This window comes from Actinocorallia sp. A-T 12471 (assembly GCF_033875155.1).
In the GTDB taxonomy this organism is placed as follows: Bacteria; Actinomycetota; Actinomycetes; order Streptosporangiales; family Streptosporangiaceae; genus Actinocorallia.
Genome location: NZ_JAWZTE010000011.1, coordinates 57,452 through 112,795, shown reverse-complemented (window position 1 = coordinate 112,795; position 55,344 = coordinate 57,452). Strand labels below are relative to the sequence as shown.

54 protein-coding genes (2 of these 54 only partly in view) are annotated in these 55,344 nt (G+C 71.6%); 34 read left to right on the top strand and 20 right to left on the bottom strand.

Annotated features, from left to right (window positions below):
- Both R9X44_RS26560 and R9X44_RS26555 read right to left on the bottom strand, forming a co-directional pair.
- Positions 1 to 618 carry the 5' portion of a TetR/AcrR family transcriptional regulator gene (locus R9X44_RS26560; protein WP_413774990.1) on the bottom strand. Its footprint begins 57 nt before the window's first position, so the window shows 618 of its 675 coding nt (coding positions 1-618); its start codon is at positions 616 to 618; the stop codon falls past the left edge of the window.
- An 89-nt stretch (positions 619 to 707) separates the two neighbouring features.
- The gene (locus R9X44_RS26555) at positions 708 to 1,001 is read right to left on the bottom strand and encodes a Dabb family protein (protein WP_319817014.1); all 294 of its coding nucleotides are present in this window, start codon (positions 999 to 1,001) and stop codon (positions 708 to 710) included.
- 149 nt (positions 1,002 to 1,150) lie between these two features.
- Between R9X44_RS26555 and R9X44_RS26550 the strand changes: the two genes are divergently transcribed.
- Complete coding sequence (locus R9X44_RS26550; RefSeq protein ID WP_319817013.1) at positions 1,151 to 2,209, top strand: LLM class flavin-dependent oxidoreductase; 1,059 nt, start codon at positions 1,151 to 1,153, stop codon at positions 2,207 to 2,209.
- A gap of 34 nt (positions 2,210 to 2,243) precedes the next feature.
- Positions 2,244 to 3,773 (top strand): AMP-binding protein, encoded by a 1,530-nt coding sequence (locus R9X44_RS26545; protein ID WP_319817012.1) that lies wholly within the window; start codon positions 2,244 to 2,246, stop codon positions 3,771 to 3,773.
- Between the two features lie 181 nt (positions 3,774 to 3,954).
- Here R9X44_RS26545 and R9X44_RS26540 read toward each other — a convergent pair whose 3' ends face one another.
- Positions 3,955 to 4,890, bottom strand: coding sequence for a cyclase family protein (locus R9X44_RS26540; RefSeq protein WP_319817011.1), 936 nt, complete (start codon positions 4,888 to 4,890; stop codon positions 3,955 to 3,957).
- 27 nt (positions 4,891 to 4,917) lie between these two features.
- Here R9X44_RS26540 and R9X44_RS26535 point away from each other — a divergent pair, with 27 nt between their 5' ends.
- Complete coding sequence (locus R9X44_RS26535; RefSeq protein WP_319817010.1) at positions 4,918 to 6,081, top strand: serine hydrolase domain-containing protein; 1,164 nt, start codon at positions 4,918 to 4,920, stop codon at positions 6,079 to 6,081.
- 24 nt (positions 6,082 to 6,105) lie between these two features.
- On the opposite strand, the gene R9X44_RS26530 is transcribed toward R9X44_RS26535, so the two are convergent.
- Together R9X44_RS26530 and R9X44_RS26525 are read right to left on the bottom strand one after the other, a co-directional pair.
- Positions 6,106 to 6,882 (bottom strand): SDR family NAD(P)-dependent oxidoreductase, encoded by a 777-nt coding sequence (locus R9X44_RS26530; RefSeq protein WP_413774989.1) that lies wholly within the window; start codon positions 6,880 to 6,882, stop codon positions 6,106 to 6,108.
- On the bottom strand, positions 6,846 to 7,493 hold the full coding sequence (locus tag R9X44_RS26525) for an isochorismatase family protein (protein WP_319817008.1): 648 nt from the start codon (positions 7,491 to 7,493) through the stop codon (positions 6,846 to 6,848). Before R9X44_RS26525 ends, R9X44_RS26530 begins: the two co-directional genes overlap by 37 nt.
- Positions 7,494 to 7,570: 77 nt before the next feature.
- Between R9X44_RS26525 and R9X44_RS26520 the strand changes: the two genes are divergently transcribed.
- The 6 genes from R9X44_RS26520 (at position 7,571) to R9X44_RS26495 (ending at position 14,032) form a co-directional block, all read left to right on the top strand.
- A complete protein-coding gene (locus tag R9X44_RS26520) occupies positions 7,571 to 7,960 on the top strand; it encodes a Zn-ribbon domain-containing OB-fold protein (RefSeq protein WP_319817007.1) in 390 nt (129 codons plus the stop codon).
- Entirely contained in the window at positions 7,957 to 8,295 is a 339-nt protein-coding gene (locus R9X44_RS26515) for a VOC family protein (protein ID WP_319817006.1), read from the top strand. Before R9X44_RS26520 ends, R9X44_RS26515 begins: the two co-directional genes overlap by 4 nt.
- Before the next feature lie 39 nt (positions 8,296 to 8,334).
- Positions 8,335 to 9,900: a class I adenylate-forming enzyme family protein gene (locus tag R9X44_RS26510; RefSeq protein ID WP_319817005.1), complete on the top strand. Its 1,566-nt coding sequence runs from the start codon at positions 8,335 to 8,337 to the stop codon at positions 9,898 to 9,900.
- Positions 9,901 to 12,054: an acetate--CoA ligase family protein gene (locus tag R9X44_RS26505; protein WP_319817004.1), complete on the top strand. Its 2,154-nt coding sequence runs from the start codon at positions 9,901 to 9,903 to the stop codon at positions 12,052 to 12,054.
- On the top strand, positions 12,054 to 12,812 hold the full coding sequence (locus tag R9X44_RS26500; protein ID WP_319817003.1) for a glucose 1-dehydrogenase: 759 nt from the start codon (positions 12,054 to 12,056) through the stop codon (positions 12,810 to 12,812). The genes R9X44_RS26505 and R9X44_RS26500 overlap by 1 nt, the downstream gene beginning before the upstream one ends.
- A gap of 536 nt (positions 12,813 to 13,348) precedes the next feature.
- A complete protein-coding gene (locus R9X44_RS26495) occupies positions 13,349 to 14,032 on the top strand; it encodes an endonuclease V (RefSeq protein ID WP_319817002.1) in 684 nt (227 codons plus the stop codon).
- 233 nt (positions 14,033 to 14,265) lie between these two features.
- On the opposite strand, the gene R9X44_RS26490 is transcribed toward R9X44_RS26495, so the two are convergent.
- Entirely contained in the window at positions 14,266 to 15,657 is a 1,392-nt protein-coding gene (locus R9X44_RS26490) for an amidase (protein WP_319817001.1), read from the bottom strand.
- Positions 15,658 to 15,748: 91 nt separating this feature from the next.
- Here R9X44_RS26490 and R9X44_RS26485 point away from each other — a divergent pair, with 91 nt between their 5' ends.
- Positions 15,749 to 16,327, top strand: coding sequence for a TetR/AcrR family transcriptional regulator (locus R9X44_RS26485; RefSeq protein WP_319817000.1), 579 nt, complete (start codon positions 15,749 to 15,751; stop codon positions 16,325 to 16,327).
- A 419-nt stretch (positions 16,328 to 16,746) separates the two neighbouring features.
- On the opposite strand, the gene R9X44_RS26480 is transcribed toward R9X44_RS26485, so the two are convergent.
- The 5 genes from R9X44_RS26480 to R9X44_RS26460 all read right to left on the bottom strand — a co-directional run bounded on the left by R9X44_RS26480 (position 16,747) and on the right by R9X44_RS26460 (position 23,462).
- Positions 16,747 to 17,607, bottom strand: a complete 861-nt coding sequence (locus tag R9X44_RS26480; protein ID WP_319816999.1) for a TIGR03619 family F420-dependent LLM class oxidoreductase — start codon at positions 17,605 to 17,607, stop codon at positions 16,747 to 16,749.
- A 122-nt stretch (positions 17,608 to 17,729) separates the two neighbouring features.
- Positions 17,730 to 19,331 (bottom strand): hydantoinase B/oxoprolinase family protein, encoded by a 1,602-nt coding sequence (locus tag R9X44_RS26475; protein WP_319816998.1) that lies wholly within the window; start codon positions 19,329 to 19,331, stop codon positions 17,730 to 17,732.
- A complete protein-coding gene (locus R9X44_RS26470) occupies positions 19,328 to 21,406 on the bottom strand; it encodes a hydantoinase/oxoprolinase family protein (protein ID WP_319816997.1) in 2,079 nt (692 codons plus the stop codon). Before R9X44_RS26470 ends, R9X44_RS26475 begins: the two co-directional genes overlap by 4 nt.
- Positions 21,403 to 22,344, bottom strand: coding sequence for an acyl-CoA dehydrogenase family protein (locus R9X44_RS26465; protein ID WP_319816996.1), 942 nt, complete (start codon positions 22,342 to 22,344; stop codon positions 21,403 to 21,405). The genes R9X44_RS26470 and R9X44_RS26465 overlap by 4 nt, the downstream gene beginning before the upstream one ends.
- Positions 22,341 to 23,462 (bottom strand): acyl-CoA dehydrogenase family protein, encoded by a 1,122-nt coding sequence (locus tag R9X44_RS26460; RefSeq protein ID WP_319816995.1) that lies wholly within the window; start codon positions 23,460 to 23,462, stop codon positions 22,341 to 22,343. Before R9X44_RS26460 ends, R9X44_RS26465 begins: the two co-directional genes overlap by 4 nt.
- Before the next feature lie 44 nt (positions 23,463 to 23,506).
- On the opposite strand from R9X44_RS26460, the gene R9X44_RS26455 reads away from it, so the two are divergent.
- Positions 23,507 to 24,280 carry an SDR family oxidoreductase gene (locus R9X44_RS26455; RefSeq protein ID WP_319816994.1) on the top strand — a complete coding sequence of 258 codons (774 nt, stop codon included), beginning with the start codon at positions 23,507 to 23,509 and terminating at the stop codon, positions 24,278 to 24,280.
- Between the two features lie 64 nt (positions 24,281 to 24,344).
- On the opposite strand, the gene R9X44_RS26450 is transcribed toward R9X44_RS26455, so the two are convergent.
- Positions 24,345 to 24,770: a CBS domain-containing protein gene (locus R9X44_RS26450; protein WP_319816993.1), complete on the bottom strand. Its 426-nt coding sequence runs from the start codon at positions 24,768 to 24,770 to the stop codon at positions 24,345 to 24,347.
- A gap of 293 nt (positions 24,771 to 25,063) precedes the next feature.
- Between R9X44_RS26450 and R9X44_RS26445 the strand changes: the two genes are divergently transcribed.
- A complete protein-coding gene (locus R9X44_RS26445) occupies positions 25,064 to 25,387 on the top strand; it encodes a hypothetical protein (protein WP_319816992.1) in 324 nt (107 codons plus the stop codon).
- Positions 25,388 to 25,438: 51 nt separating this feature from the next.
- Here the strand turns inward: R9X44_RS26445 and R9X44_RS26440 are convergent, their stop codons facing one another.
- On the bottom strand, positions 25,439 to 26,539 hold the full coding sequence (locus tag R9X44_RS26440) for an alcohol dehydrogenase catalytic domain-containing protein (RefSeq protein WP_319816991.1): 1,101 nt from the start codon (positions 26,537 to 26,539) through the stop codon (positions 25,439 to 25,441).
- 117 nt (positions 26,540 to 26,656) lie between these two features.
- Between R9X44_RS26440 and R9X44_RS26435 the strand changes: the two genes are divergently transcribed.
- From R9X44_RS26435 to R9X44_RS26420, 4 genes are read left to right on the top strand one after another with little or no spacing between them, the layout of a single operon-like run.
- Positions 26,657 to 27,895 (top strand): ABC transporter substrate-binding protein, encoded by a 1,239-nt coding sequence (locus tag R9X44_RS26435; RefSeq protein WP_319816990.1) that lies wholly within the window; start codon positions 26,657 to 26,659, stop codon positions 27,893 to 27,895.
- Between the two features lie 55 nt (positions 27,896 to 27,950).
- Positions 27,951 to 30,626, top strand: coding sequence for an ABC transporter permease subunit (locus R9X44_RS26430; RefSeq protein ID WP_319816989.1), 2,676 nt, complete (start codon positions 27,951 to 27,953; stop codon positions 30,624 to 30,626).
- Positions 30,623 to 31,366, top strand: coding sequence for an ABC transporter ATP-binding protein (locus R9X44_RS26425; protein WP_319816988.1), 744 nt, complete (start codon positions 30,623 to 30,625; stop codon positions 31,364 to 31,366). Before R9X44_RS26430 ends, R9X44_RS26425 begins: the two co-directional genes overlap by 4 nt.
- A 52-nt stretch (positions 31,367 to 31,418) precedes the next feature.
- A complete protein-coding gene (locus R9X44_RS26420) occupies positions 31,419 to 32,087 on the top strand; it encodes a PaaI family thioesterase (RefSeq protein ID WP_319816987.1) in 669 nt (222 codons plus the stop codon).
- On the opposite strand, the gene R9X44_RS26415 is transcribed toward R9X44_RS26420, so the two are convergent.
- Positions 32,084 to 32,956, bottom strand: coding sequence for a TIGR03619 family F420-dependent LLM class oxidoreductase (locus tag R9X44_RS26415; RefSeq protein ID WP_319816986.1), 873 nt, complete (start codon positions 32,954 to 32,956; stop codon positions 32,084 to 32,086). The two genes, R9X44_RS26420 and R9X44_RS26415, sit on opposite strands and share 4 nt — an antisense overlap.
- Before the next feature lie 43 nt (positions 32,957 to 32,999).
- Between R9X44_RS26415 and R9X44_RS26410 the strand changes: the two genes are divergently transcribed.
- From R9X44_RS26410 to R9X44_RS26375, 8 genes are all read left to right on the top strand, one after another.
- Positions 33,000 to 33,815 (top strand): alpha/beta fold hydrolase, encoded by an 816-nt coding sequence (locus tag R9X44_RS26410; protein ID WP_319816985.1) that lies wholly within the window; start codon positions 33,000 to 33,002, stop codon positions 33,813 to 33,815.
- A 75-nt stretch (positions 33,816 to 33,890) separates the two neighbouring features.
- Positions 33,891 to 35,003: a hypothetical protein gene (locus R9X44_RS26405; RefSeq protein ID WP_319816984.1), complete on the top strand. Its 1,113-nt coding sequence runs from the start codon at positions 33,891 to 33,893 to the stop codon at positions 35,001 to 35,003.
- Positions 35,004 to 35,195: 192 nt separating this feature from the next.
- The gene (locus R9X44_RS26400) at positions 35,196 to 36,446 is read left to right on the top strand and encodes an LLM class flavin-dependent oxidoreductase (RefSeq protein WP_319816983.1); all 1,251 of its coding nucleotides are present in this window, start codon (positions 35,196 to 35,198) and stop codon (positions 36,444 to 36,446) included.
- Positions 36,447 to 36,471: 25 nt separating this feature from the next.
- Positions 36,472 to 37,353, top strand: coding sequence for a TIGR03619 family F420-dependent LLM class oxidoreductase (locus R9X44_RS26395; protein WP_319816982.1), 882 nt, complete (start codon positions 36,472 to 36,474; stop codon positions 37,351 to 37,353).
- Between the two features lie 70 nt (positions 37,354 to 37,423).
- On the top strand, positions 37,424 to 37,870 hold the full coding sequence (locus R9X44_RS26390; RefSeq protein ID WP_319816981.1) for a hypothetical protein: 447 nt from the start codon (positions 37,424 to 37,426) through the stop codon (positions 37,868 to 37,870).
- A gap of 29 nt (positions 37,871 to 37,899) precedes the next feature.
- The gene (locus R9X44_RS26385; RefSeq protein WP_319816980.1) at positions 37,900 to 38,646 is read left to right on the top strand and encodes a HipA family kinase; all 747 of its coding nucleotides are present in this window, start codon (positions 37,900 to 37,902) and stop codon (positions 38,644 to 38,646) included.
- Positions 38,643 to 39,011, top strand: coding sequence for a DUF3037 domain-containing protein (locus R9X44_RS26380; RefSeq protein ID WP_319816979.1), 369 nt, complete (start codon positions 38,643 to 38,645; stop codon positions 39,009 to 39,011). The genes R9X44_RS26385 and R9X44_RS26380 overlap by 4 nt, the downstream gene beginning before the upstream one ends.
- On the top strand, positions 39,008 to 39,823 hold the full coding sequence (locus tag R9X44_RS26375) for an SDR family oxidoreductase (protein WP_319816978.1): 816 nt from the start codon (positions 39,008 to 39,010) through the stop codon (positions 39,821 to 39,823). Before R9X44_RS26380 ends, R9X44_RS26375 begins: the two co-directional genes overlap by 4 nt.
- A 4-nt stretch (positions 39,824 to 39,827) precedes the next feature.
- Here R9X44_RS26375 and R9X44_RS26370 read toward each other — a convergent pair whose 3' ends face one another.
- Positions 39,828 to 40,433: a hypothetical protein gene (locus tag R9X44_RS26370; RefSeq protein WP_319816977.1), complete on the bottom strand. Its 606-nt coding sequence runs from the start codon at positions 40,431 to 40,433 to the stop codon at positions 39,828 to 39,830.
- A gap of 244 nt (positions 40,434 to 40,677) precedes the next feature.
- On the opposite strand from R9X44_RS26370, the gene R9X44_RS26365 reads away from it, so the two are divergent.
- From R9X44_RS26365 to R9X44_RS26355, 3 genes are read left to right on the top strand one after another with little or no spacing between them, the layout of a single operon-like run.
- A complete protein-coding gene (locus R9X44_RS26365) occupies positions 40,678 to 41,709 on the top strand; it encodes an iron-siderophore ABC transporter substrate-binding protein (protein ID WP_319816976.1) in 1,032 nt (343 codons plus the stop codon).
- An 8-nt stretch (positions 41,710 to 41,717) separates the two neighbouring features.
- Complete coding sequence (locus tag R9X44_RS26360) at positions 41,718 to 42,752, top strand: iron ABC transporter permease (protein WP_319816975.1); 1,035 nt, start codon at positions 41,718 to 41,720, stop codon at positions 42,750 to 42,752.
- Positions 42,749 to 43,810 (top strand): FecCD family ABC transporter permease, encoded by a 1,062-nt coding sequence (locus R9X44_RS26355; protein ID WP_319816974.1) that lies wholly within the window; start codon positions 42,749 to 42,751, stop codon positions 43,808 to 43,810. Before R9X44_RS26360 ends, R9X44_RS26355 begins: the two co-directional genes overlap by 4 nt.
- 3 nt (positions 43,811 to 43,813) lie before the next feature.
- Here the strand turns inward: R9X44_RS26355 and R9X44_RS26350 are convergent, their stop codons facing one another.
- Positions 43,814 to 44,431, bottom strand: coding sequence for a hypothetical protein (locus R9X44_RS26350; RefSeq protein WP_319816973.1), 618 nt, complete (start codon positions 44,429 to 44,431; stop codon positions 43,814 to 43,816).
- Positions 44,432 to 44,578: 147 nt separating this feature from the next.
- On the opposite strand from R9X44_RS26350, the gene R9X44_RS26345 reads away from it, so the two are divergent.
- Positions 44,579 to 44,737: a hypothetical protein gene (locus R9X44_RS26345; protein ID WP_319816972.1), complete on the top strand. Its 159-nt coding sequence runs from the start codon at positions 44,579 to 44,581 to the stop codon at positions 44,735 to 44,737.
- A gap of 1 nt (position 44,738) precedes the next feature.
- Here R9X44_RS26345 and R9X44_RS26340 read toward each other — a convergent pair whose 3' ends face one another.
- Complete coding sequence (locus R9X44_RS26340) at positions 44,739 to 45,275, bottom strand: hypothetical protein (protein WP_319816971.1); 537 nt, start codon at positions 45,273 to 45,275, stop codon at positions 44,739 to 44,741.
- Between the two features lie 131 nt (positions 45,276 to 45,406).
- Between R9X44_RS26340 and R9X44_RS26335 the strand changes: the two genes are divergently transcribed.
- The 3 genes from R9X44_RS26335 to R9X44_RS26325 are packed head-to-tail and all read left to right on the top strand — an operon-like array spanning position 45,407 to position 48,724.
- The gene (locus tag R9X44_RS26335) at positions 45,407 to 46,570 is read left to right on the top strand and encodes a sensor histidine kinase (protein ID WP_319816970.1); all 1,164 of its coding nucleotides are present in this window, start codon (positions 45,407 to 45,409) and stop codon (positions 46,568 to 46,570) included.
- Positions 46,567 to 47,262: a response regulator transcription factor gene (locus R9X44_RS26330; RefSeq protein ID WP_319816969.1), complete on the top strand. Its 696-nt coding sequence runs from the start codon at positions 46,567 to 46,569 to the stop codon at positions 47,260 to 47,262. Before R9X44_RS26335 ends, R9X44_RS26330 begins: the two co-directional genes overlap by 4 nt.
- 43 nt (positions 47,263 to 47,305) lie before the next feature.
- Complete coding sequence (locus tag R9X44_RS26325; RefSeq protein WP_319816968.1) at positions 47,306 to 48,724, top strand: aldehyde dehydrogenase family protein; 1,419 nt, start codon at positions 47,306 to 47,308, stop codon at positions 48,722 to 48,724.
- A 36-nt stretch (positions 48,725 to 48,760) separates the two neighbouring features.
- Here R9X44_RS26325 and R9X44_RS26320 read toward each other — a convergent pair whose 3' ends face one another.
- Positions 48,761 to 49,687, bottom strand: coding sequence for a hypothetical protein (locus R9X44_RS26320; RefSeq protein ID WP_319816967.1), 927 nt, complete (start codon positions 49,685 to 49,687; stop codon positions 48,761 to 48,763).
- A 119-nt stretch (positions 49,688 to 49,806) separates the two neighbouring features.
- Between R9X44_RS26320 and dxr the strand changes: the two genes are divergently transcribed.
- The 3 genes from dxr (at position 49,807) to R9X44_RS26305 (ending at position 53,147) form a co-directional block, all read left to right on the top strand.
- Positions 49,807 to 51,003, top strand: a complete 1,197-nt coding sequence (gene dxr, locus R9X44_RS26315) for a 1-deoxy-D-xylulose-5-phosphate reductoisomerase (protein ID WP_319816966.1) — start codon at positions 49,807 to 49,809, stop codon at positions 51,001 to 51,003.
- A gap of 4 nt (positions 51,004 to 51,007) precedes the next feature.
- Complete coding sequence (gene ispG, locus R9X44_RS26310) at positions 51,008 to 52,183, top strand: flavodoxin-dependent (E)-4-hydroxy-3-methylbut-2-enyl-diphosphate synthase (RefSeq protein ID WP_319816965.1); 1,176 nt, start codon at positions 51,008 to 51,010, stop codon at positions 52,181 to 52,183.
- A 121-nt stretch (positions 52,184 to 52,304) separates the two neighbouring features.
- On the top strand, positions 52,305 to 53,147 hold the full coding sequence (locus R9X44_RS26305; RefSeq protein WP_319817181.1) for a GNAT family N-acetyltransferase: 843 nt from the start codon (positions 52,305 to 52,307) through the stop codon (positions 53,145 to 53,147).
- Between the two features lie 45 nt (positions 53,148 to 53,192).
- Here R9X44_RS26305 and R9X44_RS26300 read toward each other — a convergent pair whose 3' ends face one another.
- Positions 53,193 to 54,809: an alpha/beta hydrolase gene (locus R9X44_RS26300; protein WP_319816964.1), complete on the bottom strand. Its 1,617-nt coding sequence runs from the start codon at positions 54,807 to 54,809 to the stop codon at positions 53,193 to 53,195.
- Between the two features lie 374 nt (positions 54,810 to 55,183).
- A protein-coding gene (locus R9X44_RS26295; RefSeq protein ID WP_319816963.1) for a PucR family transcriptional regulator crosses the window boundary here: on the bottom strand, positions 55,184 to 55,344 show its final stretch. 1,198 nt of this gene lie beyond the right edge of the window; the window shows 161 of its 1,359 coding nt (coding positions 1,199-1,359); the start codon falls outside the window, past its right edge; the stop codon is at positions 55,184 to 55,186.

Genomic DNA, 55,344 nt, shown 5'->3' with positions numbered 1-55,344 from the left:
GGTGTCGAGGCGGCCGCCCGGCTTGAACCAGCGGACCGCGACCCAGATGGTGTCGCGGATCATCCGGTAGGTCAGCTTGGGGTCGATGTCCTCGCGGAACAGGCCGCTGCCCTGACCCTCGGTCAGCGCGGTGACCCACATCTTCTCGACGTCGTCCTCGGCCTTGGTGAGGTAGGCGAACCGCTCCTGGTTCTTCAGGTAGTTCCAGTCGTTCTGCATCACGGTGATCGCGGCGCGGTGCGGCTCGAGGGTGCCGAACGCGATGCGGACCAGCGCGGAGATCACCTCGCGCGGTGTGCCGCCGCGCTCGATCGCCGCCCGGTTGGCCGCCATCAGCTCGTCGAAGAAGGTCGACAGGATCTCGTCCACGATCGACTCCTTGGAGTCGAAGTGGTGGTAGAGGCTGCCCGACAGGATGCCCGCCTCATCGGCGATGTTCCGGACCGTGGTGGCCTGGAAACCCTTCCTGGCGAACAGCTCGGCCGCCAGGCGCACCAGATGCTCGCGCCGCTCGGAGGCCAGCGCCTGGCCGCCCCGAGCACGGCGGCGACCGCCGGCCGCTTCGCCGGCGGGCACGCCAGCGCCCTTGGCACGTCCGCTGCTCGTCGTCGTAGTCACCCCCTCATTATGCCGCGATACCCAAGTGCTTGTTCGGGAACACAGATTGTCATCATGTTAAATCCAGAGCAAGCGCTTGTTAAGACGTGTCAGGGGCTCACCTCATATTGCGCCCTGGCCAGGTCCGCGACGATCGGGGTGACGAACGCGGCGATGAACGCCTGATGGGCCGGATGGTCGCGGTAGGTGACGAAGCTCTCATCATCGTCGAAGTCCGCGACCAGCGCGAAGTCCTTGTTCCCGGGGTTGAGCCCCGGCCCGAACTCGTAGCTCCGGATCTCCGGGATCAGCCCCGGCAGCTTGGCGAGTTCGACCGGAATGGCGGCCTTCTGCTCCTCGGTCGCCTCGGGCTTCCACGTGAACATCACAACATGCCTGATCATGCCCCAACTTTAGGCCGTCCCCCCTTCCACCCCGCCCGCAGCCCGACGATCACCACACCTCGCCGCGAGCCCCGCCGACTGCTACGCTACCAAGCGAGCGCTTGTTTAGATAATCGGCGTGCCGGCCACGGTAAGGAGCGTCACGGCCCATGAAGTTCTCGACCTTTCACCTCTTTCACCGCTTTCCCGGGCAGAGTGCGAAGGAGGTGTACGACTACCAGATCGAGGTGGTCGAGCTCCTCGAGGAGCTGGGGTTCGACGGCGTCTGGATCGCCGAGCACCACTTCCGCGACTACGGCCAGGTCAACAACATCTTCACGATGCTGGCCAACCTCGCCGCGCGCACCGAGAAGCTGCGGCTCGGCACCGGGATCGTCGTGCTGCCGCTGCACAACCCGATCCACGTGGCCGAGGAGGCCGCGATGGTCGACCTGCTGTCCAACGGACGGCTCCAGCTCGGCGTCGGGCGCGGCTACCAGAGCGTCGAGTTCGAGTCGTTCGGGCTGTCGCTGAGCGAGGCCCGCGACAGGTTCGACGAGGCACTCTCGATGATCCTCGAACTGTGGACCGGCGAGGACGTCCACTTCCAGGGCAAGTTCTACGGCTCGGGCAACCCCGTCACGCTCCAGCCGAAGCCGGTGCAGACCCCGCACCCGCCCGTGCACGTCGCCGCGGTCTCCCCCGACACCGTCGAGATCTACGCCGCGCGCGGCCTGCCGATCCTCGCCGACCCCGCCGCGCCCTTCCGCAAGATCGCCAAGGCCGCGGAGACCTGGCACGCCACCGCCGCCGCGCACGGCGTCGACACCTCGGGCGTCGAGCTCGTCGCGTCGCGGGCGGTGTACGTCGCGCCGACGATCGAGCAGGCGCGCGCCGACCAGGAGCGGTTCGAGTCGTCGTTCGACCGCAGCCGGATCTTCAACACGCAGAGCGCGCCGATCGACTCCAAGACCGGGCAGGTCGCCAAGGGCTTCGAGTACTGGCAGGACAAGTACCTCAAGGGCGGTTCGGTCGGCAACGACTTCCGCTGGGAGCAGCTGGAGGTCATCGGCGACCCCGAGCGGGTCATCGCGCAGATCGAGATGGTCAAGGAGATGGGCTTCTCCAACCTCATGTGCGACTTCGGCTCGACCCGGCAGGTCCCGATCGAGGACATGCGCAAGACCCTGCGCTTCTTCGCCGCCGAGGTCATGCCCGCGTTCCGGTAGCCCGTCAGTCCACGCCGCGAGGAGGCGCACCCCCATGTCCCCCAACCCTGAGACCGCCCTGGCGCACGACCTGACCCTCGGCGACGTGCTCGGCGAGCACCGGCGCGGCCGTCCCCTTGACGTCGCGGCCGTCGACGGTTCGGTTCGGCTCACCTATCCCGAGCTCGACTCCCGGGTGAACCGGCTGGCGGGCGCGCTCGCCGCCGCCGGGACGCAGCGCGGCGAGCGGGTGCTGTGGCTCGGCCAGAACTCGTTCCGCATCCTCGAGCTGCTGCTGGCGTGCGGGCGGCTCGGCGCGGTGCTGTGCCCGGCCAACTGGCGGCAGAGCGCCGACGAGCTCGGCTTCGTCCTCGCCGATCTCGAGCCGAAGGTCGTCGTCTGGGAGGAGTCCGAGGCCGTCGCGCAAGCGCGCGAGGAGAGCACGGTCAAGGCCACGTGGGTGCGTGCGGACGCCGAGTACGAGGCGTTCCTGGCCGCGCACCCCGACGCCGAGCCCACCGGACCCGTCGACGGGTCGGCGCCCGTCCTCGCCCTGTACACCGCGGCCTTCGACGGACGCCCCCACGCCGCCCTGCTCTCGCACCGCGCGCTGATCGCGCACGCCGAGTCGCTGCTGCACCAGCGCGAGATGCGCGACGGGTTCGCGTTCCTCGCCTGCGGCCCGATGTTCCACGTCGGCACCACGATGTTCGTGCTGGCGACGTTCCTGCTCGGCGGCAAGAACGTGTTCACGCCCGCGTACGAGCCGCGCGAGGTGTGCCGCCTGATCGACGCCGAGTCCTGCACGCAGGCGTTCCTGTTCGGCCCGATGATCGACGGGCTCGTCGCGGCGAACGCCGAGGGCGAGTTCGACCTGTCGTCGCTGCGGTTCGTCGCGCACTCCCCCGCGTGGGACGCGATGATCACCGTTGACGACTCGCCGTGGTGCACGTCCAAGATGGGCGGATATGGGCAGACCGAGGTCGGCGGGATGCTGACGTTCCTCGGCCTCGCGCCCGGCGGCGCGGGCCCGGCCGGGCGGTCCGGCACGCTGGTGTCGGTGCGGCTGCTGGACGACGCGGGCCGCGAGGTGCCGCCCGGCGAGGTCGGCGAGATCTGCGCGCGCGGCTGGTCGGTGTTCAGCGGCTACCACAACCGGCCCGAGCTGAACGCCGCCAAGTTCCGCGGCGGGTACCACCACACCGGCGACCTGGGCCGCCGCGAGCCCGACGGCACCCTGACCTTCATCGGCCCGAAGCTGCGGATGATCAAGTCGGCGAACGAGAACATCTACCCGGCCGAGGTCGAGCGCGCCTTGAAGAGCCACCCGTCGATCGCCGACGCCGCCGTCATCGGCGTCCCCGACGACCGCTTCGGCCAGACCGTCAAGGCCATCGTCGTCCTCACCGAAAACGCCTCGGAAACCGAGGACTCGATCATCGAACACGTAAGGGCCGAGATCGCCTCCTACAAGAAGCCCCGCCACGTCGCCTTCGTCACCGAAATCCCCAAAAAGGGCTACACCCCGGACTACGACGCCCTAGACGCCACGCATGGCGGCGGAAATTACCCCGGCACTGCTTAATTGCCGCGGCTCCGCCGCGGCGGTGATCGGGCGCCGGGAAGTCGCCGTCTTCCCTCCGGACTTGCTCGCCTGGCGGCTCACAAGTCCTCCGGTCCAGACGGCGACGCGCCCGATCACTCTGCGGACTAAGGCACGAGGCCGTGGCCCCGGTTGAGCTGGAAGCTCTCCGGGGCCGGGCGGTTCAGAGGATCGCGATGGGGGTGATGGGGCTTGCGGTGCCGCCCTGGATGTTGAGGGGGGTGGCGATGAAGAGGAAGTGGGTGCGGGCCGCTTCGGAGAGTTCCTCTAGCCAGAGCATTTCGGCGAGGTGGATGCCGTGCCGCCACAGGAACAGCAGGTGGAGGTCGTCGTCCAGGGACTCGTCCGCGCCCTGGTGGGGGTTGAGCGCGCTGATGGCGGAGTTGTCGGAGGCGACCATGGCGATGTCGTGGGCGGCGAGCCAGCGGCCCGCCTCGGCGGACAGGCCGGGCTGGCCCGACCAGTACTTCTCCGGCGAATCGGACCAGGCAAGCGGCCAGCCCGTGCGGATCACCGCGACGTCGCCGGGGCGGACGTCGGCCCCGCAGGACTCGAGGTCGGCGACCGTGATGCGCTCCTCGGCCGCAAGGTGACGGACGCCGCGCCGGGCCGGGACGTCGAAGAACGACGCCCGCGCGACGACCGGCCCCGCCTTGTCGATCCCGCAGCGGGTCGCCCCGTACGAGCGGACGCGGTCGGCCGGATGCCCGTTGTAGAGGGCGTCGCCCGCCCACATGTGGCACAGCGCGTCCATGTGGGTCGTGGTGCCGTGCGGGGTGACGATGAGGGCGTCGTCGGCCATGCGCAGGCCCGCGCCGACGGGACGGGTGCCCGCCGCGTAGTCCGCGCCGTCGACCGACATGAAGTGCTGCGGCAGCGGACGCCCCCGCAGGTGCGGCACGGTGGTGGGGGCGGGGCTCGACGTGGAGCCCTTGATCGGCAGGGCGAGCGGGAGCACGCGTCCCTCGGTGACCGCGCCGAGGGAGGCGAGCACGACCTCGGGCGTGAGCAGGTTGAGCGCGCCCTTTTCGTCGCCTTCGCCCCAACGACCCCAGTTATGCGATCCCTGGGGGGTCTGCCGAGCTTCTGGCGGTGTCATGATGTGTCGACCTTTCGAGGAGGAGAGATGGGCGTCGTCGAGGGACCCGTCGTCGAGGGACACTGCGATCCGGCCTTCCGTGCTGTCCGTGAGGTTTTCGCCGAGCAGTTCGCCGCGGGCCGCCAGGTCGGCGCGGCGGTGGCCGTCTACGCCGACGGCAGGCCGGTGGTCGACCTGTGGGGCGGCCTCGCCGACGGCCGCGCCGGAAAGCCCTGGCAGCGCGACACGCCGTGCGTGGCGTTCTCCTGCACCAAGGCCGTCACCGCGACCGCCGCGCTGCTGCTCGCCGAGCGCGGCGAGGTCGATCTCGCCGCACCCGTCACCGGGTGGTGGCCGGAGTTCGGCGCGCACGGCAAGGAGGGCGTGACGGGCGAGCACCTGCTGTCGCACCAGACCGGCCTTCCCGCGTTCGACCGGCCGATCACCCCCGAGGAGGCCGCCGACCCCGCCGCGATGGCCGCGCAGCTCGCCGGGCAGGCCCCCGAGTGGACGCCGGGCGACGGCCACGGCTACCACGCGCTCACCTACGGCTGGCTGGCCGGCGAGATCGTCCGGCGGCACGCCGGGACGACGGTCGGCGCGTTCGTGCGCCGCGAGTTCGGGCCCGACCTGTGGATCGGGTCGCCGCCCGAGGTGATCGCCAGGGCCGCGCGGCTCGGCGGCCGTCCCGTCCCGTCCGGCGGGGCAGATCCCGTCGCCAAGCACGACGGCCTGCTGCACCGGCTCGCCGAGGCATACATGGACCCCGAGTCCCGGCTGAACCGCGCGCTGCACAACCCGAAGGCGTCCTACAACAACCCGGTGGTCCTGTCCGGCGGGTGGCCGGCCGCGGGCATGGTGACGACCCCGCGCGACCTCGCCGCCTTCTACGACAGGCTCATCCGCGGCGAGATCCTCCGCCCGGACACCCTCGCCGAAGGCGTACGCACGCGCGTGAACGGGCCCGACAAGGTGCTTCTCGTGGACACCTCGTTCGCGCTCGGCTACATGCGCCCGAACGTCAACTTCCGCACGCCGGGACCCGGCCGGGCGAGCGCGTTCGGGCACTCGGGCGCGGGCGGCTCGATCGGGCTCGGCGACCCCGAGGCGGGCCTCGCGGTCGGGTTCATCCCGAACCTGATGGGCGACGGGCTCGGCGGCGACCTGCGCTCCTACGAGCTTCTGAAGGCCGCCTACGCCGCCCTCGGCTGACCCGCCTTCGATCGACCACACGCGTCAGTGCATGGTGATGCCGCCGCTGACCGACAGGGTCTGGCCGGTGACGTACCCGGCCCTGTCGGTGCAGAGGTAGGCGATGAGGCCCGCGACGTCCTCGGGGGTGCCGATGCGGCGCAGCGGGATGCCCTTGGCGAGCTTGTCGAGCAGCCCGGGGTGCGCCTTGGCGACCTCGCGGACCATGGGGGTGTCGGTCGGGCCGGGACAGACGACGTTGCTCGTCACCCCTCCTCTGGCGGCTTCACGGGCGAGCGTCTTGGCGAGGCCGAACAGACCAGCCTTGGTCGCGCCATACGCGCCCTCTCCTCCGGAGCCCGCGCGTGCGCCGTCACTGGAGACGAAGACGAGCCGTCCCCAGCCGCGCTCCACCATGCCGGGAAGCAGCGCCTTGGTGAGCTGCATGGGGGCGCGGAGGTTGACCTTCCACATGAGGTCCCAGTGCTTCGGGTCGCTCTCGGTGAACGGCTCGACGATCGAGATCCCGGCGTTGTGGACCAGGACGTCGACGGGTCCTGCGCGCCCGGCCAGGGCGTCGATCGAGTCGGGGTCGGCGAGGTCGACCGGGAGGGCGACGGCGTCGGGGAGCTCCTTGGCGAAGGCCGCAGCGGCGTCGGCGTCGAGGTCGGCGACGATGACGCGGGCGCCGAGGGAGGCGAGGTCGCGGCAGATCGCGCGGCCGATGCCGCCCGCGCCGCCCGTCACCAGGGCGGTGCGGCCGGTCAGGTCGAGTCCGGCGAGGGTCACGTGGCGGCTCCGTCGGTCGGGGCCTCGGACCATGCCTTGGCCAGGTCGTCGGCGGTCGTGCGGGTCGCGAGCAGCGACAGCGTGTTGGCCAGGACGGCGTCGCCGTACTCGGCGGGGATGCCGGCGACGGCGTCGACGGGGATGACGACCCGGTAGCCGAGCGCGACGGCCTCCGAGCACAGGCCCGGGATGGCCAGGTTGGAGGAGACGCCGACGCCGACGACGGTGCTCACGCCGAGGGAGCGCAGCACCTGGTCGAGCGTGGTCCCGGTGAAGGGCGTGAAGCCGTGGTAGCGGCGGTTCTCCAGGTCGCGCGGGTCGGCGAGCTCGGGCAGCACCTCGACGGCCGCCGTTCCCTCCAGCATGTGCGCGGGATCGCGCAGCAGATTGCGCAGGAACGGCGTGTTGTCGGTGTGGCTGCCGGCGCGGTCGGCGCGGAAGGCCGCGGTGCACTGCACGACGGGCACGCCCGCGGCGCGCGCGGCGGCGAGCACCCGCGCGGCGGCCGTGACGGTGCCGCGCGCGGCGCAGATCTCCCGGAGTTCGGGGAACTTCGCGATGTCTCCGAGGACCCCGCGCTGCATTTCCATGACCAGGACCGCGGTGCGGCCGGGAGCGGCGAGTTCGGCGAGTTCAAGGGGCACCCTGGCAATCTACGCGCCCTAGCGCTTGCTTGGGTAGCCCCTTGTCCGACTACCAAGCGTGCGCTAGTTTGGCCGCGATGGACCCCGCACGCCCCGTCCCCGCGCCGAGCCCGCTGACAGAGCCCTACTGGGCGGCCTGCAGGCGGGGCGAACTCGCGTTGCAGCGGTGCGCCGACTGCACCCGGTTCGTCCACTTCCCTGAGGCTTCCTGCCCCTACTGCGGCGGCCGGAACCTCGCGTTCGAGACCACCTCGGGACAGGGCGTCGTGCACACCTTCACCACGGTCCACCGGACGTTCCTTCCGGGCTTCGACCCGCCCTACACCGTCGCCTGGATCGACCTCGCCGAGGGCGCGCGCGTCTTCGGCGGCCTGCACGCCGCGGAACCCGCGATCGGCATGCGCGTCCGCGTCGCCTTCGACGACCTCCCCGGCTTCGGCCCCATCCCCTCATGGAGACCCGCGTGACCCGCATCGGCAACGTCATGTACCCCGCCAAGGACCTCGGCGCGGCCGTCGCCTTCTACCGCGACGGGCTCGGCCTCACCGTCAAGTTCGCCGACGGCGACCGCTTCGCCGCCCTCGACGGCGGCGGCACGACGTTCGCGCTGGTCGGCGCGGAGGAGGACCTCGCCGGAGCCGTCGCGGCCTCTTTCAAGGTCGAGGACGTGCCCGCTACCGTCGCGCGCCTTACCGAGGCGGGGGCCGAGCTCGTACGCGGGCCGGAAGAGGGGCCGCACGAGGTCCGCGCCCTTCTGCGCGACCCGGCCGGGAACCCCTTCGTCGTCTACGCAGCCCTGTAAGCCCCCCACCCCGCTTCGCGGACAGGAAAGGAGACCGCTGTGACGCACTCCCCGTTCTCCAACTACGCCTACGCCATCCTCACGGCGAACGCCCTGCGCACCCCGAACAAGACCGCGCTCACCTACTGCGGCACGCGCTCCTTCACCTACGAGGAGCTGAACCGCAACGTCAACCGGGTCGCGCACGCGCTGCTCGCGGCGGGCGTCGCGCCCGGCGTCCGGGTGGCGTCGCTGATGAACGAGACACTGCACGTCGCCGAGGTGTACCTCGCGCAGATGAAGATCGGGTCGGTCGTCGCCGCGCTGAACCCGTACTGGCCGGTGGACACGCTCCGCAAGGTCGTCGAGGCGTCCGAGGCGACGGTCTTCGTCTACGACGCGACGGTCGAGGAGCTCGTCGGGCAGGTGCGCGGGTCGCTGCCGAACGTGAAGCTGTGGATCAAGGTCGGCGGAGCCGGAGAGGAAGCCGTCGACCTTGACGCGCTCGCCGTGGGCGCGTCCGAGGACGAGCCGCCTTACGGCGGGTACGGGTCCGACCCCTTGGCGCTCTTCTACACCAGCGGTACCACCGGCCTGCCCAAGCCGGTCGTGCACACCCACTTCTCCGCGATCTCCATCGCACAGATCTGGACCGACGTGGCCACCGCCGAGGACTCCGTCACCGGGACCGGCGCGATCATCTGGGGCATCGGCTTCCCCGCCCTTGTGGGGCCCGCCTTCTACGCCGGACAGAAGCTCGTCCTTGAGCAGGACTGGAGCCCCGCTACCTTCACGCAGGTAGTGCCGCGTGAACGCGTTACGCACGTGTCGGTGATCCCGTCGTTCTTCTCGGCGCTGCTGGGCAGCGACGACCACGAGAGCGCCGACCTGTCGTCCCTACGCGCGATCATCCTCGGCGGGGAACCCCTGCTGCCCGCCTTGCGCGACCGCATCAAGGCCCGCTTCCCCGACGCAGCCATCTACTCGTACTACGGGCAGACAGAAGCGCCGTACACGGTCTTCGGCAGGCAGGACGACGGCTCGCAGCCCATCACCGCCTCCGGACGCGCCCGCAAGGGCTGCGCGGTCAAGGTGACCGGCCCGGACGGGGAGCGCCTCGTCGGCGAGGTCGGCGAGATCAACCTGACCGGCCCGAACGTCATGACGGGCTACGACGGCCTCCCGGAGAAGACCGCCGAGTCCCTGCACGACGGGTGGTTCATCGGCGGCGACCTCGGGATCATCACCGAGGACGGCACCCTGTCCGTCCTGGGCCGGCGCGACGACTCGATCCTCAAGGGCGGGCAGTGGTCGCAGCCCGCGCAGATCGAGGAGAAGGCCGTCGAGGTGCCCGGCGTGGCCGAGGCCGGGGCCGTCGGCGTCCCGGCGCACGCCGAGGGCGGCGCGGCCGAGCAGAAGATCCTGCTCGCGGTCGTCCCGCGCGCCGGGGTCGACCTCGATGGCGACTCGGTTCTCAGCGCGCTTGCCGAGGTGCTTCCCGCGCACCAGGTGCCCGACGCCGTCGTCGTCGCCGCCGAACTCCCGCACACCACCGACGGATCGGGCGGACCCGGCAAACTGCTGCGCCGCGGCATCCGCGACGAGTTCGCCGGGGTGCTCGGCTAGATGGGGCGCGCTTCCACCGGGCACCTGCCCGAACACGAGGTCAAGGCGCTCGTCTCCGGGTTCGGCGTGCGCGTCCCGCGCGGCGCGCACGTGGCCGTCGGCGGCGACGTGCGGGCCGCGGCCTCGGAGCTGACGCCGCCGCTCGTCGTCAAGGCATACGGGCCCGCGCTGCTGCACAAGAGCGACGCGGGGGCCGTGGCGCTCGGCAACGCCTCAGCCGAGGCCGCCGCCGACGCCGCCGCCGCGATGCTCGCGCGCGGGGTGCCCGCCGAGGGGTTCCTCGTCGAGGAACAGGCCGCGCCGGGCGTCGAGGTGATCATCGGGGCGGTCCGCGACCCCGCGTTCGGTCCCGTGCTGCTCGTCGGGCTCGGCGGGGTCCTCACCGAGGTGATGAACGACGCGGCGCTGCGGCTGCTGCCCGTCACCGAGGCGGACGTCCGCGACATGCTGGGCGAACTGCGCGGCAAGGCGCTCCTTGCGGGGTATCGGGGACGGCCGGGCGTCGATGTCGACGCGCTGGTCAAGACGGTCCTCGCCGTCGCCGACGCGCTTGACTCGCCGGAGTTCGCCGGATTCGCGGAGTTCGAACTGAACCCGGTGATCTGCTCGCCCGACGGCGTCATCGCGGTGGACGCCAGGCTTGTCCCGGGAAGCGAAGAGGGGACGAGCCACCGCGCCGCGGCCGTCCCCTCCCAAGAAGGGACGCACCAGACGTTCACTTCGGCGGCTCACCAAAAGGTGACATTCGACGCACTCTTCGCGCCGCGTGCCGTCGCCGTCGTCGGGGCGTCCACCCGGAAGCCGAACTTCGGGAACATGTTCCTCGGGTTCTACCAGAAGGTCTTCTCCGGGCCGATCTACGCGGTCCACCCCACAGCGGAGTCTATAGACGGCGTTCCGTGTGTTAAGTCGCTCGCGGAAGCCGACGTGGACTACGCGCTCGTCGCCGTGCCCGCGTCGCAGTGCGCGGAGGTCGTCGCGCAGGCGTCGGGGATTCCGTTCGTGCAGGTGATGAGCGGAGGCTTCGGCGAGACCGGCGACTCCTCCGCCGAAGACGCGCTGCTCGCGGCGATCCCGTCGGGGACGCGGCTGCTCGGGCCGAACTGCATGGGCGTGTACTCGCCCGCCGGAGGACAGACGTTCCTCGGCGGCGTGCAGGGGCCGCCTGGCAGCGTCTCGGTGGTGTCCCAATCCGGGGGGCTCGCAGGAGAGGTCATCAAGGTCGGCGAACGCAGGGGCCTCGCGTACGCGAAGGTCGCCACCGTCGGCAACAGCCTCGACGTCACGCCCGCCGACCTTCTGTCCTACCTGGGCGAGGACCCCTCGACGTCGGCCATCGGGCTCTACCTTGAGGACCCGAGAGACGGCGTCGCCCTGCGGGCCGCGTTGGCGGGATGTCCCAAACCGGTCGTGGCGCTCGTCGGAGGACGCAGCGCGCAAGGGCGACAGGCCGCCGCCTCGCACACCGGCGGGATGATCGGCGACGGACGGGTGTGGACCGCGCTGTCCCGGCAGACCGGGCTCGCGCTCGTCACCAGCCAGGACGACCTCGTCGGCGTCCTCGACTTCTTCGACCAGCACGCCGGAAGGGACGCCCCCGGCGAAGGCGTCCTGGTGATCGGGCCGTCGGGCGGGGCCAGCGTCCTGGCCGCCGACACCTTCGACGCGGCGGGCCTCACGCTCGACGGATTCCCCGCCGAGGCGCGCGCCGCGCTGCGCGCGCTGGGCCTCGGCGCGGGGACCTCGCTGGCGAACCCGTTGGAGGCGCCGGTCGGGCCGCGCGCCGACCCCGCGCTCGTCGCCAGGGCCGTCACCGCGATCCTCGAGCACCGCGCCTACCCCGACGTCGTCGCGCACGTCAACGCACAGAGCTTCTTCACCTTCGGCGACAGCGTCGAACCACTGCTCGCCTACACGCGCGCCATAGCCGACCTCCAGCGCGCGCTACCGCGCACCCGGATAACGCTCGTGCTGCGCAACGGCGAGTGCGCGCCCGCAGGGGTCGAGGACGCCGTCCGCGCCGCCGCGCGCGAAGGCGGCGTGCCCCTGTACCGGGGCATGGAGGCCGCCGCGTCCGCGATCTCCGCCGCGACCGCCGCACTGCGCCGGACCGCCGGACCGAACACAGCTCAGCAACCGAACGGAGACCACTGATGGGCCAGCTCGACGGGAAGGTCGTCCTCATCTCGGGAGGGGCGCGCGGCATGGGCAAGGCCCACGTACGCCGTCTCGCCTCCGAGGGCGCGAAGGTCGTCTTCGGCGACGTCCTCGAGGACGAGGGCGCGGCGCTCGCCGCCGAGGTCGGCGACAGCGCGGTCTTCACCCGCATGGACGTCACCAAGGCCGAGGACTGGGACGCCGCGGTGGCCGTCGCGGTGAAGACGTTCGGTGGGCTGCACGCGCTGGTCAACAACGCGGGCGTCATCAAGGTGAAGTCCATCGAGGACATGGAGCTCGCCGAGTTCCAGCGCGTCCTTGAGATCAACCTCGTCGGCCAGTGGCTCGGCATCAAGGCGGTCATCCCGGCGATGCGCGAGAACGGCGGCGCGATCATCAACATCAGCTCGACCGAGGGGTTCGTCTCGGCAGCCGGGTACTCCGCTTACAGCGCCAGCAAGTTCGGCGTCCGGGGCCTCACCAAGACCGCGGCCCGCGAACTCGGCAAATACAACATCCGGGTCAACTCGGTCCACCCGGGCGGCATCTTCACCGCGATGTCCCTCGACCCCGACGTCGTCGCCCACGCCGCCCCCAAGGCCGACGCCTTCCTCGCCAACCTCCCCCTCGGCCGCCTCGGCAAGACCCGCGAAGTCTCCGGCCTCATCTCCTACCTCGTCTCCGACGACGCCTCCTACGTAACCGGCGCCGAAATAGTCGTAGACGGCGGCATGATCACCGGCGCCGGCCACTAACCCCACAAAGCCCAGGCCACCCCCCACAGGACCCAAGGCACCGCCCCGTCCCCCAAGGCCCGAGGCACCGCCGCTCCCCACAAGGCCCGAGGCACCACCCCGTCCCCCCAAGGGCCGGGGCACCGCCGCTCCCCGCAGGGGCCGAGGCAACGCCGCCTCCCGCAGTCCCGCGAGAGGCCCGGCGCACCGCGCGCCCCCCACAAGGGCTGTGGCATCGCCCGCTCCCCGCAGAGCCGGGGTACCGCCGCTTCCCGCAGTTCCGCGAGAGGCCAGGGGCGGCGCCCGCTCCCCACAGGGCCGGGGGACCGCCGGTTTCCGCAGGCTTGCGAGGGGGGCGTCGCTCGTTCCCCGCAGGGCCGGGGTAGCGGCGGTTTCTGCGGGCTTGCAAGGGGACGGGGCGGCGCTCGCTCCCCGCATTGCCGGGGGTAGCGGCGGCTTCTGCGAGCTTGCGAGGGGGGTGGGCGGCGCTTGTTCCCTGCAGTCCCGAAGGGACTGCAGGGAAGGGGTTGGCGGGGGTGGGTGGCTAGGGTCGGGGCGTGGAGATCGGTGAGGCGTACGCGGGGCCGGGGTCTGTGGAGGAAGCCGTCGCGTTGCAGGAGGAGCTGCGCGGCCGGTTGAGGGTCGTGCCGCTGGAGTCAGAACCCAGGACCGTCGCGGGGCTTGATGTGGCGTACTCCGAGGAGCACGACCTTGTTGCGGCGGCCGTCGTCGTCTTGGACGCGGCGACCTTCGCGGTCGTCGACCAGGCGGTATCCGTGGAGCGTCCTTCCTTTCCGTACGTGCCCGGGCTCTTCGCGTTCCGCGAGGTGCCCTCCCTCCTCTCCGCCCTACGCGCGCTCAGAACCGAGCCGGACGTGCTCGTCTGCGACGGCCACGGGCTGGCCCACCCCCGGCGGTTCGGCCTCGCCTGCCACCTGGGACTCCTCACCGGAAGGCCGTCCTTCGGCGTCGCGAAGACCCCGCTCCTCGCGTCGACCCTCCCGGGCGACGAACGCGGCGCGTCCACACCGCTGCTCCTCGACGGCGACGAGGTGGGCCGGACCCTCCGCACCCAGACGGGCATCAGACCCGTCCACGTCTCCCCCGGCCACCTCATCGACCTGGGCTCCTCCGTCACCCTCACCCTCGCCCTGAGCCCCCACTACCGCCTCCCCGAAACCACCCGCAAGGCGGACTCACTGTCCCGCCTCACCCTCCGGGAAGCACTCGCAGCCTCCTAGCGCGCTCAAGGCCGACGCCCTATCCCACGTCACCCTCCGGGAAGCACTCGCAGCCTCCTAGCGCGCTCAAGGCCGACGCCCTATCCCACGTCACCCTCCGGGAAGCACTCGCAGCCTCCTAGCGCGCTCAAGGCGGACTCACTGTCCCGCCGTCACCCTGCGGGAAAACCTCGCCGCCTCCTAGCGCGCTCAAGGCAGACGCCCTTACGCGTCCCCCACGGGAAGAGCGCGCGCTAGAGGGTCGGGGCCTTGTCGTGCCAGCGTTCGGCTTCCTGGAGTTGGGCGGCGAGGGTGAGGAGGGTGCGCTCGTCGCTGTCGTGGGCGAGGAACTGCGCGCCGATGGGCAGGCCGGCGGCGGAGAAGCCCGCGGGGACGCTGATCGCGGGCCAGCCGAGCACGTTCCAGGGCCAGGCGAGCGGGCACAGGGCCGCGACGCCGGACTGGGTGCGCTGGTAGCCCGCGCCGTCGAACGCGCCGACGCGCGACGGGAGCTGCGCGGTCGTCGGGGTGAGGACGAGGTCGGCGGCGGCGAAGACCCGTCCTACGCGGTGCCGCAGGTACGGGTCAAGACGACGGGCGAGCGGCAGAAGGCGGCGTCCGACGAGCCGCCCGATCCGCGCCTCGACCTCGGTGCGCTTCTCGGGTTCCGGGTCGGGCATCGCGTCGAGCCAGTCGGCGACGCCCGACGTGCCGCGCGGGACCAGGCCGAGCGCGACGGGCCCGTAGTCGGGGTCGAAGGGGAAGACCTTGTGGCCGAGGTCGGTGAGTACCCGCGCGAGCCGTCCGATCGCGGCACGCACCTCGGGGTCGATTCCTCCCGGAACGCCCCACGCCGTCTTGAACGAAACTGCGATGCGCAGTTTGCCGGGGTCCTTGCGGGTCGCGTCGATGAAGGGGGTGCGGGGAGGGTCGAGCTGGTATGCGTCGTCCGGGTGGCTGCCGGACAGGACGTCGAGGAGAAGTGCCGCGTCCTCGACGGTTCTGGCGAGGGGGCCCCAGACCGTCAGGCCGTGGAAGGGGTCGGTGTGCGGGTAGCCGGAGACGCGGCCGCGCTGCGGCTTGACGCCGACGAGGTTGGTCCACGCGGCGGGGATGCGGATCGAGCCCGCCCCGTCGGAGCCGACGGCGGCGGCGACCATGCCCGCCGCGACGGCCGCCGAGGACCCGCCCGAGGACCCGCCCGGGGTGTAGCCGAGCTTCCACGGGTTGCGTGCCGCGCCGAACCCGGGCGACTCGCTGAACGGCCACAGCCCGATCTCGCACGTCCGGGTCTTGCCGACGACGATCGCGCCCGCCGCGCGCAGCCGTCGCACCTGCTCGGCGTCGCGGACGGCGGGTCGGTGCGCGCCGCGCACGGCGAACGGGGTCGTCTCGCCCGCTATGTCGGTGTCGTCCTTGATCGCGACGGGCACCCCGAGCAGCGGCAGCCGCTCCCCCGCGGCGATCCTGCGGTCGGCCTCGGCGGCCTCGGCGAGCGCCTGTTCGGCCCGTACGACCCGGAACGCGCCGACGCGGCCGTCCACCTCGTCGATGCGCCGCAACGCCGCCTCGACCAGCTCAGCCGCGCTCGCGCCGCCCCTGGCCACAAGCTCGGCCTGTTCGGCGAGCCCGGGGAATCCGCCCATTCCAGCCTCCTCGTTCGTTCGAACGAACGATAGACTGGGCGGTACCTTCCGGGGAAGACCCGGAGCCGGACGAGTGCGCGAGGATGGCCGCATGAACGACGCGCGTGAACGCATCCTCGGGGCGACCCTGCGCCTCGTCGTCGAGCACGGCGTCGCCGCCGTCACCAACCGGCTCGTCGCGGCCGAGGCAGGGGTCTCGCTCGGCACGCTCACCTACCACTTCGCCGCGCAGGGCGACCTGCTGCACGCCGCGCTCACCCGTTTCGTCGACGTCGAGATCGAGCGGATCTCGGCGCTCGCGCTGTCGTTCGCGGGCGCGGCCCTCACCCCGCGCGAGGCCGCCGAGGAGGTCGAACGCGCGATCGTCGCGCTCGCCGGGACCCGCGAGCAGATCGCCGCCCTCGAACTGCACCTCCAGGCCGCCCGCGACCCCGCACTCCAGGACGCCGCCGCCCGCTCCGTCGCCGCCTACGACGCCCTGGCCGCCGCCATCCTCGACGCCCTGGGCGTCCCCGACCCCACCACCCACGCCCCCGTAGTAGTCAGCCTCCTCTACGGCCTCGCCATCCGCCGCCTCTCCACCGGCGACCCCTCCGCCAAAGGCACCGCCACCGCCCTGACCACCCTCCTAACCGGCATAACCTCCCCCCTCAACCCCCTAACCCCTTAACCTCCGGCCTTCGGCCTCCGGATGCAGAGTTCGGCCTCCGGCCGTCAAGCCCAGGGTTCAGCCTTCGGCCGCAGGGCTCGGCCGTCGGGCGCAAGGTTCCGCGTTCGGGCGCAAGCTTCCGCCGTCAGGCGCAGGGCTCGGCCCCGAGTGCTGGGTTCGGCCTTCGGCAGCAGGGCTCGGCCGTCGGGCGCAAGCTTCCGCCGTCGGGCGCAGGGCTCGGCCCCCGTGTGCTGGGTTCGGCCTTCGGGCGCAGGGCTCGGGGTTCGGGCGTCGGCCTTCGAGCGCGGAGTTCGGCCGTCGGCCGTCGGTCCGGGAGTTCGGGCTCCGGGTGCAGGGTTCGGCCTGCGGCCGTCGGGCCGGGAGCTTCGGGTGCAGGGTTCGGTCTTGCGGACTTGGGTTCGGTCTTGGGGGGCGGGGGGTTAGGGGGTGGGTGGGGTTATGCCGTAGGCGGTTGCGAAAGGCTCGAGGGAGGCTATGGCGTCGCGGGAGCGGGTCCAGGGGCGGACGATGAGGCGGTCTACGCCCAGGGACTGCCAGGAGGGGATTTCGGAGGGGGAGGCCAGGGAGTAGGCGTGGACTGTGGTTTCGAAGGGGGGGCGGGTGGTGCGGTCGACGTCGGCTTCGGCGCGGAGCTTCGCTAGGAGGGCGAGGCGGGGGGCGATGGCGTCGAGGGTCTGCGGCATGCTGATCCAGCCGTCGTTGCGGGCGGCGCGGCGCAGCGCGGCGTCGGACTCCCCGCCGACGGTGACGGGGATGACGGGCTGGACGGGCTTCGGCTCGAAGGCGACCTCGGGCAGCGTGAAGTGGCGGCCCTCGTGCGCGACGACGGGTTCGGTCCACAGCCGCCGCGACAGCTCAAGCGCCTCGTCAAGCCGTGACCCCCGAGTGCGGAAGTCGACGCCCGCCGCGTCCCACTCGCCCCGGTACCACCCGCTCCCTACGCCGACGATCGCGCGCCCGCCCGAAAGCTGGTCCAGCGTCGCGAAAGCGCGCGCGCTGATAAGCGGATGCCTCAACCCGTACAGGTAGACGGCAGTACCGAGCCGCACATGCCGGGTCACCGCCGCGAGATGGGACAGGTACCCGAGCGCGTCGAACAGAGGGGTCTTCGGGTTGATCCCCGGATCGGACGTCCCCGGATAATTCGCCGTGGAAAGGTCAGTCGTGAACACAAGGTGCTCGGGAATCCACACCGAGTCGAACCCGAGCCGATCCGCCTCGACCGCGAGGTCCTTCCACAACGCGGGATGAACAAGCCCAAGCGGAACACCGAATCTCATCTGTGCCTCCTGACCCCGAAATCCCCACTTCGGGGGCACGGGCCTGACGGGTGCGGACTGCGCGGCCCGGATGCGGACTCCGGACCACACGTGCGGGGGTGGGACGCGGGGTGCGGGGTCGGTCAGGGGGTGGGCGGGGTGGTGCGGCCGTCGGCGAGGTCGCGGGCGCGGTCGGCCTCGGCGCGGGCGGACGGGGGCCCGTAGCCGCCGCCGCCTGACGTCTCCAGAACGAACGCCTCACCGGCGCGTAGAGGCTGCCGGGTCGCTTTGGTGTCGAGGGGTTCCCGGGTGCCGTCGGCCAGTTCCCGGAAGTAGCCTCCGGGACGCCCGGGCATCCCGCCTTCCGCGCCCGGAGGCGGCCGGTGCAGGCGGTCCCCCCTGGTGTCGACGCGGGCGTCCTCCAGAAGGCGGATCACCGTACGCGTGCCGAGGCCGCCGCGCCGGGAGCCGTCGCCTCCGGAGTCCGGTATCAGCTCGACGGCTTCGATCCGGACGGGCAGCCGCGCCTCCACGGGTTCGGTCTGCGGGATGATGTTGCGCCCGCCGCCGAACAGCGCGCCGGTGGCGTCGGGCCCGTCGCGGTGCGCGCCCGCGCCCATGCCGCCGAGGTCGAACGACATGTGCAGCCAGGGCCGCCCGACGCCGCTCAGGCTGAACCCCTGAAGGATTCCCGACGCCGCGACGCCCCGGCCCGGTAGCGCGCTGGTGAGCGCCGAGAAGATCGCCTCCTCCGCCGCCGCGACGGTCCCGAACCGTCCGCCGCCCGGGTAGGGCCGCGTGCAGTGCACAAGGCTGCCCTCGGGCATCACGACGTCAAGGGGTGCGAAGCAGCCCTCGTTGAGCGGCAGCGTGGGGTCGACGTAGCAGCGGATCGCGTACATGACCCCGCCCAACGTCTGGGAGAAGCCCGAGTTCACCGGCAGCGGCACCTGGGGGTCGGTCCCGGTGAAGTCGATCGTCGCCGCGCCATCGTCAAGCGTGACGGCGACGCGTACGGTGAGCCCGTCATCGAGCGTGTACGAGCCGCTGTACGTCCCGTCAGGTATCTCCCGCAAGGACGCGCGCATACGCCGCTCGGTATCGGCGAGGTAAGCCGCGACCCCGTCGGCGAAGCGTACGTCGATCAGTTCTTCGATCCGCCTTGCGGCGACGTTGGCTCCGGCGATAAGCGCGCGCAGGTCCCCGACGAGCTTCCCGGGCGTCCGAGAGTTCGCCGCAAGGATCGCGACGACGTCGTCAACAAGCCCCGACGAGGTCGCGATCCGCACGGGCGGAAGCTGAACCCCCTCAAGGAACACATCGGTAGCGTCGGAAGCCATCCCCCCGGCCGACAGGCCCGACAGGTCCGCCACGTGGATAAGGGTCCCCGTGAAGTACGCGGCCCTGCCCTCGCGGAACACCGGCCGGAACACCAGCAGGTCGTTGGCGTGGATACCGCCCTGGTAGACGTCGTTCATGAGGAACACGTCGCCCGGCGTCATCTCGGCGGCCGGGAAGCGCCGCAGCAGGTAGGGCAGCGCGCTGCGCAGCGACGCGCACTGGATGATCGCGGTCGACGTCGAGTGCGCGATCAGCCTCCCCTCGGCGTCCAGGACGGCCGCCGCCGCGTCCGCGCCCTCGACGATGAACGTCGAGTAGGCCGACCGGACGACGACGATGCTCGCCTCCTCGGCCGCCGTGCACAGCGCGTTCCGCAGGATCTCGGCGGTCAGGTCGTCGCTCACCGTGCCTCCAGGGGTTCGGCGGGAAGGCGTTCCAGGAGGGTGGCGCCCTCGGGGGTCGCGGTGGCCCGCCAGCCGGGCGGGACGAGGACCGAGCACTGGGCGTCGGTGAGGATGCGCGGCCCTTCCAGGGGCGTACCTGGCGGGCATGACGCCCGGGGATGCGCGGGGATCTCCCGGCGCTCCCCGTCGAGGTGCACTACACGAGCTGTCTCCTCGGCTCGTACGAGCTCCATAGGCGCGGGCGTAGGGTGCGGCGCTTCTACGGTGACGCGTACGCGCGCAGTGGTGAGTTCGGCCGGGTCCCGCAAAGGAATCCCGTAGGACTCCTCGTACTTCTTGTAGAAGTCCTCGGTGACGTGCTCGATCAGCGCGGTCGTCAGCGGCCCGGGCGGCAGATCAACGGTGAACGCATGCGCCTGACCAATGAATCGGACGCCGACGGACCGGTTGACCTCCCCTCCCGTCGAAGCCGACAGGTCGGCGCGTGCCACGTGCTCCAGATGGTCGAGCAGCGCCGCGAGCCCGGCCAGGGCCTCCTCGGTGAGCGACGCAGTAGGCCGCAGGAACGTCCTTGCCCGCTCGACCGACAGGTCGGCCCGCAGCAGCCCCGCCGCCGAGCCGACGCCCGAGTTCGGCGGCACCAGCACCCGCGTGATCCCGAACCGCTCCGCGAGCCGCGCGGCGTGCGTCGGGGCCGCGCCGCCGAGCGCGACGAGGGTGTACCCGCGCGGGTCTATGCCGCGCCGTACGGTGACGACGTGTACGGCGGTTCCCATCTGCGCGTTGGCGATGTCGTGTACGGCCGCCGCAGCCGTCGCCACATCGACGCCCAACGGGTCGGCCACCTTGCGCATCGCCTCCTCGGCGAGTTCACGCGAGAGCGGGAACGCGAACTCGTCCGGCGACAGATAGCCGAGGATGAGGTTGGCGTCAGTGACTGTCGGCTCAACGCCGCCGCGTCCGTAGCACGCGGGCCCGGGGTCTGCCCCCGCCGAGCGCGGCCCGACCCTGAGCGTCCCGCCGGAGACCGACGCGATCGACCCGCCGCCCGCGCCGACCTCAGCGAGGTCGATGGCCGGGATCTTGATCGGCACGCCGGAGCCCGGCCGTCGCCCGCCGAAGCTGCCCTTGCCGCCGACCTGGAACTCGTGGGTGATGCCGGGACGGCCGCCGCGCACCAGCCCCGCCTTGGCGGTGGTGCCGCCCATGTCGAAGGAGATGAGGTCGGCGAGGCCGCGCGCCGCGCCCGCGTCGGCGGCCGCGATGACGCCCGCCGCAGGGCCCGACTCGATGGTGTGGACGGCCCGCGCCGCGGCGAGTTCGACCGGCAGCACCCCGCCCGCCGACTCCATCACCTGGACCGGCGCGCCGATCCCGAGGTCGCGCAGCCGTCCGGTGAGCCGCCGCAGATACGAGTCCATGACGGGTCCGACATAGGCCGACATGAGCGTTGTCGTCGCCCGCTCGTACTCCCCCATCTCCGGCCATACATCGCTCGACAGAACAACCGGGACATCCCCGAGGCGCGCCCGCAGGATCTCCGCGAGCCGCCTTTCGTGCGCGGGCTCGGCGTAGGAGTGCAGCAGGCACACCGCGACCGCCGCGACGCCGAGCCCCGCGATCTGCTCCGCGACGCGCGCCGCGCCCGCCTCGTCGAGCGGCGCGACCTCGCCGCCCGAGGCGTCGATCCGCCCGCCGACGGTGAACGTGTGGGTGAGCGGCACGGGCGGCTCCGGCTGGGCGAAGCCGAGGTCGAACCGCTCCTCCTCGACCCGCGCCTGCCGGCCGAGCGCGAGCAGCGCCCGGAACCCCTCGGTCGTCACGAACGCGACGGGCACGCCGCGCCGCTCGAGGATGACGTTCGTCGCCAGCGTCGTCGCATGGACAAACCGGGTCACCTCGGACGGCGCGACCCCCGCGAGGGCGAGCACGTCGGCGACCCCGCGCAGCAGGCCGTCGCCCGGATCGTCCGGGGTCGTGAGGGTCTTGACGACGTGGACGCGCCCGTCGCCCCCGGCGAGCACCACGTCGGTGAACGTGCCGCCGACGTCGGTGGCGACGGTGACGCCCGTCACCGCGCCCCCAGCAGCGCGGCGCGCAGCCGCGCCCGGTGGAAGGCCGGATCGCCCCAGGCGGGGACGAGCGCCCACACCCGCGACAGCCACAGGTGCAGGTCGAGTTCGTCGGTGTAGCCGATCGCGCCGTGCACCTGGAGCGCGACCCGCGCGGCCCGGTGCGCGGCCTCGGCGGCGGCGACCTTCGCGGCGGACACGTCGCGCGCGGTGTCCGGACCCGGGTTGACCAGCGAGTACGCCGCCCGGTGGACGAGCGGCTCGGCGAAGCGCAGCCCGACCGAGACGTCCGCGAGCAGGTGCTTGACCGCCTGGAACGAGCCGATCGCCTTGCCGAACTGCCTGCGCTGCCCGGCGTAGGCGACGGCGGCGTCGAGCAGGTGGTCGCCGAGCCCGAGCAGCTGCGCGGACACCGCGACCGACGCGTGGTCGGCGGCGGCCCCGCCCGGGGACGTCTCGCCCTGGACGGTGAACAGCCGCCGTGTCCCGTCGGCCGAAGACGCCTCTACCGGCGACGCCGTCGCCTCCTCGGGCAGGAGCAGCAGGTCCGCGACGTCGGCGTCGAGCAGGTACGGGTTCTCGGCGCAGCGCACCGAGGCGGCGGCCTCGCCCGAGGCGATGCGCGCGAGCCACGGGGAGCCCTCGGGCAGCAGGAGCGGCGCGGCGACGGCCGTCTCGACGAGCGGGCCCGGCGCGCACGCGCGGCCGACCTCCACCCAGGCGAGCACGGTGTCGAGCGCGGTGAGGCCGAGGCCGCCCCGGTCCTCGGGGACCGTCGCGCCGAGCAGGCCGAGCCCGGCGAGCGCGGCCCACGCCTCGCCGCGCCGCACTGCCGGATCGGTGCGCGCGGCCCGCACCAGCGCGGGCGGACACGACTTGGCAAGGGTCTCGGCGACGGTCGCGGCGAGCATCCGCTGGTCGTCGGTGAAGGCGAATCTCATCGGGGCAGCCCCAGGACTCGTTCGGCGATGATGTTGCGCTGGATCTCGTTGGTCCCCGCGTAGATCGGCCCGGCGAGGGCGAACAGGAACCCGTCCATCCAGCGGTCGGCGAGCGCGGCGTCGGGGCCGCGCAGCGCGAGCGCGAGTTCGTGCAGCTTCAGGTCGAGCTCGGACCAGAACACCTTCATCAGCGACGACGCCGGACCGAGTTCGATGCCCTCTTCCAAGCGCGCTACTGCCGCCCAGGTGTAGAGGCGGTACGCCTCGGCGTCGGACCAGGCGCTGACGGCGGCGTCCTGGAGGGTCTGGTCGCCGGACTCGCGGGCGAGGGCGAGCAACCTTTCGGCAACGGCCAGGAACCGTCCGGGGCTGCGCAGGGTGAGGCCGCGTTCCGACGACGTCGTCGCCATGGCCACCGACCAGCCCTTGCCGACCTGTCCTAGGACCTGCGAGGACGGCACGTACACGTCGTCGAAGAAGATCTCGGCGAAGCCGGTCTCCCCGTCGAGCTGTGCGATCGGCCGTACGGTGAGGCCGGGGGCGTCGAGGGGGAAAAGGAAGTAGGTGAGGCCGTGGTGGCGCTCGGAGGCGGGGTCGGAGCGGAACAGGCCGAAGCCCCAGTCGGCGAAGACCGCGCGTGAGCTCCACGTCTTCTGGCCGCTGAGCCGCCAGCCGTCGCCGTCGGGGGTGGCGGTGGCGCGCAGGGAGGCCAGGTCGCTGCCTGACTCGGGCTCGGACCACGCCTGCGCCCAGACCTCCTCGGCCGTGGCCATCTTCGGCAGGAAGCGCGCCTTCTGCTCGGGGGTGCCCCAGTGCAGGAGGGTCGGTGCGAGCAGGAAGATCCCGTTCTGGCTGACCCGGCCGGGCGCCCCGGACGCCCAGTACTCCTCCTCGCAGATGAGCCATTCGACGAGTCCGGCGGCACGGCCCCCGTACTCGGCGGGCCAAGACGGGACGCTCAGGCGGGCCTCGGCAAGCGCGCGCTCCCAGGCGCGGTGCTTGGCGAACCCCTCGGCGGTGTCCATGGACGGGAGCGGCTCGGCCGGCACGTGGGCCGCGAGCCACTGCCTGACCTCGGCGCGCAGCGCGTCATGTGCGGGGGTGAAGGTGAGATCCACGTCCGCACGGTACCAAACAAGCAATCGCTTGGTACAGTGCGCGCATGGTGCTCGAAGGCAAGATCGCGATCGTCACAGGGGCCGGACCTGGGCTCGGCCGTACCCTCGCGCGGCTTATGACGGCCGAAGGCGCGAAGGTGGCTGTCGCGGCGCGTACCCCCGCGACCCTTGCGGCGATCGCGGCCGAGACCGGCGCGCTGGCCGTCCCGACCGACGTGACCGACCCCGACGCCGTCCAAGCGCTCGCCGCCGCCGTGCACGAGCGGTACGGGCGGATCGACGTGCTGGTCAACGCGGCGTTCCCCGGCACGCACCGCAAGAACGTCCTCGACATGGACGCCGACTACCTGCACAAGTGGCGCGAGGTCGTGGACATCGCCGCCTACGGGACCCTCCTGGCCTGCCGTTACGTGGCGCCGTACATGGTCGCGCAGGGCTCCGGCTCGATCGTCAACATCACGTCGATGTCGAGCCGGGCCGGGTACGCGGGACGCAGCGACTACGCCGCCGGCAAGGCCGCGGTCCACCTCCTGTCCCACTGCCTCGCCGACGAACTCGGCCCCGACGGCGTCCGCGTGAACTGCGTCGCCCCCGGCTGGATCGCCAGCCCCGTCCTCGACGACTGGATGGCCGCCCGCGCCTCCGCCGAAGGCGTCCCCGTCGAGCAGATCCGAGCCCGCGACGTCTCCGCCATGGCCCTACGCAAAATCGCCTCCGAAGAAGACGTAGCCCGCGCAGTCCTCCACTTCGCCAGCGACGCCTCCTCCTCCACCACCGGCGCCGTCCTAGACGTAAACGCCGGCCACCACTTCACCTAACCCCGCAGTCCCCGAGGGACGCTTTCGCCGCAGTCCCGAAGGGACTGCGGCGAAAGAAGAGGGGTTAGGTGCCTGTGTAGATTCGGTGGACAAACTCGGCCAGTTCGGTGTCGGGCAGGTGTTTGGCGAGGTCGGCCTCGCTGATCATGCCGATGATCTTGTTGTCGTCGATGACGGGGAGCCGCCGGATGCGGTGCTCCTCCATGATCTCCAGCGCCTGCTGGACCGTGGCGGTCGGCGGGCAGGACCACAGGCCGCCCGCGAGGTCGGACGCGGTCACCTTGGCGGGGTCGTGCCCCTCGGCGACGCACTTGAGCACGATGTCCCGGTCGGTGAGTATGCCCTCATACCTCCCGGAAGGCCCCACGATGGGCAGCGCCCCGACGCCCTCCTCGCGCATGAGCTGCGCCGCGCGGTCGAGCGTTTCATGCCCCTCGATGGTCCGCGCCCCGGGACTCATCAGGTCCCGAGCATTCTTCTCATATCCCATGACTTCCCCCTGAAGCCTACGATTTCCCCCATCCCTGAACGCCCTACCCGATCGACGCCGCCCTACCCCCCACCAACCCCCCAAAACTCAACAACACCCGCATTTTACCATCCAACCGGAATAGCAGACAAATCCCAGCAATTCCCAACACCGAAGCCCGCTCACTTTTCCTGTCTTTTTCCGCAAACCCGATTACCAGCGTAGAAGCCGCGAAAGCGAATATTCCCCTTGCTGTCCTGTCTGCCATCACCCACGGCGATGACCCCGCCCACCGACCCCTTCTCAGAACTGTTGTGGAGGCCCTGAGCACTCTTCCCGACCTCGACAAAGCCGCGCGATACCATAACTTCATCGCCGGATCGCTCGCCGACCCCGCCCGCACCTACCTGGAGAGCCTCATGCAGCAAATGCCCTTCAGCTACAGCAGCCCCTGGACCGACTCCATCCGCGCCGAGAACACCGCCAAGGCCATCATCACGGTCCTCGCAGCGCGGAGCATCCTGGTCACCCAGCCCGCGCGGGAGCGCATCCTCGCCAGCACCGACCTTGAAGAGCTCGACCGGTGGCTGGTGCGGGCCGCGACCATCGCGCACGTTGAGCAGCTTTTCGTGGACTGAGCGCGGGCGGGACCCCGTTTGGGCGGCGGTGGGGCCGCCGCCCAAAGGGGGTTAGAAGGTGATTATGGAGCGGGCTACTTGGCCGGAGCGGACTCGGGTGATGGCGGCGTTGACGTCGGTGAGGGAGACGCGTTCGGTGGCCAGGGAGTCGAGGTTGAGGCGGTTTTGGCGGTAGAGGTCGACCAGGAGGGGGAGGTCGCGGGCGGGGTTGGCGTCGCCGCCCTGGGTGCCCATGAGGCGGCGTGAGGAGAACAGCGCCGAGGTGGGGACGTCGAGGGTGGGGGCGGAAGGGCTGCCGACCATGACGGTGGTGCCGCCCGGCTGGGTGGCGGTGAACGCCGAGGTGAGGGCGTTGGGGTTGCCGGTGACGTCGAAGGCGTAGTCGACCCCGCCCCTGACGATCTCGCCGACCTGCTTGGGCAGGTCCTCCGACAGCAGCGTGTGGGTCGCGCCGAACTCCTTGGCGAGGTCGAGCTTGGCGGGCACCACGTCGGCCGCGATGACGGTCGTCGCGCCCGCGAGGACCGCGCCCTGGATGACGTTGAGGCCGACCCCGCCCGCCCCGACGACCAGCACCGACGACCCGGGCTCGACCCGCGCGGTGTTGAGCACCGCCCCGACCCCGGTGACGACGCCGCAGGCGGTCAGCGACAGCAGGTCGAGCGGCACGTCCTTGGCGACCCTGACGCACATCGGCTCGGCGACGACGGCGTACTCGGCGAACGACCCGATCCCGATGTAGGGCGTGACGGCCTCGCCGTCAAGCGAAAGCCGGGTCGACCCGTCCGGCATCATCCCCATGATCGCCGCCATCCGCGCCTTGCCCGAGCACAGGTGGACCCGCCCCCGCGTGCAGTTGCGGCACCGCCCGCACGGCCCGTTCATCGCCACGATGACGTGGTCGCCCTCCTTCACCCCCGTAACGCCGGGCCCTACTGCCGCGACGACCCCCGCGCTCTCATGTCCGGGAATGACGGGAAGTTTCCTGACGACGGGGCTCTTGCCGTCCAGCGTCTTCAGGTCAGACCCACAGATTCCGGATGCGGCGATCTTCACCAGGACCTCGCCGGACCTGGGCTCCTGCACGTCAACCGAAAGGATCTCCAAGGGGGCGCCGAACTCTCGGAGCACGGCCGCGCGCATAGTCGTCATACCGAGCACCGTAACACCAAGCACTTGCTTGGTACGAGACCCGCGCGTACCCTCCGGATCAAGCGAGCGCTAGGTCAGTTAGCGCGAACTCCGTACGGGAGTCCACCCCATATGCGCATGAAAACCCGGGCCGCGGTCACCGTGGCCCTCACCGCGAGCCTCCTCACCGCCTGCACGACAACGGACAAGACGGGCTCGGGCGACGGGGCCGCCGGCGTCACCGACTCCACCATCAAGATCGGCGGCATCCTGGCCAAGACCAGCGCCACCGGATACTCCACCGGCGCAGCCGAGATCGGCGCGAAGGCGAGGTTCGACCGCGCCAACGCCGAAGGCGGCGTGCACGGCCGCAAGATCGAGTTCGTCGGGGCCGAGGACGACGGCATGGACCCGGCCAAGGGCGCGACCGCCGCCCAGAAGCTCGTCCAGAAGGACGGCGTCTTCGCGCTCGTCCCGGTCAGCTCGCCGTCGTTCGGCGGCGGCAGCTTCCTGGAACAGCAGGGCGTCCCGTGGTTCGGCTGGGCGACGGGTCCGCAGTGGTGCGGCCTGACGACCGCGTTCGGCTACAACGGCTGCCTCGCGCCCTCCCCCGGCGCGGGCACGCAGACGTGGTGGGGCGAGCAGGTCGCGGCCGAGCTCGGCGGCTCCGACGGCAAGACCGCATGGATCCAGGGCACCGACTCCACCGCCTCCAAGACTGGCGTCGGCACGATCAGCCAGTCGTTCACCGCCGCCGGGTTCAAGATCGCGGGCACCTCCGCCGCGATCCCGGCGACCGCGCCGCCGCAGGACTGGCTGCCCTACGTCAACAAGATCATGAACGCCGAGGGCGGCGCGCCCGACGTCGTCGTGTCCATCATGGCCGGGGCCAAGCTCAACGCCGGGCTGTTCGGCGCGCTGCGCAAGGCCGGGTACAAGGGCGCGATCAGCGACGCGACGAGCTACGACCCCGTCGTGCTCAAGGACCCGGCGCTCAAGGCCGGTCTGAACGGCGTGCTGTCGTCGCCGCAGTTCGAGCCGTTCGAGTCGGATCTGCCCGAGGTCGTCAAGATGCGCGACGACATCACCAAGGCGTCCGGCGGCGCGACGCCCGAGTTCACCCAGCACATGGCGGTCGGCTACTGGGCCGCCGAGGTGTTCCTGGCCATCGCCGAGAAGGCCGGCAAGGACCTGACGCGTGAGTCGTTCCTCGCGGCGGCCGCGACCTTCGTCCACGAGAACCCCGGTTTCGGGCGGATCGAGTACCCCAAGGACAAGAAGGAGCCCAACGGCTGTGGCGCGCTCGTCCGGCTGAACGGCGACGCCTTCGAGGTCGCGCAGCACCTCAAGTGCACCGAGAACACCCCGCTGAAGTGATGCCCTGGGCGTCGTCCGGCCACGGCCGGGCGGCGCCCGTTCCCCGGGAGCCGTCTTGACCGAATTCACCGGACTTGTACTCAGCGGACTCGTGACCGGCGCGATCTTCGCCCTGCTCGGTTCCGGACTGACGCTGTCGTACGCCGCCACCGGCGTGTTCAACTTCGCCCACGGCGCGGTGGGGTTCGTCGCCGCGCTGCTGTACTTCGAACTCACCTCCGGCGCGGGCTGGCCCGCCTGGCCGGCCGTCGTGCTGACCGTCGGGGTGTTCGCGCCGCTGCTCGGCTACACGCTGCACCGGCTGATGTTCCGCGGCCTCGCCAAGGCCGGGGAGACGCAGGCGATCGTCGCGACGATCGGCCTGCTGATCGCGCTGCCCGCGCTCGGGCTGTGGCTCGTCGAGGTGTTCGGCCTGCCCTCGGTGACGGAGGGCGCGTCGGCGCGCGGTCTCGGACCGCAGCCGCCCGCCTCGTTCGAACCGCTCGACGGGGTGCGCCTGGACTCCGACCAGCTCGTCGTCTTCGGCCTCGCCGCGGCGGCCGCCGCCGTGCTGTGGCTCGTCATGCGGCACACCACGCTCGGCCTGCGGATGCGCGCGACGGTCGACCAGCGGTCCCTCGCGACATGGCGCGGGGTCGACGCCGACGCCGCGTCCGCCCAGGCGTGGATGCTGTCGTCGGCGCTCGCCGCGCTCGCGGGCGTGCTCGCGGTGCCCGCGCTCGGCCTCGACCAGAGCGCGTTCACCGTGCTGATGTTCACCGCGGCGACCGCGTCGGTGTTCGGCCGCCTGCGCTCGATCCCCTGGACGTTCGCGGCGGGCCTCGCGCTCGGCGTCGTGCAGAACCTCGTCGCCGGTTACGGCGGCTCGCTCACCGAGCAGGTGACGGGCCTTGCCACCGGCGTCCCCGCGCTGCTCCTGCTCGTCGGGCTCGTGGTCCTGAACCGCTCCCGCGCGCGGGTCGCGGGCACCGTCGCGGAGGACACGCCGCCGCCCGACTACCTCGCTGACCTGCCGCGCTGGCGGCGGGTGCTGCCGTGGGCGGTCGGCGGGACGGTCGGGCTGGGGTGGGCGCTGTTCTTCGCGGGCGACTACTGGGCCGGGCTTGTCGCGACCGGCCTGGTGTTCTCGCTGATCTTCTGCTCGTTCGTCGTGGTGACGGGCGTCGGCGGCATGGTCAACCTCGCGCAGGCGTCCTTCGCCGCGCTCGCCGCGCTGACGGCCGGGCTCGTCGTCGGGCACGGGATGCCGTTCGGGCTCGCGGTCGTGCTCGGCGTGCTCGCGGCGGTCGCGGCGGGCCTGATCGTCGCGCTGCCCGCGCTGCGCCTCGGCGGAAAGGTCCTCGCCCTCGCGACGCTCGCGCTCGGCCTGCTCGCCGACCAGGTCCTGTTCCAGATCGACGCGTTCAGCAACGGCACCCTCGGCTGGAAGTTCCCCGCGATCGTGCTCGGCCCGACCGACACCACCGACCCGCGCACGCGGATCGTGCTGCTGCTCGCGGTGATCGCGGTGGTCGCGCTGCTGATCCGCAACCTGGAACGCTCCCCCTCCGGACGCGCGATCCTCGCCGTCAGGTCAGCGCCGACCGCCGCCCAGACGGCGGGGGTCTCGGCGATCCGGACCAAGCTGACGCTGTTCGCCGTCGCGTCGGGCATCGCGGGCCTGGGCGGTGTGCTGTTCGCGACGTTCGCGGGCCAGATCTACGCCAGCGACCTGCGCGTGAACCTCGGGTTCTTCTGGCTCGCGGTCGTGGTGCTGCAGGGCGTCCGGCGGATCGGCGGCGCGGTCGTCGGCGGCCTGATCGTCGGGGTCTCGCACGAGATCCTGTCGTACGTCACCGACTCCGCGCACGTCGAGGCGATCCTGTTCGGCCTCGGCGGCGTGATCCTCGCCAAGCACCCCGACGGCGTCCTCGCCCAGTTCGCCGAGCAGCGCTACCGGCGCAGACGGAAGGGGGCCAAGGCCGACGAGGCGCGCGAGGCCCAGGCGACGGAACCCGTGCCCGCCCCCGACGACGCCGCCCTCGTCCTGGAAGGGATCGTCGCCGGATACGGCGACACGACGGTGCTGCGCGGCGTCGACCTCGCCGTGCGCCCCGGCGAGGTGCTGGCGCTGCTCGGCGCGAACGGCGCAGGCAAGTCGACGGCTTGCGCGGTCGCCGTCGGCGAAGTGACGCCGACGGCAGGACGTGTCCTCCTCGGCGGCGTAGACGTCACCGCCCTATCGGCCGACAAGCGCGCACGTGAAGGCATGTACCTGGCTCCCGAGGGCCGAGGGGTCTTCCCCGGCCTGACCGTAGAAGAGAACCTGACGCTCTGGCTGCCTACGGCGTCCGACAGGGCGAAGGCTTACGAGCGGTTCCCCCGACTCGCCGAGCGCAAGGACCTCCCGGCGGGCTCCCTATCCGGCGGCGAACAGCAGATTCTCGCGCTCGCCCCCGCGCTGGTCAGGCCGCCGAAGGTGCTCATCGCCGACGAGCCGTCGCTCGGCCTCGCCCCGCTGGTCGTCAGGCAGGTGTTCGACCTGTTCGGCGAGCTGCGCGAACGCGGCGTCGCGCTGCTGGTGGTCGAGGAGAAGGCGCACGAGGCGCTTGAGCTCGCCGACGTCGTCGCCTACATGCGGCGCGGCACTCTGACCTGTCTCGGCCCGCGTGACGAGGTCGACGTCGAGGATCTGCTGACCGCCGCCTATCTGGGCGGAAGGCCCGCCGCGAGCGAGGAGGGAAGCGCGTGAGCCTGGAACTTGAGGGGATCGGCGTCGGCTTCGGCGGCGTGCGCGCGCTTGAGGGCGTGTCCTTCGCCGTCGCGCGAGGGCAGGTCTGCGGGGTGATCGGCCCCAACGGCGCGGGCAAGACGACGCTCTTCGACGTCGTCACCGGGCTGCGCAGGCCGGATTCCGGGCACGTCAGGGTGGACGGCGTGGACGTGACCGCGCGCGGCGCGGTGCGGCGGGCGCGCGAGGGCATGGCCCGCACGTTCCAGCGCCCGCAGGTGTTCGGCCGCCTCACCGTGCTGGAGAACGTGCTCACCGCGCTCGAATGGCACGGCGGTGGCGGCGGCCTGGCCGCCGACCTGCTGGCGCTGCCGTCGCGCCGCGCCCGCGAGCTGGCCCGCCGCGAGCGCGCCGAGCACGCGCTCGAGCGCTGCGGCATCGCCGACCTCGCCGGGCTCTACGCGGCCGAACTGCCGATCGGCCGCCGACGCCTTGTGGAACTCGCCCGCGCGCTGGTCGACTCCCCCAAGATCCTGCTCCTCGACGAGCCCACGTCGGGCCTCGACCCCGCGCAGGTCGCGGTGTTCGCCGAGGTGCTGGCGTCGGTGGAGGCGACGGTCCTGCTGGTCGAGCACGACGTCGGTTTCGTCATGGACACCTGTGAGCGGATCGTGGTGCTCGACCTGGGCAAGGTCATCGCCGAGGGTGACCCCGCCGACGTGCGGGAGGACCCCACGGTGCGGGCCGCGTACCTGGGCTGACCGAGGGACTGTCTAGAATGCGATTCTAGGATTCCCAGTGCAGGAGTGACCCATGACGACCGCCCTTCCCCCGACCGTCAACCCCAAGGACCGGTCGTTCCTCGGCGAGGCGCGGGTCGCCGAGCGCGCGCGCCTCGCCGAGGACGTGCGCGCCCTCATCGACGCCGTCGTGCTCACCGACGTCCCCGACGACGAGGTCGCGGCGGTCGCCGAGCAGGTGCGGGCGCTCACCGCGCGGCTGAACGCCACACGGCTGCCCGCGCCGCCGATGGCCGACACCCCGCTCGACGGCCTGCCCGCGAGCGGGATGTCGATGCAGCTCGGCAACCCCGTCAGCGGGGTGCTGAACCCCGTCGCGCCGCCCGTCCCGTTCGAGGCGCTGCCGGACGGGACGGTCCGCTCGGTCTTCACCCTTGACGACGTCTACGAGGGCCCTCCCGGGCTGGTGCACGGCGGCGTCAGCGCGGCGATCTTCGACCAGGTGCTCGGCATGACGGCCGGTCTGTCCGGTGTGCCCGGCTTCACCGCGACCCTTGAGCTGCGCTACCGCAGGCCGACGCCGCTGCGCGTCCCGCTGACCCTGCGCGCCGAGATCACCCGGCGCGAGGGCCGCAAGAGCTGGGCGGAGGGCACGATCACCGGCCCCGACGGCAAGGTCACCATCGAGGCGACGGCGATGTTCGTCACGCCACGGCACCTCATGCCGGAGCAGACGGCCTAGAGGAACCTGGCGTGCGCGTCGAGCTCGCGCAGCACGGCGTCGCGCGTCCCCGACGTCACCCGAAGGACGGTCTCGGTGACGCCCAGGGCGGCGAAGTGCTCGAGCTTGCCCGGCGTCGGCAGCGTCCCGAACGGGATGACCGACGCCGTCGCCGGGTCGCGTCCGGCGGCCTCGAAGGCCGCGCTGAGCTTGGGCAGCGCCTCGGCGACGCCCGCGCCGCCGATCGGCATCCACCCGTCGCCGAGCTCGGCGATCGCGGCGAACAGCTTCGGCCCGCCGCCCCCGCCGAACAGCACGGGCACGTCGGCCTTCGGCCAGGCCCAGCTCGGGCTGAGCACCTCGAACTCGCCCTTGTAAGCGGCCACCTCGTCGCGCCACAGCGCGCGCATCACCCGCAGCCGCTCCGCGACGAGCGCGCGCCGCTCGCCCCACACGACGCCGTGGTCCTCGGCCTCCTCGACGTTCCAGCCGTACCCGACGCCGAGCACGACCCTGCCTCCGGACAGGTGCTGGAGGCTCGCCACCGCCTTGGCCGTCACGATCGGCTCGCGCTGGGCGAGCAGCGCGACGCCGGTGCCGAGCGTCAGCGTCGAGGTGACGGACGCGGCCATCGCCAGCGACACGAACGGGTCGAGCGTGCGGGCGTAGGACTCCGAGAGCGTCTCGTCGCCTGAGTCGCCGCGCAGGAACCCTGAGGCCCCCACCCCCGACGTCTCCAGGGTCGCGGCCGAAGGGGTCCGCCGCGAAGTGGGGATATGGGTGTGTTCCGGGAGGTACAGCGAAGAGAAGCCGCGTTCTTCGGCGGCGATGGCCAAGGTGTGGGGCGGCATGGTCTGATCTGTGGCGAACATCGTGATGCCGAGGCGCATATCCGCTACTCTACCAAGCAATTGCTTGCTCAAGGAGCCGCACATGCCGTTCGCCGAAGTCCGCGACGTCCGCCTCTTCTACACCGACGACGGCCCGCGCGACGCCGCGGTCCTGCTGCTCGTGCACGGCATGGGCGCGGACTCCCACGACTGGGTGTGGCACCTGCCCGACCTCGCCCGCGACTTCCGCGTCATCGCCCCCGACCTGCGCGGCCACGGCTACAGCTCGGTCCCGGAAGCGGGCAACGTGCCGCGCGAGATGGCCGCCGACCTCGCGGCCCTGCTCAGCCACCTGGGCGTCGAGCGGTGTGTGGCCGTCGGGCACTCCCTGGGCGGGCAGGTGGTGAGCGTGCTCGCGGTCGAGCACCCGGCGCTGGTGCGCGGGGTCGTCGCGATCGACCCCGGCTACGGGCTCGGCGAGGACGTCGCGGCCTTCATGCCCGGATACGCCGACGCCCTGCGCGCCAAGACCCACGAGACCGCGCTGGCGATGGACGCCACCCTCTACACCCCCGCGACGCCGCCCGCGATCAGGGCGTGGCACGAGCGCAAGCTGCTCGGCACCGCCCCGCACGTGCTCGCCGAGGTGTTCCACGCGCTGTTCGTCGCCGAGGGCCAGCTCGGGGTCAGGCCGCAGTCCGAGGCGTACCTCGCGCGCAGGACCCAGCCGGTGCTCACCTTGTGGGCCGACCCCGAGCGGGCCGAGTGGGAGCGCGCGAAGCTCGGCGCGGAGACGCATGTCTTCCCCGGCAACGGCCACCGGCTGCACGAGGAGAGCCCCGGGGAGTTCCTGCACGTGCTGCGCACCTGGCTCACCCGGCTTGCGCGCCGCGAGCGCAAGGCGGCCGCGCGCGGCTAGCCGCACCAAAAGTACGGAATGTCGTTATCGTCCGGTTATCCGATGGGCTGACAGGAACCTCGGGAAAGCGCGACCATGCTGCGTTCGCTCCCGAAGATCATGGAGGCCCGGTCGATGTCCCGTCAGCTCAAGAGGGCGCTCGTCGGCGCCGCGGCGGCGCTAGCGCTCGTCGTTTCCGGCGGGACATCCGTCGCAGCCGCGATAGGCACTGCCGCGACCGGCGCAGGCGCGGAGACCATCGAGTCGGTCGCCGTCGCCGCGCACCTGCGCGCCGCCAAGCCCAAGCCCGCCGCCGTGACGTTCGCGGTGAACCCGCTGGTCGGCGGCAAGAAGACGACGGGCACGGTACGCCTCTCCGCGCCCGCGCCCGCCGGCGGCGCGAAGGTGATGCTCGCCTCGAAGAACCCCGCGTTCGTGAAGGTCCCGGCGTCGGTGAAGGTCAAGGCGGGCAAGCGGACCGCCACGTTCACCGCGAAGACCAAGGCGACCGCCAAGAAGCGCGCGGTGGCCGTCACCGCGACGCTCAACGGCAAGAAGGCCGTCAAGAAGCTCAAGCTGACGCCGAAGCGCTTCCTCAAGGGCATGACGCTCAGCCAGGCCACGGTCCCCGGCGGCACCGCGCTCACCGGCACCGTCACGCTGAACTCCCCCGCGCCCGCCAAGGGCGTCGGCGTCAGGCTGGAGAGCTCGAGCTTCCGCGCCGAGGTCGACGTGGCGGTGACGGTGCCCGCGGGCCAGCGCACCGCGGTCTTCAACATCGGCACCCAGAAGGTCGCCGCGCAGCAGAAGGTGAAGATCAGCGCGGCGTACGGCGGGGTGACCCTCAGCCGCACCCTCACCCTGACGGCCGGGGCCGCCGCCGCGCCGGAACTGTACGACATCGTCGTCCACAAGGACGCGGCCTTCGTCGAGGACACCGTCGAGGCCGACGTGGTCCTCACCGGTCCGGCCCCGGCCGGTGGCGCGGCCGTCGAGGTGACGTCGAACAAGCCGGGCAACGTGGTCTTCGACGCCCAGGGCGCGACAAAGGGCATCGCACTGATCCCGGCGGGGCAGCCGAACGTGAAGTTCTACTTCGGCTTCAAGAACCTGACCGGTCCGCTCACCTTCACCATCAGCGCGACCTACAACGGCAAGACCGTGGTCGACGCCCAGACCTTCACCGTCACCCCGCTCGCGGCCGGGTAGCACGGCACAGCTCCCCCACGGCCCCCGCCCGGCACTTCCGGCGCGGGGGCCGTGGCGTCTCCGGCGACGGGTGTGCGGCGGGTCACATCCGGGAATGCAGTCGCCCAAGCGCTTGCTTGTTCAAGCAGGCTTTGCCAGACTTGCGACAGCCGAATCCCACTCGGACGCCGTCGACCGCGAGGAGCATGCGCCGTGAAGTTCTCTATCTTCCTCAACCCGCAGATCCCGGGCTCGGGCTGGGCCGCTGAGGAGAACGCGGTCGCCAAGCGCCCGATCGGCCGGGACGTGGAGTCATACCAGAACCTCCTCAACGAGGTACGTGAGATCGCGGTGCTGGCCGACCAGGTCGGCTTCCACGCGCTCATGATGACCGAGCACCACTTCCACTCCGAGGGCTTCGAGTTCTCGGTGAACCCGCTGATGTTCCTCACCGACCTCGCCGCCCGCACCGAACGCATCCTGCTCGCCCCGCTGGGCATCGTGCTCCCCGCCTGGGACCCGATCCGCGCCGCCGAGGACGTCGCCCTGCTCGACCACTTCTCCAAGGGCCGGCTGCGCCTGGGCGTCGCGCGCGGCTACCAGAACCGCTGGATGCAGGTGCTCGGCCAGCGCTGGGACGCCGTCGCCGCCCGCTCGGACGGCTCGGCCACCGACAACCGCAACTTCGACGTCTTCGGCGAGGTGCTGAAGATCATGAAGCTCGCCTGGTCGGAGGACCTGCTCCGCTACAAGAGCGACGTCCTGGACTACGAGGTCCCGCGCCCGTTCTCCGGCATCGAGGGCTGGCCCGCGCAGGACTGGACCAAGAAGTTCGGCACCCCCGGCGAGATCGACGACGACGGCGTCATCCAGGGCATCTCGGTCTGCCCGAAGCCGTACCAGTACCCGCACCCCGAGCTCTGGCAGCCGTTCACCGTCTCGGACCGCTCGGTCATCCGCGCCGCGCAGGAGGGCATCCTGCCCTGGATGTTCACCCCGAACCCCGACGAGCACGCCAAGAAGGCCAAGCTCTACCAGGACGAGTGCGCCAAGCTCGGCAAGATCTACAAGCTCGGCGAGCACACCGGCATCCTGAAGATCGTCGGCATGGCCGACACCAAGGAAGAGGCCATCGAGACCTTCGGCAAGGGCATGCAGAAGGACTTCGCCTCCTTCTTCGGCCCGTTCGGCTACCTGGAGGTCCTCCGCAAGAAGGAGGACGACAAGTTCAAGCCGATCAGCGCCGAGAAGGGCGACTTCAAGCGCATGAACGACGTCGAGATGGCCCTCCTGGGCACCCCCGACGACGTCAAGCGCGGCATCCAGCGGATGCTCGACCGGATGCCCGACCTCGAGTGGTTCGGCCTGTTCATGCAGGGCCAGCAGGGCGTCCTGCCGCTCGACACCGTCAAGCGGAACCTGGAGATGTTCGCCGAGCACGTCATCCCCGAGTTCTCCGACTGACGCCGCAGAGACCGAGGCAACGCAGATGCGCTTCTGGCTCGGGGCGTCCTTCGCCGACGCCGACGAGTACGTGCCGCTCGCCCAGGCGGCCGACCGCCTGGGCTACGACACCGTCACCCTGTCCGACCACATCTTCTACGCCGACTACGAGGCGGACTACCCGTACTCCAAGACGGGCGAGCCGCCTTACGCGCCGGAGACCCACTGGCCCGACGTGTGGGTGACGATCGGCGCGATGTCGGCGGTCACCCAGCGGGTCAGGTTCGCGCCGAACGTCTACATCCCGGTCGCGCGCGACTTCTTCACCGTCGCCAAGGCCGTCTCGACCGCGGCGTACCTCTCGGGCGACCGGGTGCGTTTCGCCGCGGGCGTCGGCTGGTGCAAGGACGAGTTCCTGCAGACCGGGCAGGACTTCCACACGCGGGGCCGCCGCTTCGACGAGATGGTCCCCGCGCTGCGCGAGGTGTGGCGCGGGGGCGAGGTGGAGCACCACGGCGAGTTCTTCGACTTCGGCCCGCTGCGGATCGCGCCGGTGCCGCGCGCGCCGGTCCCGGTCTACATCGGCGGGGACAGCGACCACGCGCTGCGCAGGGCGGCGCGGATCGGCGACGGCTGGATCGGCAACCGGGTCTACCGGGAACCCGATCTCGAAGCGCTGCTGGTCCGTCTGGAGGGCTTCCTCGCCGAGCAGGGCCGCTCCCTGGACGGCTTCGACGTCGTCGCGCCCATCGGGGCCATGCCGTCGGCCGACCTCTACCGCAGATGGCGTGACCGGGGCGTCACCTCGACGCTCGCCGCCCCCTGGTGGACGGCGACGCCGGAGGAGCGGGAGAAGTTCGGCGACGGCGTCGAGTTGAAGATCGCGACGATGGAGCGGTTCGCCGAAGAGGTCATCGACCGGATCTGAGTCACGGCGTCGAACTCTTCGGGACGGCTCCGCATCAAACGCCCCAGAAATACCTCACGATTGGGATCAGATGCGGAAAATCCTCACCGTCGTCGCGTCCTCCGTCCTGCTGCTGGCCCCGCTCGCGGCCCCCGCGAGCGCGGCCGGCAAGGGGCTCTGCTCCACCGACAAGATGCCGTCGTTCAAGAAGGTCATCGACGTGCGGCCCGGCGGCGTCGGCAAGGCCACCAAGAAGCGCCCCTACGGCTCGGTGACCGGCCGGTACGCCAAGCTCAAGAAGAACGAGTTCAACGACGGCTACTACGCGCCCTACGGCGGCAAGCACACCGTCGCGTTCGCCAAGAAGGCCACCATCTGCGTGCTGTACAGCCCCAAGACCGGCGGCGTCGCCATGCGGAAGGTGGGACTGCCCGGCCTGCGCAAGGCCGTGGACAAGCCCAAGATGAACCCGCAGTGGGGCCTGCGGTTCAACGCCAAGGGCAGGGTGACCCTGGCCTACCAGATCTACGCGCCATGAGGCCGCGCGCACCGCAGTAGCCTTGTCGGGTGTTGCCGACAGTCCAAGCCACCAGGTACGTCCTGCCGCTCCGTGAGGGCGGCTCCCTGCCGGGGCTCGTCGAGGCCGCCGACCTCGGCACCTACGTAGCGAAGTTCACCGGCGCGGGCCAGGGCCGCAAGGCGCTCAACGCCGAGATCATCGCCGGGGAGCTCGCCCGCCGCCTCGGCTTCGACGTGCCCGAACTCGTCATCCTGGAGTTCGACCCGGTGATGGCCAAGCACGAGCCCGACGAGGAGGTCCAGGACCTCCTGGACGCCTCCCCCGGCTGGAACCTCGGCGTCGACTTCCTGCCCGGGGCGCTCGGCTACGACCCCCTCGCGTGGACCCCCGAAGCCGCGTTCGCCAGCCGCGTCCTGTGGTTCGACGCGTTCATCGGCAACGTCGACCGCAGCTGGCGCAACCCCAACATGCTGGTGTGGCACGGCGACGTCTGGCTGATCGACCACGGCGCGAGCCTGTACTTCCACCACGCGTGGGCCTCGGCGGACAAGCTCGTCAAACGGCCCTACGACGTGGACGACCACGTGTTCAAGCCGTGGGCGTCCGAGGTGAAGGGCGCCGAAGCCGTGCTGCTGCCGAAGATCACCGAGGAGCTGCTGCGCGACGTCGTCGCCCAGGTCCCCGAACGCTGGCTCGTCGGCGAGCCGGGCTTCGCCGACGCCGACGCCGTCAGGGACGCCTACGTCCGTCACCTCCTCGCCCGCGCCGCCGACCCGAGAGCGTGGCTGCCGTGAACCCTTACGAGTACTCGGTCCTGCGTTTCATCCCCGACCTGGAACGGGGCGAATGCCTCAACGTCGGGGTGGTCGTCTACTGTCAGAAGAATGACTACCTGGGCGTCAGGTTCACCTTCGACGAGGCGCGCCTCGCCGCGTTCGCCCCTGCCGTCCCGCTCGCCGAGCTGCGCCGCGCCCTCGACGGCATCCGCGCGCACTGCACCGGCGACGAGCACGCCGCGGGCGAGTCACTCGGCCGTCGCTTCCGCTGGCTCACCGCCCCCCGCAGCACCATCGTCCAGCCGGGCCCGGTCCATCCGGGCATGACCGGCGATCCGGACGGCACGCTCGACCATCTCTTCGAAAGGCTGGTCAGGTCATGATCGGTGTGACGGGCGCGACGGGCAACGTCGGCGGGAAGACCGCCCGGCTGCTGGCCGACGCGGGCGAGCCGACGCGGCTGCTGGTCAGGGACGCCTCCCGCGCGCCCGAGCTGCCCGACGCGGAGGTCGTCGGCGGGTGCGACTACGCCGACGCCAAGGCGCTCACCGAGGCGTTCGCGGGGGTCACCACACTGTTCCTGGTCTCGGCCAAGGAGGCGGCCGACCGCGTCGCCCAGCACCGCACCGCCGTCGACGCGGCGCGCGAGGCGGGCGTGCGGCACCTCGTGTACCTGTCGTTCCTCGCGGCGGGACCCGACGCCACCTTCACGTTCGCGCGCGACCACCACGCCACCGAGCAGTACATCAAGGCGTCCGGGCTCGACTTCACCTTCCTGCGGCCGAGCCTCTACCTCGAGGCACTGGTCGGCTTCCCGATCGACGGCGTCATCAAGGGCCCGGCCGGGCAGGGGCGCTGCGCGTTCGTCGCACAGGACGACGTCGCGGCGGTCGCCGCGTCGGTGCTGCGCGCGCCCGACGTCCACCGGGGGCGCAAATACGACATCACGGGCCCCGAAGCGGTCTCGCTGGCCACCGCCGCGCGGCTGCTCGGCGTGCGGTACGTGGACGAGACCATCGAGGACGCCTACGCCTCGCGCGACGTCTACGGCGCGCCGGAATGGGAGGTCGAGGGGTGGGTGACCTCCTACCAGGCGATCGCGACCGGCGAGATGTCGGCGGTCAGCCCGACCGTCGAGCGCGCGACGGGACGCGCCCCGATCGGCCTCGCGCGGTTCCTCGCCGAGCGCGGCTGAGGCGTCATCTGACGAGGTCGTGCCGCATCGCCACGAACATCGGCAAGAGCCTTGCCAGGCCGGGTTCGGTGTTCGCCGCGCCGTCGAGGGTGATGACGCCCGCGGTGTCGGCGTCGGACCAGGCGCAGACCACGTCGTTGTCCTCGGGAGCGCCCAGGAAGCCGCAGTAGGAGACGCCGCCGAGCGGGCCGGGGGCGTCGCGTCCGGTCTCGGCGATCAGCGCGTCGCCGCCGACGACCTCGCGCATGAGCCGCTTGCGCACCTTCTCCGCCTGGGCCTCGCCGCCCTCGACCTCGGCGGCGACGACACGGTTGAACTCGGCGCGGTCGTCGGCGGAGATGCCGGGTCTGCGGTAGTACGCGTTGACGGTCTTGCCGACGCCGTCGCCGAAGTCGACGCGCGGCGGCTTCACGCCGCCGACCTTCGTGAAGCCCACGACGTCCTTCGGCGCGACGATCCGCCGCTCGCCCGGGGCCGCGGTCGGCCGCCGGGGCTCGGGGGCCTCGTCGGGGTAGTCCACCACGCATCCGGCGGTCGCGGCGAGCGTGAGGACCGCGAGCATGACGCGGACGCTGCGGCGTGCGGCGGCTGCCGTCGTCTGGTTGCGCACGCCGTCATCACAGCGCACGCGCCGCGCGCCGGACAGGGACCGCCGTCCCGACCGGCACCGGGACATCGCATGTCCGGTTAGTCCACCCTCGGTGTGAGTTGCCGGAGTCGGACGGGTTAACTTAGGCTTACCTAACCAGCCACTCCGGCCGGATTTTCTCCCGGTTCCGGTGTGTCCGAATCCCGGCTCGCCCGGTTTGTTCGGCATGCCACGGGAACGCACGACCCCCGAGACAAGGACCCCCATGCTCAGCCTCCGTGCCCTGCGCCGCCCCGCCGCCGTGGCCGCCGCCGCGTCGCTCACGCTCCTGCTCAGCGCGTGCGGCGCCACCGACGCCGACGAGACCACCGGCCCCGCGCAGGAGACCGCGGCCTTCCCCGTCACGATCACCAGCTCACTCGGCGACGCCGTCATCACCGAGGAGCCCAAGAAGATCGTCACGCTCGGCCAGGGCTCCACCGAGACCGCGATCGCGCTCGGCACCGTGCCGGTCGGCATCGAGGAGTACAAGTGGGGCAGCGACGACAGCGGCTACCTGCCGTGGGTCCACGAGGCGGTCAAGGCCAAGGGCGCGGAACTGCCCAAGCAGTTCACCGGTGGTGAGGAGCTCGACATCGAGGCGATCCTCGAACTCGACCCCGACGTCATCCTCGCCGCGTGGTCCGGCGTCACCAAGGAGCAGTTCGACCTGCTGAGCGACATCGCCCCCGTCGTCGCCTACCCGGGCCAGGCGTGGAGCACGCCGTGGCAGGACCAGATCAAGATCGTGTCCAAGGCGCTCGGCAAGGCCGACGAGGGCGAGGACCTCATCGGCGACATCAAGAAGCAGCTCGCCGACGCCGCCGCGACCCGCCCGAACTACGCGAAGTACACGTTCTCCTACATCTACAACACCGGCCCCGGCAGCCTCGGCGTCTTCTTCCCGACCGAGCAGCGCGCCGAGATGGTCGCCGCGCTCGGCCTGAAGCCCGACCCGATCGTGGAGACCTTCGAGGAGGTCGAGGGCACCGAGTCCGCGTCCATCGGCCTGGAGAACGCCGACAAGCTCAAGGACACCGACGTCGTCTTCACCTTCTACAGCGACGCCAAGAACCGTAAGGAGATCGAGGCGCAGCCGCTGTACCAGGCGATCCCGGCGATCAAGAACGGCGCGATCGTCGCGCCGACCGAGCAGCCGTTCGTCACCGGCTCGTCCATGATCAACCCGCTGACCGTGCCCTGGTCGATCGAGCGCTTCCTGCCGATGATCGACGCGGCCATCGCCAAGGTCAAGTAACACCGCACATGGCAGTGACCGCCACCAAACCGCGCGGCGCGGGGCCCAGGAAGCCCGGCGCCGCGCGGCTTGCGTTCGCCCTGCTCGGCGCGCTCGTCCTGCTGGCCGCCGCGCTGCTGGCCAGCGTCCGGTACGGCAGCCTGCCGACCTCGTTCGGCGCGGTCTTCGACGTGCTGCGCGGCCAGGGCGACCCGTACATCACGACGGTCGTCGAGAGCCGGTATCCGCGTACGGTCCTGGGGGTGCTGGCGGGGGCGTCGCTCGCCGTCGCGGGGTGCCTTATGCAGGGCGTGACGCGCAACCCGTTGGCGGAGCCGGGGATGCTGGGGATCACGGCGGGGGCGTCGGCGAGCATCGTCGTCGCGACCGCGTATCTGGGCATGTCGGGGCAAATGGCGACGCTGCTGTGGGCGCTGCCCGGCGCGTTGCTGGCCGGGCTCGTCGTCTACGCCGTCGGGACAAGGGGCGGCGGGTCGGGGATGGTTCGGCTCGTGCTGACCGGGGCCGTGCTCTCGGCGGTGCTCTCGGCGTTCATCCAGGCGGTGACGCTCAGCAAGCCTGCCGTCTTCGACAGCTACCGGTACTGGGTCGTCGGGTCGCTCGGCGGGCGCGGCTTCGACGTCTTCTGGACGGTGCTGCCGCTGGCCGGGGCCGGGCTCGTCGCGGCGCTGCTGCTCGGGCGCGCGCTCAACACCGTCGCCCTCGGCGACGACTCCGCGACCGCGCTCGGCGCGAAGCCCGCGCGGATCAAGGCGGCCGGGCTGCTCGCCGCGACCGTGCTCGGCGCGGCCGCCACCGCAGCCGTCGGACCTATCGCCTTTGTCGGACTCGCTGTGCCGCATGTGGTGCGGGTGCTCGTCGGCGTGGACTTCAGGTTGCAGCTGCTGTTCTGCGCGCTGTTCGGGCCGTCGCTGCTGCTGTTCGCCGACGTGGTCGGCCGGCTCGTGCTGCGGCCGCAGGAACTCATGGTCGGCGTCGTGACCGCGTTCGTCGGCGCGCCCGCGCTGCTGATCGCGGTCCGCAGGATGAAGGGGAACGCATGAGCGCGCGGGTCAGGGCGGTCGCGCCGTCCGGGCTGCTGCTAGTGCGGCTCGCGCCCGGCGTCGGCTTCCCCGTGCGGCCGCGCAGCCTTGGCGTCGGGGTGCTGCTCGTCGCGCTGACGCTCGCGGCGTCCGTCGCGACGCTGACGCTCGGCCGCCTCGGCATCGCCCTCGCCGACCTGCCTTCGGCGCTCGCCGGGAACGCGACCGGCAAGGACGCGTTCGTGGTGAACCGGCTGCGCGGGCCGCGCCTGGCCACCGCCGCCGCCGTCGGCGCGGCCTTCGGCCTGTCCGGCGCGCTGTTCCAGTCGGTCACCCGCAACCCGCTCGGCTCACCCGACGTCATCGGCCTCGGCGCGGGAGCGGGCGCGGGCGCGGCCGTCACCGCGCTGCTGCTTCCGGGGGTGCTGCCGGTCTCGGCGGGCGCGGTCCTCGGCGCGGCCCTGGCGATGGCCCTGGTCTACGTCGCGACCGGCAAGGGCTTCCGCAGCCCGGGCCGTCTCGTCGTCGCGGGCATCGGCGTGACGGCGATCGCCAACGCCCTCATCGAGTACGTCGTCTACGCCGTCGAACGCGACAAGGCGAGCGTCCTCAAGTCCTACGTCAACGGCAGCCTCAACGCCTCGGCCTGGGACGACGCCGCCACCGCCGCCCTGGCCCTTGTCCTCTGCGCCCCCGTCGTCGCGGCCCTGGCCCGCAACCTCACCGCCGGCGAAATGGGCGACGACACCGCCGAATCCCTGGGCGCGTCCCCCGACCTCACCAAAACCCTCGCCGTCCTCGCCTCGATCGCCCTGTCCGGCGCGGCCGTCGCGGCCGCGGGCCCCATCGCCTTCCTCGCCCTCTGCAGCCCCCAAATAGCCAAACGCCTCACCCGCGCCTCAGGCCCCCACCTGACCCTGTCCACCCTGACGGGCGCGCTCCTCCTCATCCTCGCCGACCTCGCCTCCCAACACCTCCCCCTCTTCGAGAACCTCCCCGTCGGCATCTACACCATGGCCCTGGGCGGCGCCTACCTCGCCTACCTGTTGGTCCACGAATGGCGCAAAGGCGCACTGTAGGGCTCACCGCTCAAGGTCATGCCGCACAGCGAGAAACGTCGCACAAATCCGCCCGAACACCCGATTCTCCAACCGCGACTCCGCACCGGTGGACCCCGTGTTCGGAAACGACACGGCCCCCGCGGTGTTCACATCCCGCCAAGCACAAATGATCGTCTCCGCCTCCTCCGGCGCATACCCGCACACCGAAACCCCACCCAACGGCCCGCTCGCGAGCTCCGAAACCCCCACCAACTCATCCTGCCCATACCCCCCGGAAATCCGCTCCACCAGCACATCCCGCACCTCAAGCGAAGGCCCAGGCTCCGCGACAACATCATCAGACACCCCCCTCTCCGTCTCCACAGCCACCACAGCACTGAACTCCGAAACCGGCGCATCCCCCTCCACAGAGGGCAACCGATAGTAACCAGTCACCACCTTCCGCACTTCCCCAGGCAACCCCACCCCCAACTCCCCCGGCTCCCTCCCCTCAACCTTCACCAATCCCCCCGCCACCCCCGGCACCCCCACAACCCTCTCCCCCACCCGCGACTCCGGCTCCCGAGGCTCCCCCGCCTCCGGATACCCCCCACCCCCACACCCCACAACAAGCCCCAAAGCCCCCACCACAATCCCCACCCGAACCCCCCGCACCCCAACCCCCTCCCCGAGCACGCCACCCGCACTCCCACCCCCACCCCACCCCACTCCCCGCCCACCCACCAGTGACCCAACTCCCCCCACCCCCGGGACCCCCCTACCGCCCAAGAGGCAGGGGCACGATCAGTGAGTCGAAGTTCGGGGAGCCAGAGCGGGCCGCGGGACCTGTGGGATGAGGCCGAACGCGTCGTCGCCCAGTGGGCCCGGCTCGGACGGCCCGGGCGCGACCGGTACCGGATGCGCGTGACGCCCGACGGGCAGCGGCTGGAGAGGGTCGGGACGTGAGTCAGGCGCGGGGTTGTGAGGTGGGGTGGGTTAGGTGGGGGAGGAGCAGGAGGTAGTAGAGGCCGGTTAGGAGGGGGCCGCCTAGTTGGGAGAGGGGGATGGTGAAGAGCCAGGTCAAGGGGAGGGCGGCGGTGTGGGGGCGGGGCAGGGACTTGGTGCGCCAGAGGGCTGCGGCGAGGGTTAGGGAGCCTGCTAGGAGGGTGAGGTTGGCGGGGAGGGCTACTGCGGGGAACCAGGGGAAGTCTTCGCCGTTGAGGTTGGAGGAGGTGGCGCCGAAGGCGAGGAGGGCGTTGCCGGTGGTGATGAGGGATGCGCCGATGGTGGCGGTGCGGGTGGAGTGGGCGGCAAGGGTCCAGATGAGGGGGATGACGAGGATCAGGCCAAGGGCGAAGAGGGCGAGGATGATGTGTTCTTCGCCGGTCACCAGGGGGTTGGTGTCCTGGGGGCGGACCGCCTGCATGAGGCCGAGGACGATGAAGGCGAGGCCGCCGACCACGGTGCTTGCCGCCGCCGGGCGGGTGATGCGTGCTGTGTTCATGTACGGAACGGTAGGAAGCGGGGCGTCCCGGTCACATCCGTCCATGAACGCTTGTACCTACGCCGATTCGGTGAAGGGCGTCATCCCGGTGGGTGACGCCTTGTCCCGGCACGTTCAGGTACTTTGCCCACGTGAACCCCCCGAAGCCCGCGTTCCGGCACGAAGTCCCGGCCGGGACGTTCTGGGAGTCGGGGCGGATCGATCTGGCGCTGGCGGGGCTGCTCGCCGTCTGGGCCCTGCTCGAAGTACTCCCCGACGGGCCCGATCCGTTCGTCGTCGAGGCCGCGTTCGCGCTCGCGGTGACGCTCCCGGTGGCGCTGCGCAGGCACGCGCCGCTGCTGCTGCTCGCCGTCGTGGTCGCGGCGTTGCTCGCCCGGGCCGCGACGGCGACGGGCCCGCCCGCGACCGTCGCGCCGTTCCCGTCGATCCTCGTCGGCGTCTTCTCCGCCGCACTGCACGCGCGGTCGGGCCTCGGCGCGGTGGTCGGGTGCGCGCTCGCGCTCGGCGGGATGCTCGGCGCGGAGGCGCTGCGGTTCTACGGCGCGCGCTCGGACTTCTCCTCGCTCGCGGTGATGGTCTTCTTCATCGTCGGGGCCTGGGGCGCGGGCCTGCTCCTCAGACGGCGTGACGCCGCCGCCCGCGCGGCCGACGTCCGGGCCCGCGAGCGCGCCAGGGAGGCGGTGGCGGCCGAGCGGCTGCGGATCGCGCGCGAGCTGCACGACGTCGTCGCGCACTCCCTTTCCGTCATCGCGGTCAACGCGGGCGCGGCGCGCGAGGTAGGCGGAATCGATCCGGAACTGGCGCGCGGCCACATGGACGCCGTCGCCGTCACCGCGCGCGAGGCCCTCGCCGAGATGCGCCTTGTCCTGGAAGCCCTACGCGCCGACGGTGACGAGTCCCTCGCGCCCCAGCCGACCCTCGACCTCCTCCCCGACCTCATCGACCGCGCGAGAGCCGACGGCCTCCCCGTCCGCCTCACCACCGAAGGCGTACGACAAGACCTCTCCGCGGGCCTCGAACTCGCCGTCTACCGGATCGTGCAGGAGGCGCTAACGAACGTCCGTAAGCACGCCGGACATCCCGAGACGGAAGTACGCCTGACGTACGGGCCAGCCGAAGTGACCGTAAGGGTCCACAACGCCAAGGGCGACGCGACGACCCCGTCAGACGAGCCCGGTTACGGCCTCCCCGGTATGCGCGAACGCACCCGCCTGTACGGCGGCACCCTGAACACCGGCCCTACGCCCGACGGCGGCTACCTCGTCCTTGCCCGACTCCCCTTGGAGGCCCCGTGAACGACGGCGTGATCAGAATCCTGGTGGCCGACGACCACGCCCTCGCCCGCTCGGGCCTGGCGACGATGCTCGGCGTCCAACCCGACCTGGAGATCGTCGGCGAGGCGTCCGACGGCCTCAGCGCGGTCGCCGAGGCCCGCAGACTCGCCCCCGACCTCGTCCTCATGGACATCCGCATGCCCGGCCTGGACGGCATCGAGGCCACCCGACGCATCCGCGCCGCCCCCGGCCCCTCGGTCCTCATCCTCACCACCTTCGACCTCGACCGATACGTCTACGAGGCCCTAAGGGCGGGCGCGGGAGGCTTCCTCCTCAAGGACGCCCCTCCCGGCCAGCTCGCCGAGGCGGTGCGCACCGTCGCGGGCGGCCAGGCCCTCCTCGCCCCGGCCGTGACCCGCAGGCTGATCGAGCGATTCCTGTCCGTCCCGCCGACCGGCGGCGACGGCCTCGCCCCGCTCACCGGCCGCGAGCGCGAGGTGCTGACCCTCCTCGCCCGGGGCGGCTCCAACGCCGAAATAGCGGCCCGCCTGCACCTCTCGGAGGCGACGGTGAAGACCCACGTCTCCCGCATCCTCACCAAGACGGGGCTGCGCGACCGCGTCGCGGCCGTCGTCTTCGCCTACGAGCAGGGCCTAGTCCGCCCCGGAGACCCGTCCGGGACCGGTCCATTGTGGAGCGATACCGAGCCATAGTGGACAGTGGGCGCGCACCCCGGCCCGGGGTTAGCGTGGGGACATGAGCGCTACTCCTTTCTGGCTGGCCGGGCGGGCCGCCACCGGTGATGACGAGATCGTCGTGACGCACCCGTGGGACGGGCGGGAGGTCGGACGCGCGTCCGTGCCTACCGAGGCGCAGGTGGAGGAGGCGGTAGCGGCGGCGTACGCGGTGCGTAAGGAGGCCGCCGCCCTTCCGATCCACGTACGCGCCGAAGCCCTCGCCCACGTGGCACGCCGCCTGGAGGAGCGCAAGGAGGAGATCGCAAGGCTGATCACCGGCGAGAACGGCAAGCCGCTGCTGTGGGCGCGCGGCGAGGTGGGCCGCGCGGTCTCGGTGTTCAGGTTCGCCGCGGAGGAGGCGCGCCGCTGGAGCGGTACCGCGCTGCGGCTCGACACCGACCCGGCCGCCGAAGGCAGGCTCGCGTACGTCGCCAAGGTCCCGCACGGCGTGGTCCTGGCGATCACCCCGTTCAACTTCCCGCTGAACCTCACCGCGCACAAGGTCGCGCCCGCGATCGCGGTCGGCGCCCCGGTGATCGTGAAGCCCGCCCCGAAGACCCCGCTTTCCGCGCTGATCCTCGGCGAGATCCTCGCCGAGACGAACCTGCCCGAGGGCATGGTGTCGGTCCTGCCGGTCCCGAACGAGCGCGCCGCGGCCCTGACGGCCGACGAGCGCCTGCCCGTCGTGTCGTTCACCGGCTCGGGTCCGGTCGGCTACGCCATCCAGGACTCGGTGCCGCGCAAGCACGTCGTCCTCGAACTCGGGGGCAACGCCGCTGCCGTCGTCTGCGGCGACGCCGACCTCGACTGGGCCGCCCAGCGCACCGCCCTGTTCTCCAACTACCAGGCCGGCCAGTCCTGCATCGCCGTCCAGCGCGTCTACGCGGTCGACGGGATCTACGACGCGTTCGTGCCGAAGCTCGTCGCGGCCGTCGAGGGCCTGGTCACCGGCGACCCGTGGGACGACGCCACCCAGGTCGGCCCGCTCATCGACGAGGACGCCGCCAAGCGCGTCGAGTCGTGGGTGGAGAGGTCGGGCGGCACGGTCCTCACCGGCGGCAAGCGCGAGGGCGCGAACTACGCCCCGACGGTCCTCGCCGACGTCCCCGAGACCGCCGAGGTGTCCTGCGAGGAGGTCTTCGGCCCCGTCCTGCTGGTCCAGCGGGTCGCCGACGTGGACGAAGCCTTCGCCAAGGTCAACTCCTCCAAGTATGGCCTCCAGGCGGGCGTCTTCACCCGCAGCCTCGACGTCGCGTTCAAGGCCCAGAGAGAGCTCGAAGTGGGCGGCGTGATCGTAGGCGACGTCCCGTCTTACCGGGCCGACCAGATGCCGTACGGCGGCGTCAAGAAGTCCGGCGTAGGGCGCGAGGGTGTGGCGAGCACGATGGCCGACTACACCTACGACAAGGTCATGGTCCTCACGGGTCTCGACCTCTGAGCACCCCGAAGGCCGGGGCGTAACGCGCCCCGGCCTTCACATGCGTTCGGCGCGCACATACAACTCGCGTATGGCGTCGCCGAAGTAGGGGCCGTACATGGTGGCCCCGTCGTCGGCGTACTTGAAGCTGCTGACGGACGTCACGGTTCCGGTGCCCGTCGCGGGGTCGAAGCCGGTGAGCCAGGGGCCGCCGCTCGATCCCTGGGTGAGGTCGCAGCGCAGTCCCTGCGCGACGGTCGCGTGGTGCGGGTCGGGCTTGGGGGTGCCCGCGCAGTAGGCGAGCCGTTCGCCGTCGTAGCGGCCTTCGGCCGGGTAGCCGAACGCGTGCACCGCGCGTCCCCTGGGCTGGCCGAAGGCGATCGCGTTGGCCCCGACGAGGTCGGCGGCCCGCCCGGCCGGCGACGGGTGCAGGGCGACCATCGCGACGTCGTAGTCGTCGTCGGAGGTGGACGCCCACTGGTCGGGCACCGCCATGAGCCGCGCGGTGAACCCGCCCTGCGGCCCGCCCCCCTCGCGGTAGCCGGGCACGAAGATCCAGTTGTCCGCCCAGCGCCCCCGCGTCCCGTAAGCGCAGTGCCCGGCTGTCACCACAAGGTCGCGTCCCGTACTGCGCACGGTAGCGCCCGAGCACAGGTAGTCCCGCCCCTCCATGGTGAAGAAGACCTTCCCCACCGACGGGACCACGCCGCCGCCCAACGGCCACACCGCCCCGTGACTCCTGCGCGCGACGGCCTGCGCGCCGTGCGCCGCCCGGCGCGAGCGCGGCACGACGGGGCTGACCGCCCCCACCATCCGGTCGGCGGTCCAGTACCGCAGCACCCGTTCCCGGTGCGCGGGCCCGGACGGCAGCGCGCGCGAGACCACGGGTTCGGAGGACGGGATCGCGGTCCCCCCTGCGGGCGCCATCGGCGAAAGACCGACCAGCGCGACGACCCCCGCCGCGATCCAGCCCCCCTTACCCATGACGAGACAGTGTGCAGCACCAAACGTGTTTGCGCGGCTACTTTTGGTGAACTTGCATGACGGGTGCGTCCCCCCGGCACAATGAGGGCCCGCGGTCGGGGATCGAGAAGGGTGCACCAGTGGCGCAGACGGCTGTGCAGGAGATCGTCGTACTCGGCTCGACCGGGTCGATCGGCACCCAGGCGCTGGACATCGTGCGCCGCGAGCCGGGCAGGTTCCGCGTCGTCGCGCTCGCCGCGGGCGGCGCGAAGGTCGAACTGCTCGCCGCGCAGGCGCTGGAGTTCCAGCCCGAGGTCGTCGCGGTGGCCAAGGCGACCGCCGCGCAGGACCTGCAGCTCGCGTTCTACGCCGAGGCCGCCAAGCGCGGCTACAACAAGGGCGAGTACCGCATCCCGAAGATCGTCGCGGGTCCCGACGCGGTCGCCGAGGTCGCCGCGCACCCCTGCGACGTCGTCCTCAACGGCGTCACCGGCGCGCTCGGCCTCGCCTCGACCCTCGCCGCGCTCGACGCGGGCAGCACGCTCGCCCTCGCCAACAAGGAGTCGCTGATCGTCGGCGGCCCGCTGGTGAAGGCCAAGGCCAAACCGGGGCAGATCGTGCCCGTCGACTCCGAGCACTCCGCGCTCGCCCAGTGCCTGGTGGGCGGCAGGGCCGAGGAGGTGCGCAGGCTCGTCGTCACCGCGAGCGGCGGCCCGTTCCGCGGCATGTCGCGCGCCGAACTGGAGAAGGTGACCGTCGCCGACGCGCTCGCGCACCCGACGTGGGCGATGGGCCCGGTCATCACGGTGAATTCCGCCACTCTGGTGAACAAGGGACTTGAGGTGATCGAGGCCCATCTCCTGTTCGACATCCCCTTCGACCGGATCACCGTGATGGTCCATCCGCAGTCGGTCATCCACTCGATGGTCGAGTTCGTCGACGGCTCGACCCTCGCCCAGGCGAGCCCGCCGGACATGCGGCTGCCGATCGCGCTGGGCCTGACCTGGCCCGACCGCATCGACCGGCCCGAGTACGGCGTCGACTGGACCAAGGCGCACACCTGGGAGCTCTTCCCGCTGGACGACGAGGCGTTTCCGGCCGTCCAGCTCGCCCGTCAGGTCGGCGAGGAGGGGGGAACGTCACCTGCTGTCTACAACGCTGCGAACGAAGAGTGCGTCGATGCTTTCCTGAAAGGCCACATCTCATTTCCTTCCATAGTGGACACCGTCTCGGATATCGTCTCGGCACATCAGACAATCCGGACGCCAACGCTCGAAGACGTGCTCACGGCTGATCGGTGGGCTCGCGAGAGCACGCGGCAACGACTGACACAATAGGAACATGAGCGTCGAACTCGGTCTGCCGAAGATCCGCCCCCAAGCCCCTCAGGTCTCCTCCCGCCGTAAGTCGCGTCAGATCATGGTCGGGAGCGTGCCGGTGGGCGGCGACGCCCCCGTGTCCGTCCAGTCGATGACGACGACCCTCACCTCCGACGTCAACGCGACGCTTCAGCAGATCGCGGAGCTCACCGCCTCCGGCTGCCAGATCGTCCGGGTCGCCTGCCCCTCGCAGGACGACGCCGACGCGCTCCCGCTGATCGCCAAGAAGTCGCCCATCCCGGTCATCGCCGACATCCACTTCCAGCCCAAGTACGTCTTCGCGGCCATCGACGCCGGCTGCGCGGCCGTCCGGGTGAACCCCGGCAACATCAAGAAGTTCGACGACAAGGTCGGCGAGATCGCCAAGGCCGCCTCCGACGCCGGCGTGCCGATCCGCATCGGCGTCAACGCCGGGTCGCTCGACAAGCGCCTGCTGGAGAAGTACGGCAAGGCCACCCCCGAGGCGCTGGTGGAGTCCGCGCTGTGGGAGTGCTCCCTGTTCGAGGAGCACGGCTTCCAGGACATCAAGATCTCGGTCAAGCACAACGACCCGGTGATCATGATCGAGGCGTACCGGCAGCTCGCAGCCAAGTGCGACTACCCGCTGCACCTTGGCGTCACCGAGGCCGGGCCCGCGTTCCAGGGCACGATCAAGTCGGCGGTCGCGTTCGGCGCGCTGCTGTCGCAGGGCATCGGCGACACCATCCGCGTCTCCCTGTCGGCCCCTCCCGTCGAGGAGATCAAGGTCGGCAACCAGATCCTCGAGTCGCTCGGGCTGCGCGAGCGCGGCCTTGAGATCGTCTCCTGCCCGGCGTGCGGCCGCGCCCAGGTCGACGTCTACACCCTCGCCGACCGCGTCACCGCGGCTCTTGAGGGCTTCCCGGTGCCGCTGCGCGTGGCCGTCATGGGCTGCGTCGTCAACGGGCCCGGCGAGGCGCGCGAGGCCGACCTCGGCGTCGCGTCCGGAAACGGCAAGGGGCAGATCTTCGTCAAGGGCCAGGTCATCAAGACGGTCCCCGAGGACCTCATCGTGGAGACCCTCGTCGAGGAGGCCATGCGGATCGCCGAGGAGCAGGGCATCTCGGTCGATCCCGACGACGAGTCCGGCCCCGGCGTCTCGGTCGTGACCAAAGCCTGACCCCCGGAATCGACCCGCAGCCCTTGATCGCCGGACCTCCTCCCGCCTCCTCCGCGCCCCGGCCGGAGGCTTAGGCTGGTGGGGTAAGCGCCGAGCGATGTCAGGTGGGCTGCCGATGCGGATGCTGGGTTCCCTCCCGGTGCGGGTCTTGGACGACCGGCACCGGGCTGAGGTCTTGGCGATCCTCGACGCCGATCCGGTGGGCAACGTGTTCGTCGCCTCCCGGGTGCACCAGGCCGGGCTCGACCCGGCCAGGCTCGGCGCGCAGATGTGGGGCTACTGGCACGACGGACGGCTTGAGTCGCTGTGCTACGCGGGGGCGAACCTGATCCCGGTGGCGGCGGGTTCGCACGCCGTCCGGGCGTTCGCTGAGCGGGCCCGTGGCCAGGGCCGCCGGTGCAGCTCGATCGTCGGGCCGGTGGCCGCCGTGCGCGAGCTGTGGGACCTCCTGGAGCCCTTCTGGGGGCCGCCGAGGGCGATCCGCGCGATCCAGCCGGTGATGGCCACCTCGCAGCCCAGCGACTTCCCCCCGGACCCCTATGTGCGGCGTGCCAGCATGTCGGACTTTGACACGCTTTATCCGGCGTGCGTGGCGATGTTCACCGAGGAGGTCGGCGTCTCACCCGACGCGGGCGACGGCGGGATGCTCTACCGCGCGCGGGTCGCCGAACTGATCCGGGCGGGCCGGTCGTTCGCGCGGATCGAGGGCGGGCGTGTGGTGTTCAAGGCGGAGATCGGGGCGATCACGCCTTATGCCTGTCAGGTCCAGGGTGTCTGGGTGAATCCGGAATCGCGCGGGCAGGGGCTGTCTGAGTACGGGATGTCGGCGGTGGTGGCCATGTCGCTGCGGGACATCGCGCCCGTGGTGACGCTGTACGTCAACGACTTCAACACACGGGCGCGCGCCGCCTACCACCGGGTCGGATTCGTCGAGGTCGACGAGTTCATGAGCGTCCTGTTCTGAGCCTCGACCCTGTCCCGAGGCAGTTAAGGCCCGGCCCTGTACCGGCTAGCGGCCCGGGAGCGCGTCCTGGGCGACCCTTGCGGCGTCCTGGGCGATCTGGCGTGCGGTGCCGCGGCCTGCGGGCGGGACGGGCTCGGGAAGGGCGGGCACCCTCGTCGTCGTGCCCTGCGGGAGGCGTCCGGTGAGCAGGTAGCGCTCGAAGATCCGGTCGAGCGCGCGGTTGCCGCGCTGCAGAATGCCGTGGGTGAGGCCGCGTTCCTCCACGACGAGGTGGCCGCCAAGCCGACGGCGCATCTCCGGACCGCCCCGGAACGGCGTGGCGGCGTCGAGGGTCGCCTGGAACAGCAGGACGGGCGGCAGGCCCGCGCGGCGGCGGATCTCCACCGGGACGCCCGGGGCTGCCTTCCAGTACCGGCACGGCAGGTTGTACCAGGCGTTGCTCCACGTCATGAAGGGGTACCTGCGGGCCAGGGCGGCGTGGTCGCGCCGCCAACGGGACCAGCGCGACGGCCAGGGCGCGTCGGTGCACTGGGTGCCGGTGTAGACCGCGTAACCGCCCGACTCCTTCTGCGCGCCCAGGTACTGGTAAGCCAGGACGATGCCTCTGTCGTCGCCCTCCTTGCGGGCTTGCAGGGCCTGTCCTAGCAGCGGCCAGACGCCGTCGCCCGCACGGTAACCGGCGGCGAGGAAGGCGTCGTCGAGTTCGTCGGGGCCCACGCGGACGAGCTTGTTCTCGGCCTCGGCGGGCTTCTTGCCGACCCGTCCGGCGACCGGCTTGCGGGCGAGCGCGGCGCGCGTCCTGCGGTAGAAGGCGCGGACCTCGGCGCGGGTGCTGCCGACCCCGAACACGTCGTCGTGACGGGCGACCCAGGCGAAGAAGAGGTCGAGGTTGCGGTCGAACGTGCGGTTCTGCCGGAGGTTCGCCTCGTACCAGACGCCCGTGGGCGAGACGTTGGAGTCCAGGACCATCCGGCCTACGCGACGCGGATGCAGCGTCGCGTACACGCCGCCCAGGTAAGTGCCGTACGAGACGCCGTAGAAGTTGAGTTTGTTGTCGCCGAGGGCCTTGCGGAGGGACTCCATGTCGGCGACCGTGTCGGTCGACTTGAGGTGGTCGAGCAGGTCGCCGTACTTGGCGTGACAGGCGGCGGCGTATGCGCGGGCGCGCTTCTTCCAGTAAGAGAAGTCCTCGGGAGTGCGCGGGTTGTAGTCGCGGCGTACGGGGTCGAAGTAGCCCGGCGCACAGCTCATCGGGGCGCTGCCGCCGGTACCGCGCGGGTCGAACCCGACGATGTCGTACGCCGCGCGCACCCGCTTCGACGCGCGTCCGGCGACCGCGACGGCGAAGTCGGTGCCCGTCCCGCCAGGCCCACCCGGATTCACCACGAGACTGCCCCGAGGCTTTCCGCCTGTCGCGGGGATGCGCGACACCGCGATCTCGATCGTCCGCCCGCCCGGCCTGCTCCGGTCGACGGGCACCCTGAGCTTCGCGCACTCCACCCGCACGCCCTTCAACGACTCGAACAGCCCCGCATAAGCGGGCAAAGCCGACCGACACGCCTTCCACGCGAGCTCGGGCACCGGCGCGGCCTCGGCCCTCCCGGGCACCGCCGCCCCGGCGAGCAGCAACACGACGACGGTCGGCACACCCGGAGTCCTCATCCCCCGATGATCGAACGCCCCCGCCTCTCCCCCACCCCGCGAAACACCCCCATGGCGAACCCTGGCACTCCAACAGACCCCCCTTTCCCCTCCCCCGAAGCAGCCCCGCCAGGCGCGAGCCGCCAAGCGCTTCCGCCAAGCGCGCGCTATACGCGAACCGCCAAGCACGCACTACACGCAAGCCGCCAAGCACGCGCTACACGCGAACCGCCAAGCACGCGTTATACGCGAGCCGCCAAGCGCGCGTTATACGCGAGCCGCCAAGCGCGCGCTACACGCAAGCCGCCAAGCGCGCGCTACACGCGAACCGCCAAGCACGCGCTACACGCGAACCGCCAAGCGCGCGCCGCTGCGCGCGGGCCAGGGGCGTGGGGTTAGGGGTTTGGGGGTGGGGGGTCGGTGAGGGTGAGGGCTATCCAGAGTTCGGCGCGGGTGGTGGGGTCGTCGAGGTCGCGGGCCAGGAGGTCGGCGGCGCGGCGCATGCGGTGGCGCAGGGTGTGCCGGTGGACGCCAAGGGCGCGGGCGGCGGGGTCGC

What these genes read in the sequence shown, in the direction of transcription:
- R9X44_RS26555 (WP_319817014.1), bottom strand. Translation starts at nt 1,001, where the DNA reads ATGATCAGGCATGTTGTGATGTTCACGTGGAAGCCCGAGGCGACCGAG.
- R9X44_RS26550 (WP_319817013.1), top strand. Translation starts at nt 1,151, where the DNA reads ATGAAGTTCTCGACCTTTCACCTCTTTCACCGCTTTCCCGGGCAGAGT.
- R9X44_RS26545 (WP_319817012.1), top strand. Translation starts at nt 2,244, where the DNA reads ATGTCCCCCAACCCTGAGACCGCCCTGGCGCACGACCTGACCCTCGGC.
- R9X44_RS26540 (WP_319817011.1), bottom strand. Translation starts at nt 4,890, where the DNA reads ATGACACCGCCAGAAGCTCGGCAGACCCCCCAGGGATCGCATAACTGG.
- R9X44_RS26535 (WP_319817010.1), top strand. Translation starts at nt 4,918, where the DNA reads ATGGGCGTCGTCGAGGGACCCGTCGTCGAGGGACACTGCGATCCGGCC.
- R9X44_RS26530 (WP_413774989.1), bottom strand. Translation starts at nt 6,882, where the DNA reads ATGGTCCGAGGCCCCGACCGACGGAGCCGCCACGTGACCCTCGCCGGA.
- R9X44_RS26520 (WP_319817007.1), top strand. Translation starts at nt 7,571, where the DNA reads ATGGACCCCGCACGCCCCGTCCCCGCGCCGAGCCCGCTGACAGAGCCC.
- R9X44_RS26505 (WP_319817004.1), top strand. Translation starts at nt 9,901, where the DNA reads ATGGGGCGCGCTTCCACCGGGCACCTGCCCGAACACGAGGTCAAGGCG.
- R9X44_RS26500 (WP_319817003.1), top strand. Translation starts at nt 12,054, where the DNA reads ATGGGCCAGCTCGACGGGAAGGTCGTCCTCATCTCGGGAGGGGCGCGC.
- R9X44_RS26490 (WP_319817001.1), bottom strand. Translation starts at nt 15,657, where the DNA reads ATGGGCGGATTCCCCGGGCTCGCCGAACAGGCCGAGCTTGTGGCCAGG.
- R9X44_RS26485 (WP_319817000.1), top strand. Translation starts at nt 15,749, where the DNA reads ATGAACGACGCGCGTGAACGCATCCTCGGGGCGACCCTGCGCCTCGTC.
- R9X44_RS26480 (WP_319816999.1), bottom strand. Translation starts at nt 17,607, where the DNA reads ATGAGATTCGGTGTTCCGCTTGGGCTTGTTCATCCCGCGTTGTGGAAG.
- R9X44_RS26465 (WP_319816996.1), bottom strand. Translation starts at nt 22,344, where the DNA reads ATGAGATTCGCCTTCACCGACGACCAGCGGATGCTCGCCGCGACCGTC.
- R9X44_RS26455 (WP_319816994.1), top strand. Translation starts at nt 23,507, where the DNA reads ATGGTGCTCGAAGGCAAGATCGCGATCGTCACAGGGGCCGGACCTGGG.
- R9X44_RS26450 (WP_319816993.1), bottom strand. Translation starts at nt 24,770, where the DNA reads ATGGGATATGAGAAGAATGCTCGGGACCTGATGAGTCCCGGGGCGCGG.
- R9X44_RS26440 (WP_319816991.1), bottom strand. Translation starts at nt 26,539, where the DNA reads ATGACGACTATGCGCGCGGCCGTGCTCCGAGAGTTCGGCGCCCCCTTG.
- R9X44_RS26435 (WP_319816990.1), top strand. Translation starts at nt 26,657, where the DNA reads ATGAAAACCCGGGCCGCGGTCACCGTGGCCCTCACCGCGAGCCTCCTC.
- R9X44_RS26420 (WP_319816987.1), top strand. Translation starts at nt 31,419, where the DNA reads ATGACGACCGCCCTTCCCCCGACCGTCAACCCCAAGGACCGGTCGTTC.
- R9X44_RS26415 (WP_319816986.1), bottom strand. Translation starts at nt 32,956, where the DNA reads ATGCGCCTCGGCATCACGATGTTCGCCACAGATCAGACCATGCCGCCC.
- R9X44_RS26410 (WP_319816985.1), top strand. Translation starts at nt 33,000, where the DNA reads ATGCCGTTCGCCGAAGTCCGCGACGTCCGCCTCTTCTACACCGACGAC.
- R9X44_RS26405 (WP_319816984.1), top strand. Translation starts at nt 33,891, where the DNA reads ATGCTGCGTTCGCTCCCGAAGATCATGGAGGCCCGGTCGATGTCCCGT.
- R9X44_RS26395 (WP_319816982.1), top strand. Translation starts at nt 36,472, where the DNA reads ATGCGCTTCTGGCTCGGGGCGTCCTTCGCCGACGCCGACGAGTACGTG.
- R9X44_RS26390 (WP_319816981.1), top strand. Translation starts at nt 37,424, where the DNA reads ATGCGGAAAATCCTCACCGTCGTCGCGTCCTCCGTCCTGCTGCTGGCC.
- R9X44_RS26375 (WP_319816978.1), top strand. Translation starts at nt 39,008, where the DNA reads ATGATCGGTGTGACGGGCGCGACGGGCAACGTCGGCGGGAAGACCGCC.
- R9X44_RS26365 (WP_319816976.1), top strand. Translation starts at nt 40,678, where the DNA reads ATGCTCAGCCTCCGTGCCCTGCGCCGCCCCGCCGCCGTGGCCGCCGCC.
- R9X44_RS26360 (WP_319816975.1), top strand. Translation starts at nt 41,718, where the DNA reads ATGGCAGTGACCGCCACCAAACCGCGCGGCGCGGGGCCCAGGAAGCCC.
- R9X44_RS26355 (WP_319816974.1), top strand. Translation starts at nt 42,749, where the DNA reads ATGAGCGCGCGGGTCAGGGCGGTCGCGCCGTCCGGGCTGCTGCTAGTG.
- R9X44_RS26340 (WP_319816971.1), bottom strand. Translation starts at nt 45,275, where the DNA reads ATGAACACAGCACGCATCACCCGCCCGGCGGCGGCAAGCACCGTGGTC.
- R9X44_RS26325 (WP_319816968.1), top strand. Translation starts at nt 47,306, where the DNA reads ATGAGCGCTACTCCTTTCTGGCTGGCCGGGCGGGCCGCCACCGGTGAT.
- R9X44_RS26320 (WP_319816967.1), bottom strand. Translation starts at nt 49,687, where the DNA reads ATGGGTAAGGGGGGCTGGATCGCGGCGGGGGTCGTCGCGCTGGTCGGT.
- ispG (WP_319816965.1), top strand. Translation starts at nt 51,008, where the DNA reads ATGAGCGTCGAACTCGGTCTGCCGAAGATCCGCCCCCAAGCCCCTCAG.
- R9X44_RS26305 (WP_319817181.1), top strand. Translation starts at nt 52,305, where the DNA reads ATGCTGGGTTCCCTCCCGGTGCGGGTCTTGGACGACCGGCACCGGGCT.
- R9X44_RS26300 (WP_319816964.1), bottom strand. Translation starts at nt 54,809, where the DNA reads ATGAGGACTCCGGGTGTGCCGACCGTCGTCGTGTTGCTGCTCGCCGGG.